General features: G+C 69.6%; 67 protein-coding genes and 1 tRNA gene (2 of these 68 running past the window's edge). 42 read left to right on the top strand and 26 right to left on the bottom strand.

The window, feature by feature from the left end:
- Both VFI59_01260 and VFI59_01255 read left to right on the top strand, forming a co-directional pair.
- Positions 1-84, top strand: the 3' end of a protein-coding gene (locus VFI59_01260) for a protein kinase (GenBank protein HET6712330.1). Its footprint begins 1,311 nt before the window's first position; the window shows 84 of its 1,395 coding nt (coding positions 1,312-1,395); its start codon lies off the left edge, out of view; the stop codon is at positions 82-84.
- A gap of 90 nt (positions 85-174) precedes the next feature.
- Complete coding sequence (locus tag VFI59_01255) at positions 175-804, top strand: hypothetical protein (protein HET6712329.1); 630 nt, start codon at positions 175-177, stop codon at positions 802-804.
- Between the two features lie 81 nt (positions 805-885).
- On the opposite strand, the gene VFI59_01250 is transcribed toward VFI59_01255, so the two are convergent.
- The 10 genes from VFI59_01250 to VFI59_01205 form a co-directional block, all read right to left on the bottom strand.
- The gene (locus VFI59_01250) at positions 886-1,509 is read right to left on the bottom strand and encodes a hypothetical protein (GenBank protein ID HET6712328.1); all 624 of its coding nucleotides are present in this window, start codon (positions 1,507-1,509) and stop codon (positions 886-888) included.
- Positions 1,510-1,639: 130 nt separating this feature from the next.
- The gene (locus VFI59_01245; GenBank protein ID HET6712327.1) at positions 1,640-2,206 is read right to left on the bottom strand and encodes a hypothetical protein; all 567 of its coding nucleotides are present in this window, start codon (positions 2,204-2,206) and stop codon (positions 1,640-1,642) included.
- Complete coding sequence (locus VFI59_01240) at positions 2,203-3,150, bottom strand: carbohydrate ABC transporter permease (protein ID HET6712326.1); 948 nt, start codon at positions 3,148-3,150, stop codon at positions 2,203-2,205. Before VFI59_01240 ends, VFI59_01245 begins: the two co-directional genes overlap by 4 nt.
- Complete coding sequence (locus VFI59_01235; protein HET6712325.1) at positions 3,147-4,286, bottom strand: sugar ABC transporter permease; 1,140 nt, start codon at positions 4,284-4,286, stop codon at positions 3,147-3,149. Before VFI59_01235 ends, VFI59_01240 begins: the two co-directional genes overlap by 4 nt.
- Before the next feature lie 88 nt (positions 4,287-4,374).
- Positions 4,375-5,697, bottom strand: coding sequence for an ABC transporter substrate-binding protein (locus tag VFI59_01230; GenBank protein HET6712324.1), 1,323 nt, complete (start codon positions 5,695-5,697; stop codon positions 4,375-4,377).
- A 165-nt stretch (positions 5,698-5,862) separates the two neighbouring features.
- On the bottom strand, positions 5,863-7,242 hold the full coding sequence (locus VFI59_01225) for a GH1 family beta-glucosidase (protein ID HET6712323.1): 1,380 nt from the start codon (positions 7,240-7,242) through the stop codon (positions 5,863-5,865).
- Positions 7,239-8,459, bottom strand: a complete 1,221-nt coding sequence (gene ugpC, locus VFI59_01220) for a sn-glycerol-3-phosphate ABC transporter ATP-binding protein UgpC (GenBank protein ID HET6712322.1) — start codon at positions 8,457-8,459, stop codon at positions 7,239-7,241. The genes VFI59_01225 and ugpC overlap by 4 nt, the downstream gene beginning before the upstream one ends.
- 82 nt (positions 8,460-8,541) lie before the next feature.
- Positions 8,542-9,147, bottom strand: coding sequence for a hypothetical protein (locus tag VFI59_01215; protein HET6712321.1), 606 nt, complete (start codon positions 9,145-9,147; stop codon positions 8,542-8,544).
- On the bottom strand, positions 9,140-10,753 hold the full coding sequence (locus tag VFI59_01210) for an alpha-amylase family glycosyl hydrolase (protein HET6712320.1): 1,614 nt from the start codon (positions 10,751-10,753) through the stop codon (positions 9,140-9,142). The genes VFI59_01215 and VFI59_01210 overlap by 8 nt, the downstream gene beginning before the upstream one ends.
- A gap of 139 nt (positions 10,754-10,892) precedes the next feature.
- Positions 10,893-10,979, bottom strand: a tRNA-Leu gene (locus VFI59_01205).
- A 121-nt stretch (positions 10,980-11,100) separates the two neighbouring features.
- On the opposite strand from VFI59_01205, the gene VFI59_01200 reads away from it, so the two are divergent.
- From VFI59_01200 to VFI59_01070, 27 genes are all read left to right on the top strand, one after another.
- Positions 11,101-11,469: a hypothetical protein gene (locus VFI59_01200; GenBank protein ID HET6712319.1), complete on the top strand. Its 369-nt coding sequence runs from the start codon at positions 11,101-11,103 to the stop codon at positions 11,467-11,469.
- Positions 11,470-11,516: 47 nt separating this feature from the next.
- The gene (locus VFI59_01195) at positions 11,517-12,206 is read left to right on the top strand and encodes a DUF3662 and FHA domain-containing protein (protein ID HET6712318.1); all 690 of its coding nucleotides are present in this window, start codon (positions 11,517-11,519) and stop codon (positions 12,204-12,206) included.
- A complete protein-coding gene (locus tag VFI59_01190; protein HET6712317.1) occupies positions 12,206-12,691 on the top strand; it encodes an FHA domain-containing protein in 486 nt (161 codons plus the stop codon). The genes VFI59_01195 and VFI59_01190 overlap by 1 nt, the downstream gene beginning before the upstream one ends.
- Positions 12,688-13,779, top strand: a complete 1,092-nt coding sequence (locus VFI59_01185; GenBank protein ID HET6712316.1) for a Stp1/IreP family PP2C-type Ser/Thr phosphatase — start codon at positions 12,688-12,690, stop codon at positions 13,777-13,779. The genes VFI59_01190 and VFI59_01185 overlap by 4 nt, the downstream gene beginning before the upstream one ends.
- A complete protein-coding gene (locus VFI59_01180) occupies positions 13,776-15,098 on the top strand; it encodes an FtsW/RodA/SpoVE family cell cycle protein (GenBank protein HET6712315.1) in 1,323 nt (440 codons plus the stop codon). The genes VFI59_01185 and VFI59_01180 overlap by 4 nt, the downstream gene beginning before the upstream one ends.
- Complete coding sequence (locus tag VFI59_01175; GenBank protein HET6712314.1) at positions 15,091-16,614, top strand: penicillin-binding transpeptidase domain-containing protein; 1,524 nt, start codon at positions 15,091-15,093, stop codon at positions 16,612-16,614. Before VFI59_01180 ends, VFI59_01175 begins: the two co-directional genes overlap by 8 nt.
- Positions 16,615-16,647: 33 nt before the next feature.
- Complete coding sequence (gene pknB / locus VFI59_01170) at positions 16,648-18,324, top strand: Stk1 family PASTA domain-containing Ser/Thr kinase (GenBank protein HET6712313.1); 1,677 nt, start codon at positions 16,648-16,650, stop codon at positions 18,322-18,324.
- Between the two features lie 21 nt (positions 18,325-18,345).
- A complete protein-coding gene (locus VFI59_01165; GenBank protein ID HET6712312.1) occupies positions 18,346-19,980 on the top strand; it encodes an FAD-dependent thymidylate synthase in 1,635 nt (544 codons plus the stop codon).
- Positions 19,977-21,017, top strand: a complete 1,041-nt coding sequence (locus tag VFI59_01160) for a serine hydrolase domain-containing protein (GenBank protein HET6712311.1) — start codon at positions 19,977-19,979, stop codon at positions 21,015-21,017. Before VFI59_01165 ends, VFI59_01160 begins: the two co-directional genes overlap by 4 nt.
- A gap of 95 nt (positions 21,018-21,112) precedes the next feature.
- Positions 21,113-21,385 carry an HU family DNA-binding protein gene (locus VFI59_01155; protein HET6712310.1) on the top strand — a complete coding sequence of 91 codons (273 nt, stop codon included), beginning with the start codon at positions 21,113-21,115 and terminating at the stop codon, positions 21,383-21,385.
- A gap of 110 nt (positions 21,386-21,495) precedes the next feature.
- A complete protein-coding gene (locus VFI59_01150) occupies positions 21,496-21,666 on the top strand; it encodes a hypothetical protein (GenBank protein ID HET6712309.1) in 171 nt (56 codons plus the stop codon).
- A gap of 1 nt (position 21,667) precedes the next feature.
- Complete coding sequence (gene hisD / locus VFI59_01145) at positions 21,668-22,960, top strand: histidinol dehydrogenase (protein ID HET6712308.1); 1,293 nt, start codon at positions 21,668-21,670, stop codon at positions 22,958-22,960.
- On the top strand, positions 22,957-24,021 hold the full coding sequence (gene hisC, locus VFI59_01140) for a histidinol-phosphate transaminase (protein HET6712307.1): 1,065 nt from the start codon (positions 22,957-22,959) through the stop codon (positions 24,019-24,021). Before hisD ends, hisC begins: the two co-directional genes overlap by 4 nt.
- On the top strand, positions 24,018-24,602 hold the full coding sequence (gene hisB, locus VFI59_01135) for an imidazoleglycerol-phosphate dehydratase HisB (protein ID HET6712306.1): 585 nt from the start codon (positions 24,018-24,020) through the stop codon (positions 24,600-24,602). Before hisC ends, hisB begins: the two co-directional genes overlap by 4 nt.
- A gap of 13 nt (positions 24,603-24,615) precedes the next feature.
- Complete coding sequence (gene hisH / locus VFI59_01130) at positions 24,616-25,221, top strand: imidazole glycerol phosphate synthase subunit HisH (GenBank protein HET6712305.1); 606 nt, start codon at positions 24,616-24,618, stop codon at positions 25,219-25,221.
- Positions 25,218-25,919 (top strand): 1-(5-phosphoribosyl)-5-[(5-phosphoribosylamino)methylideneamino]imidazole-4-carboxamide isomerase, encoded by a 702-nt coding sequence (hisA, locus tag VFI59_01125; GenBank protein ID HET6712304.1) that lies wholly within the window; start codon positions 25,218-25,220, stop codon positions 25,917-25,919. The genes hisH and hisA overlap by 4 nt, the downstream gene beginning before the upstream one ends.
- 7 nt (positions 25,920-25,926) lie before the next feature.
- Complete coding sequence (gene hisF, locus VFI59_01120; GenBank protein ID HET6712303.1) at positions 25,927-26,694, top strand: imidazole glycerol phosphate synthase subunit HisF; 768 nt, start codon at positions 25,927-25,929, stop codon at positions 26,692-26,694.
- Between the two features lie 62 nt (positions 26,695-26,756).
- Positions 26,757-27,071, top strand: a complete 315-nt coding sequence (gene hisI, locus VFI59_01115; GenBank protein ID HET6712302.1) for a phosphoribosyl-AMP cyclohydrolase — start codon at positions 26,757-26,759, stop codon at positions 27,069-27,071.
- 26 nt (positions 27,072-27,097) lie between these two features.
- Positions 27,098-27,973, top strand: coding sequence for an ATP phosphoribosyltransferase (hisG, locus tag VFI59_01110; GenBank protein ID HET6712301.1), 876 nt, complete (start codon positions 27,098-27,100; stop codon positions 27,971-27,973).
- 250 nt (positions 27,974-28,223) lie between these two features.
- Complete coding sequence (locus VFI59_01105; protein HET6712300.1) at positions 28,224-28,676, top strand: histidine kinase; 453 nt, start codon at positions 28,224-28,226, stop codon at positions 28,674-28,676.
- A 21-nt stretch (positions 28,677-28,697) separates the two neighbouring features.
- Complete coding sequence (locus tag VFI59_01100; protein HET6712299.1) at positions 28,698-29,495, top strand: DUF4097 family beta strand repeat-containing protein; 798 nt, start codon at positions 28,698-28,700, stop codon at positions 29,493-29,495.
- Between the two features lie 89 nt (positions 29,496-29,584).
- Positions 29,585-30,862: a hypothetical protein gene (locus VFI59_01095; GenBank protein HET6712298.1), complete on the top strand. Its 1,278-nt coding sequence runs from the start codon at positions 29,585-29,587 to the stop codon at positions 30,860-30,862.
- Between the two features lie 219 nt (positions 30,863-31,081).
- Positions 31,082-32,377: an isocitrate lyase gene (gene aceA, locus VFI59_01090; protein HET6712297.1), complete on the top strand. Its 1,296-nt coding sequence runs from the start codon at positions 31,082-31,084 to the stop codon at positions 32,375-32,377.
- Between the two features lie 116 nt (positions 32,378-32,493).
- Positions 32,494-34,548, top strand: coding sequence for a SpoIIE family protein phosphatase (locus VFI59_01085; GenBank protein HET6712296.1), 2,055 nt, complete (start codon positions 32,494-32,496; stop codon positions 34,546-34,548).
- 62 nt (positions 34,549-34,610) lie between these two features.
- Positions 34,611-34,961, top strand: coding sequence for a hypothetical protein (locus tag VFI59_01080; GenBank protein HET6712295.1), 351 nt, complete (start codon positions 34,611-34,613; stop codon positions 34,959-34,961).
- 5 nt (positions 34,962-34,966) lie between these two features.
- On the top strand, positions 34,967-35,209 hold the full coding sequence (locus tag VFI59_01075) for a hypothetical protein (GenBank protein HET6712294.1): 243 nt from the start codon (positions 34,967-34,969) through the stop codon (positions 35,207-35,209).
- Entirely contained in the window at positions 35,206-35,439 is a 234-nt protein-coding gene (locus VFI59_01070; protein ID HET6712293.1) for a hypothetical protein, read from the top strand. Before VFI59_01075 ends, VFI59_01070 begins: the two co-directional genes overlap by 4 nt.
- A 30-nt stretch (positions 35,440-35,469) precedes the next feature.
- On the opposite strand, the gene VFI59_01065 is transcribed toward VFI59_01070, so the two are convergent.
- From VFI59_01065 to VFI59_01055, 3 genes are read right to left on the bottom strand one after another with little or no spacing between them, the layout of a single operon-like run.
- A complete protein-coding gene (locus VFI59_01065; GenBank protein HET6712292.1) occupies positions 35,470-36,495 on the bottom strand; it encodes a DNA topoisomerase IB in 1,026 nt (341 codons plus the stop codon).
- Positions 36,496-36,549: 54 nt separating this feature from the next.
- The gene (locus VFI59_01060; protein ID HET6712291.1) at positions 36,550-37,317 is read right to left on the bottom strand and encodes an RNA polymerase sigma factor SigF; all 768 of its coding nucleotides are present in this window, start codon (positions 37,315-37,317) and stop codon (positions 36,550-36,552) included.
- The gene (locus VFI59_01055; GenBank protein HET6712290.1) at positions 37,314-37,700 is read right to left on the bottom strand and encodes an ATP-binding protein; all 387 of its coding nucleotides are present in this window, start codon (positions 37,698-37,700) and stop codon (positions 37,314-37,316) included. The genes VFI59_01060 and VFI59_01055 overlap by 4 nt, the downstream gene beginning before the upstream one ends.
- 75 nt (positions 37,701-37,775) lie before the next feature.
- Between VFI59_01055 and VFI59_01050 the strand changes: the two genes are divergently transcribed.
- From VFI59_01050 to VFI59_01030, 5 genes are all read left to right on the top strand, one after another.
- Entirely contained in the window at positions 37,776-38,108 is a 333-nt protein-coding gene (locus tag VFI59_01050) for an STAS domain-containing protein (GenBank protein ID HET6712289.1), read from the top strand.
- A 68-nt stretch (positions 38,109-38,176) separates the two neighbouring features.
- The gene (locus VFI59_01045) at positions 38,177-38,461 is read left to right on the top strand and encodes a hypothetical protein (protein HET6712288.1); all 285 of its coding nucleotides are present in this window, start codon (positions 38,177-38,179) and stop codon (positions 38,459-38,461) included.
- A 99-nt stretch (positions 38,462-38,560) separates the two neighbouring features.
- A complete protein-coding gene (locus tag VFI59_01040; GenBank protein HET6712287.1) occupies positions 38,561-38,965 on the top strand; it encodes an ATP-binding protein in 405 nt (134 codons plus the stop codon).
- Positions 38,966-39,593: 628 nt separating this feature from the next.
- Positions 39,594-40,502, top strand: a complete 909-nt coding sequence (locus VFI59_01035; GenBank protein ID HET6712286.1) for a proline dehydrogenase family protein — start codon at positions 39,594-39,596, stop codon at positions 40,500-40,502.
- A gap of 33 nt (positions 40,503-40,535) precedes the next feature.
- Positions 40,536-41,405: a dihydrodipicolinate synthase family protein gene (locus VFI59_01030; GenBank protein HET6712285.1), complete on the top strand. Its 870-nt coding sequence runs from the start codon at positions 40,536-40,538 to the stop codon at positions 41,403-41,405.
- Here VFI59_01030 and VFI59_01025 read toward each other — a convergent pair.
- The 3 genes from VFI59_01025 to VFI59_01015 are packed head-to-tail and all read right to left on the bottom strand — an operon-like array spanning position 41,402 to position 42,761.
- Positions 41,402-41,881, bottom strand: coding sequence for a YetF domain-containing protein (locus tag VFI59_01025; GenBank protein ID HET6712284.1), 480 nt, complete (start codon positions 41,879-41,881; stop codon positions 41,402-41,404). The two genes, VFI59_01030 and VFI59_01025, sit on opposite strands and share 4 nt — an antisense overlap.
- On the bottom strand, positions 41,881-42,417 hold the full coding sequence (locus VFI59_01020; GenBank protein HET6712283.1) for a hypothetical protein: 537 nt from the start codon (positions 42,415-42,417) through the stop codon (positions 41,881-41,883). Before VFI59_01020 ends, VFI59_01025 begins: the two co-directional genes overlap by 1 nt.
- Positions 42,414-42,761 (bottom strand): plasmid stabilization protein, encoded by a 348-nt coding sequence (locus VFI59_01015; protein HET6712282.1) that lies wholly within the window; start codon positions 42,759-42,761, stop codon positions 42,414-42,416. The genes VFI59_01020 and VFI59_01015 overlap by 4 nt, the downstream gene beginning before the upstream one ends.
- Positions 42,762-43,096: 335 nt before the next feature.
- On the opposite strand from VFI59_01015, the gene VFI59_01010 reads away from it, so the two are divergent.
- From VFI59_01010 to VFI59_00985, 6 genes are read left to right on the top strand one after another with little or no spacing between them, the layout of a single operon-like run.
- A complete protein-coding gene (locus VFI59_01010) occupies positions 43,097-44,818 on the top strand; it encodes a nitrite/sulfite reductase (protein ID HET6712281.1) in 1,722 nt (573 codons plus the stop codon).
- A complete protein-coding gene (locus VFI59_01005) occupies positions 44,815-44,964 on the top strand; it encodes a hypothetical protein (GenBank protein ID HET6712280.1) in 150 nt (49 codons plus the stop codon). Before VFI59_01010 ends, VFI59_01005 begins: the two co-directional genes overlap by 4 nt.
- A complete protein-coding gene (locus VFI59_01000; protein HET6712279.1) occupies positions 44,964-45,791 on the top strand; it encodes a phosphoadenylyl-sulfate reductase in 828 nt (275 codons plus the stop codon). The genes VFI59_01005 and VFI59_01000 overlap by 1 nt, the downstream gene beginning before the upstream one ends.
- Positions 45,791-46,441 carry a bifunctional precorrin-2 dehydrogenase/sirohydrochlorin ferrochelatase gene (locus VFI59_00995; GenBank protein ID HET6712278.1) on the top strand — a complete coding sequence of 217 codons (651 nt, stop codon included), beginning with the start codon at positions 45,791-45,793 and terminating at the stop codon, positions 46,439-46,441. The genes VFI59_01000 and VFI59_00995 overlap by 1 nt, the downstream gene beginning before the upstream one ends.
- Entirely contained in the window at positions 46,438-47,220 is a 783-nt protein-coding gene (gene cobA / locus VFI59_00990; GenBank protein HET6712277.1) for a uroporphyrinogen-III C-methyltransferase, read from the top strand. Before VFI59_00995 ends, cobA begins: the two co-directional genes overlap by 4 nt.
- Before the next feature lie 56 nt (positions 47,221-47,276).
- A complete protein-coding gene (locus tag VFI59_00985) occupies positions 47,277-47,726 on the top strand; it encodes a hypothetical protein (GenBank protein HET6712276.1) in 450 nt (149 codons plus the stop codon).
- A gap of 57 nt (positions 47,727-47,783) precedes the next feature.
- Here VFI59_00985 and VFI59_00980 read toward each other — a convergent pair whose 3' ends face one another.
- Entirely contained in the window at positions 47,784-47,954 is a 171-nt protein-coding gene (locus VFI59_00980; GenBank protein HET6712275.1) for a hypothetical protein, read from the bottom strand.
- On the opposite strand from VFI59_00980, the gene VFI59_00975 reads away from it, so the two are divergent.
- Entirely contained in the window at positions 47,953-48,297 is a 345-nt protein-coding gene (locus VFI59_00975; protein ID HET6712274.1) for a CDGSH iron-sulfur domain-containing protein, read from the top strand. The genes VFI59_00980 and VFI59_00975 overlap by 2 nt on opposite strands.
- On the opposite strand, the gene VFI59_00970 is transcribed toward VFI59_00975, so the two are convergent.
- From VFI59_00970 to VFI59_00945, 6 genes are all read right to left on the bottom strand, one after another.
- Positions 48,279-49,283, bottom strand: coding sequence for an iron-containing redox enzyme family protein (locus tag VFI59_00970; GenBank protein HET6712273.1), 1,005 nt, complete (start codon positions 49,281-49,283; stop codon positions 48,279-48,281). The two genes, VFI59_00975 and VFI59_00970, sit on opposite strands and share 19 nt — an antisense overlap.
- A gap of 132 nt (positions 49,284-49,415) precedes the next feature.
- Positions 49,416-49,601 (bottom strand): CsbD family protein, encoded by a 186-nt coding sequence (locus tag VFI59_00965; protein HET6712272.1) that lies wholly within the window; start codon positions 49,599-49,601, stop codon positions 49,416-49,418.
- A gap of 27 nt (positions 49,602-49,628) precedes the next feature.
- Positions 49,629-50,375 (bottom strand): hypothetical protein, encoded by a 747-nt coding sequence (locus VFI59_00960; GenBank protein HET6712271.1) that lies wholly within the window; start codon positions 50,373-50,375, stop codon positions 49,629-49,631.
- A 12-nt stretch (positions 50,376-50,387) separates the two neighbouring features.
- On the bottom strand, positions 50,388-50,522 hold the full coding sequence (locus VFI59_00955) for a GPGG-motif small membrane protein (protein ID HET6712270.1): 135 nt from the start codon (positions 50,520-50,522) through the stop codon (positions 50,388-50,390).
- A gap of 159 nt (positions 50,523-50,681) precedes the next feature.
- On the bottom strand, positions 50,682-50,903 hold the full coding sequence (locus tag VFI59_00950) for a hypothetical protein (GenBank protein ID HET6712269.1): 222 nt from the start codon (positions 50,901-50,903) through the stop codon (positions 50,682-50,684).
- Between the two features lie 11 nt (positions 50,904-50,914).
- Positions 50,915-51,922 carry a C45 family peptidase gene (locus tag VFI59_00945; protein HET6712268.1) on the bottom strand — a complete coding sequence of 336 codons (1,008 nt, stop codon included), beginning with the start codon at positions 51,920-51,922 and terminating at the stop codon, positions 50,915-50,917.
- 165 nt (positions 51,923-52,087) lie between these two features.
- Between VFI59_00945 and VFI59_00940 the strand changes: the two genes are divergently transcribed.
- On the top strand, positions 52,088-53,146 hold the full coding sequence (locus tag VFI59_00940) for a YbhN family protein (GenBank protein ID HET6712267.1): 1,059 nt from the start codon (positions 52,088-52,090) through the stop codon (positions 53,144-53,146).
- Between the two features lie 149 nt (positions 53,147-53,295).
- Here the strand turns inward: VFI59_00940 and VFI59_00935 are convergent, their stop codons facing one another.
- The 3 genes in view from VFI59_00935 to VFI59_00925 are tightly spaced (each overlapping or abutting the next) and all read right to left on the bottom strand, a layout consistent with a single transcriptional unit that may run on beyond the window.
- Entirely contained in the window at positions 53,296-53,988 is a 693-nt protein-coding gene (locus VFI59_00935) for an HAD family hydrolase (GenBank protein ID HET6712266.1), read from the bottom strand.
- Positions 53,967-54,524 carry a GNAT family protein gene (locus tag VFI59_00930; GenBank protein HET6712265.1) on the bottom strand — a complete coding sequence of 186 codons (558 nt, stop codon included), beginning with the start codon at positions 54,522-54,524 and terminating at the stop codon, positions 53,967-53,969. The genes VFI59_00935 and VFI59_00930 overlap by 22 nt, the downstream gene beginning before the upstream one ends.
- Positions 54,511-54,688, bottom strand: the final stretch of a protein-coding gene (locus VFI59_00925) for a long-chain fatty acid--CoA ligase (protein HET6712264.1). The gene runs 1,559 nt beyond the window's last position; the window shows 178 of its 1,737 coding nt (coding positions 1,560-1,737); the start codon falls outside the window, past its right edge; it ends in the stop codon at positions 54,511-54,513. Before VFI59_00925 ends, VFI59_00930 begins: the two co-directional genes overlap by 14 nt.

The following is a 54,688-nucleotide window of genomic DNA, read 5'->3' as shown; positions in this document are numbered from 1 at the left end:
CGAGTTCGCGCGTTCGACGGCCCGCGGGTGAGCGAGTGGTCGAACGCCGTCGACATCGCGACACCGTTCCTCTGCCTCACATGAGGCTGGCGGTCGCAGCACGTCCCCGCGCACGGCAAGGAACCGCAAGCCCTCCTCGCCCGGCGTCATCGGTCGGGACTATCGTTGACGACGATGTCACGACGGCTCCGCCCGCTCGCCGATCGCGAGGCGATCATGGCCCTCGGTCTGGCGGGCGCCGGCTTCCTCTCGCTCGAGGCGACCCTGCCCGCCGCGGGGGCTCTCGCGGTGCGGACGTTCCGCACCCAGCGTTCGACCGACGGCACCGGCCCCGCCGTCGGGGTCCTCGTGTTCGCGATCGCGTGGGTCAGCTTCCTACTCGGCTACCCGACATTGCGGGCGATGTGGCTGACGGCGACCGAGCACCACGACCCCGCGAGGGTCGCGGCCTTCGTGGTCGGCTGGCTCGCCCTCGCGGCGACGGCCCTGTTGCTCGCGAACTTCCTCTGCCGCTGCCACCCCGAGCGTCTCGTCGCACGGGCGATCGCGCGCGCCGGCATCGTCACGGTCATCGCGGCCGGGTTGCTGCAATTCCTGGCGGTCACGAACGCCATGCTGCAGGAGGCGTCGAGGGAATGTGGCGACTCGCTCGCCGACTGCCTCGGCTCAACCCCGTGGGCGTCGCTCGCCCCGGCGCTGGCGGTCGGCACCGCCTGGCTCGTGGTGTCGCTCGCCGGTTCCGGACTCGCCCGCGTCCGGCGAGAAAGGCTCCTCAGACCACGCCCACGAGCGACCGGGTCGTGACTCCGGCGAAACCCCTTGCTCTCGGAGGGCGGTAGGATCGCGGGAAACGCGGGCGGCATGCGCGCCATCGCAGGGCGCCGCTCACGCCGCCGAAGGATGAAGCAGGGGGACCAACGGATCCCAGTCGCCGCGGAGCACCTCGACCAGCGACGGCGGCGTGATCACCGTCGCGGCGCCCCGCGTCGGCCGTGGACGTGCACCTTCGTAGCCGGCGGGCGTCCATCGCAGCAGGGATCCCGAAGCCACGAGGAACGGAGCTTCTGCATCGACGACCATGACCCCGTCGGGCAGCGAGCCGAACGGCGCTTCGTGACGGCGTTGGGATCTCGTCGTCGGATCGAAGCGCTCGGCATGGAGGTGGGCATCGATCTCGTCCGCCCCCGTCGGTTCCGGGTGCAGCTCTCCCCAGATCTCGCGGAACCGGATGAAATCCGCTCGCCTGCACAGCGCGCACGGCCGGTGCCCGGCGGCGAACGCGGTGACCTCGTCGAGGAAGAACAGCTCGGTGAACCGACCCGGCTGCAACAACGGCGAGCGGTGCCAGCCGCGGTACCGCAGGCGGCACGCGATCCAGCGCTTCCCGTTGAACCGACGGCGGATGCGGCCTGCGTCGTCGTGGAGGCACCCTCGATTGCCGTACACGAGCCCTCGGGCTGGGTCGGTGATCAGCTCGCCGAACGGCGTCACGCGATTCTGCAGGGGCATCGGCGCACGATACCGAGGTGCCGACTCCGTTGGTCGGGAAGCCCCCGAGCCGCTCCCTGGTAAGCCCGATCTCCCCAGAGAGGCCCAGGTCCCCTTGCCGAACGACGGGACGGATGGTGGACCCTGGTGGTCAGGCCGCGTTCGCGGAACGGATCTCCGCCCGCCGCTCGCACAGGTGATCCGCGACCCCGATGCTCGTGAAGGGCAGGATCGGGGCGAGCAGCAGCGCGGCCTCGGGCACGATCCGAAGCGTGACGAACACCCACGCCGTCGCCGCGAGCACGGCCAGCGCGCGAGCCTTCCCGTGGTGGTGGAGATCGGAGCGGAGGGCGACGATGCCGCCGGCGCCCACAGCCGCGACGAGACCGGTCGCCGCGTCGGCCGCGAGCGCCGACACGGGGATCCCCACGAGGAGCGTGAGCCCCATAGCCTTCAAGACCGCCGCAGGTGCACGCGGATGCTCCGAGGCGAACGCGAGGATGAGGAAGACGAACGGGATCAGCGCGAGGCCGAAGGCGATGAAGGGGCCGGCCCGAGGGCCGCCGTCGGCGGTCATCGAGACGAGGCCCGCCACGATCGACCAGTCGGCGACGGCGAGCAGCAGGGTGGAGAGCAGGATCGCGCGCCACTTCTTCCGCGCAGCGATTGGTTCGGTGCCGGAGACGAACGCTCGCGGGAGCCGCCGCGCCCGCTTCACCCCTTCACCGATCCCGCCGTGAGGCCCCGCACGAAGTACTTCTGAAGGGTGAAGAAGACCGCCAGCGGCAGCACCATCGTGAGGAACGCGGCCGACGTGAGCAGGTGCCAGTTCTCGCCTCGGGAGCCCACGAGGTTCGCGAGCTTGATCGTGAGGACCTGCGTCTCCTGCGTGCCGCCCAGGAGCACGTAGGCCACCAGGAGGTCGTTCCATACCCACAGGAACTGGAAGATCGCGAACGCCGCGAGCGCAGGCACCGACAGCGGCACGATCAAGCGCCAGAAGATCGTGAAATGGTCGGCCCCGTCCATCTTGGCGGACTCGATGATCGACGACGGCAGCGATCGGATGTAGTTCGCGAGCAGGTACGTCGCCAGGGGCAACCCGAAGCCCGCATGCGCCAGCCAGATCCCGAGGAACGTGCCGTTCAGGTCGAGGTCGGGGAACAGCTGGAACGGGCCGAGGCTCGCGCCTTGCGTGTACAGGCGCAGGATCGGGATCAGCGACATCTGCAGCGGAACGACCAGCAGGCCGACGACGACCACGAACAACACGTACCGGCCCCGGAACTCCATCCACGAGAACGCATAGGCAGCGAAGGCGGCGATCGTGATCGGGATCACGGTCGAGGGGATCGCGACGGCGAGGCTGTTGAGGAACGAGTTCCCGAACCCCTCCTTCGTGAGCGCGATCCGGTAGTTCTCCAGGGTCCAGTCCGCGATCCGCCACGGATGCGCGAGCGCCGTCCACCACCCCGACGTGTCGGCGAGCTCCTCCGGGCGCAACGACGTGACGAGCACGCCCAGCGTGGGGATCAGCCACAGGAGCACGATCGCGAGCACCGTGATCCTCACGAACCACGAGCCGCGCTGGTTCGCGCCGGGAGCCTCGTCGTCATGCGCCGATCCAACGTCGATGCTGGGGAGCGGTTGGGTCGCGCTCACCGGATCGCCTCCTCTTCACGGAACCGGCGAACGTTCCAGATCAGCACGGGCACGATCGCGACGAACAGGACCACGGCGATCGCGGCCCCGCGCCCGTCGTGGTTACTGATGAAGAACCACCGGAGCATGCGTTCCGCGATCACCTCGGTGCCGTCCGACTCGGCGTTTCCCATCACGAAGACGATATCGAAGACCTTCAGGGCGTTGATCACCATGTACGTGGTGACGACGACGATCGTCGGCAAGATGGTGGGCACCATGATGCGGCGGAACACTTGCCACTCCGACGCGCCGTCGATGCGCGCGGCCTCGACGATCTCGTCAGGGATCGACTTTATCGCCGCCGACAACACGACCATCGCGAACCCGGTTTGCATCCAAACCATGATCACCATCAGGAACATGTTGTTCCACGGCTTGAGCTGGAGCCACGCGACCGGATCCTGACCGAGCCCCTGCATGACGCCGTTCAGCAGTCCGATGTTCGTTCCGAAGCCCTCGGGCCGGAAGCTGTAGATCAGCCGCCACGTGACCGACGCGCCCACGAACGAGATCGCGAGCGGCAGGAAGATCAAGGACTTCGCGATCGCTTCACCGCGTCGCAGCCGGTCGACCAACGTCGCGAAGATCAACCCCACGCTCACCGCGAAGAGCGGCACGATCACGATCCACCCGAACGTGTTCCGGATCGACCGAAGCATGCTCTCGTCGGTGAACACGAAGGCGTAGTTGTCGAGCCCCACGAACTCCTGCCCGCGCGCGTCCTTCAGGCTGGTGAGCAGCGTGTTGACCACCGGATACACGAGGAACACGCCCAGGATCACGAGCGCGGGTCCCACGAACACCCATGGGCGCACGCCCTCTCGGTAACGGGAAGGCAGCAGGTCGACGGCCTCGTTCATCGCCCAGTAGAGCGCGAAGACACCGACCACCCCGACGACGATCGCGACGAGCACGACGACGATCCGGTTCGCGTCCTCGTTCCGCAGGAAGTTGAAGGTCGCCCAGAGCAGGAAGAAGGCCGCGATCGGGATCGCGAACGCCCCCGCGATCCTGAGGATCGACATCACGAGACGCCCACCCGCGCGCGGCAGCGGCGCGAGCGGCGCGGTCGGCTCCCCGGTCGCCGTGCTCACCCGTCGGCCCCCCCTTCACCCGACGCGAACGGGGAGCGGCCGTTCGACGACCGCTCCCGCGCCGCGTGCCCGAGCAGGCGGGCCTGGGTCACTCCTGGGCCGGCCAGCTCGCCTCGATCTCGTCCATGATCGACTGCAGCGAGTCCGGCCCTTCCTGCATGTACTGCAGCATGCCGGTCCAGAAGCTGCCCTGCCCAACCTCCGGTGGCATCAGATCCGATGCATCGAATCCGCCGGTGCCGGACGTCGAAGCCGTGCTCAGGATCTCCGACGCCTCCGCGAGGATGTCGTTGGCATAACACTCCGGCCCGACCTTGACGTTCGGAGAGATCCTCGACGCGGCCGTGATGCCGCCCATCCCGCACTGGACGTCGACGCCGATGAAGCGGTTGAGGAAGTCTCGCACCTCGGGAGCGTCACGACCGACGATGGCCATCTCGCCCGCGTACAGCGTCCCCTCCTGATCGATCGGGGGAAGCGGGAACCAGTCGTAGTCCACGCCGGACTCCGCATCGGCCGGGAAGAACGCGTTGATGAAGCTGGCCTGCCGATGAAGCCAACACTTCGGCGGGTTCTCGAACATCGGCCCTGGCGCATCGCCGAACTCGACCGACGGCGTGTTCTCGGGACCGCCGAGCACGTACCCCTCCCGGAACATCACGTCGCCGAACTGCTCGACAGCAGCAACGATCTGCGGGTCGTTGAAGGGGATCTCGTGCTTCCACCACTGCTCGTAGACATCGGGCCCGGCCGTGCGAAGCACGATGTCCTCGACCCAGTCGGTCGCCGGCCAGCCGCTCGAGCCTTCGCTCTTGAACCCCACGCACCACGGCGTGCTCCCGTCGGCGGCGATCTGATCGCTCAACGCCATGAGCTCGTCCCAGGTGGTCGGGACCTCGTACCCAGCGGCGTCGAAGTCGTCCTTCGGGTACCAGACCATGCTCTTCAGGTTGATGTTGGTCGGCAGGCCGTAGTGCTTGCCCTCGTACTCGCCGAGGGCCATGAAGGACTCACCGAACGTCGCGGTCAGCTCGTCGATGTCGAATCCCAGGTCCTCGAGTGCGATCGCGGTGCCCGCTGCCGCCTGTGCCGGCACACTTCCGGGCTGGGGCAGCAACGCGATGTCGAGCGTGCCACCTTCGGCGCGGATCTGGAGCTGCTCCTCGAAGTTCCCCGACGCCTCGATCTCCGCCTGATATTCGACGTCGGGGTTGACCTCCGCATCGAGCACCTCTTGGACGGCCTCGGCTTCCTCGGGTTCCACCGCGCTCAAGATGTTCACGTTGCCCGTGTCCTCGCCCGCTGGGGATCCGCTGGCGCTCGGTTCATCGCCGCCGCCCTCATCGCTGGTACAGGCTGCGGCGATCAGCAGCATGACAGCGAACGGCGCGACAAGTCGGAGTCGGCGCATCGCTCTTTCCTCCTTGGTGTCCGAATGCCTATTTCATCCATAGGTTCCCGCCGGGGTCAACTCAATCGATCACACACTCCTCATGGTTGGGTCGCCATCTCCGTTGCAGGGCAGGGAACCCCGCACCACGGGTTTGGGCGGGGCGGCCCCCTGGACAGCCGAACCTCATGGTCCCCAACGCCCTCCGTTCGTGCTGATGACATCTCGGAACCAGCGGGCGCTGTCCTTCGGGATGCGCGCCTGCGTCTCGAAGTCCACCCGGACGATCCCGAATCGCGGTTCGTAGCCCTCGGCCCATTCGAAGTTGTCGAGGAGGGACCACACGAGGTACCCCCCCAGGGGCACCCCGGCCGCGAGGGCGTCGCGCATCGCTTCCACGTGCGCGCCGAGGTACGCGACGCGATCCGCGTCGTGGATCGACCCGTCGGACTCGGGCCGGTCGTCGAAGGCCGCGCCGTTCTCCGTGACGAAGACGGAGGGTGGACCGTACTCGCGATGCACGCGCACGAGCATCTCCGTCAGGCCGTCCGAGTGTATCGGCCATCCCAGCGACGTCACCGCCGCATCGGGTGGAGTGACTGACCACGCGTCGAGCGAGGCCGGCAGCTCGCTCGGGCGGGGGGTGGGAGGCTCCCGTCCGACGATCGTGTGCGCCGAGTAGTAGTTCACGCCCAGGAGATCGATTGGCCGGGCGATCTCGACGAGGTCGCCCTCATGCAGGAACCCGAGGTCGGCGCCCTCGAGCGGCACCGGCGGGTACCCGCGACCGAAGATGGGATCGAGGTAGAGCCTGTTCAGCTGCTCGTCGGCACGCTCGGCCGCGCGCTCATCCTCGGATGAGGAGCTCGCCGGGCGACAGGGGTAGAGGTTGAGCGCGATCCCCACCCGTGCCGACGTTGTCGAACGGATCGCGTCGACGGCGCGGCCATGGGCGAGCAGAAGATGGTGGGTGGCGGAGAGGGCGGCCCGCTCGTCGTGCCGGCCCGGTGCGTGGACCCCGCTCGCGTACCCGAGCCAGGCCGCGACCATCGGTTCGTTGATCGTGATCCACATGGGCACCGAGTCCCCGAGCGCCTCGGCCACGATCGCCGCGTACTCGGCGAAGCAGTCGGCGGTCTCGCGAGCCGGCCACCCGCCGATGTCCTCGAGCGCCTGCGGCAGGTCCCAGTGGTAGAGCGTCGGCACGGGTGTGATGCCGCGGACCAGGAGCGCATCGACCAGTCTCCGGTAGTGATCGAGCCCCCGCTGGTTTGCGGGGCCGCGGCCGTGGGGCTGGATCCTGGGCCAGGCCACCGAGAAGCGATACGCGCCGATGCCGAGGTCGGCCATCAACGTGGCGTCTTCTTCGTAGCGGTGGTACTGATCGCACGCGACGTCGCCAGTGTCCCCGTCGCGGACGGCGCCCGGGATGCGGCAGAACGTGTCCCAGATGGACTCTCCCCGCCCGTCCTCGTGCACCGCCCCCTCGACCTGGTAGGCCGACGTCGCGGCCCCCCAGAGGAAGCCTTCGGGGAAGGAAGGCCCGGCCCCTGCTGGGCTGCTCAGCTCAGCTCTCCCTCGTAGATCCCCAGCCCCGTGTCCGGGTCGAAGAAATGGAGCCGATGCACGTCCACCACGAGCTCGATGTGGCCGCCCTGATCGGCGCTGGTTCGTGGCATCAGACGCGCGACGAACTTCGATCGGCCGGACCGGGCACCCAGCTCGACGGCTTCGAGCGCCTCCTGGCCGACGTCGTGTGCGAGCTCCTTCACGTCCTCGGTCAGCACGGTTGGGGCCTGCACGAAGAAATGCACCAGGACATCGGCACCGAGCGCCTCACTGAGGGCGACCTCGGATCTGATCGTGCGGTTCGGAGGTGCCGCCGACACGAGCGAGGCATCCTCGATGTCCTCGGGCCGGATGCCCACGATCACCTGGCGCCCGTCGAAGGCCGCGAGGCCCGGCCGCTCGGCGAACGTCTCGCCCGGGACCTCCAGTCGGAGGCCCCCGAACTCCACGGAGGCCGCCCCGTCCGAGCGCGTCAGGGTCGCTTCCACCATGTTCATCGCCGGCGAGCCGATGAATCCGGCCACGAACAGGTTCTTCGGGCGGTCGTAGAGGACCCGCGGGGTGTCGACCTGCTGGAGCACACCCTTCCTGATCACGGCCACCCGGTCACCCATGGTCATCGCTTCGACCTGATCGTGCGTGACGTAGATCGTGGTGACCGCGAGCTCGTGCTGGATGCGCGCGATCTCGGTGCGCATCTGCACCCGGAGCTTCGCGTCGAGGTTCGACAGGGGCTCGTCCATCAAGAAGGCCTTGGGCTCGCGCACGATGGCCCGGCCCATCGCGACCCTCTGACGTTGCCCTCCAGACAGCGCCTTGGGCTTGCGCCCGAGGAGCTCCTCGAGGCCGAGGATGTCCGCCGCATGGCGCACCCGCCGGTCGATCTCGTCCTTCGGGAGTTTACGGAGCTTGAGGCCGAACGCCATGTTGTCGTAGACGTTCATGTGCGGGTAGAGCGCGTAGTTCTGGAACACCATCGCGATGTCGCGCTCCTTCGGCGGCACATCGTTGACGATGCGATCGCCGATCGTGATCGTGCCCCGGCTGATGACCTCCAGGCCGGCGACCAGTCGCAGCGCCGTCGTCTTGCCGCACCCCGAGGGCCCGACGAGCACGACGAACTCACCGTCGTCGATCTCGAGCTCCAGCTCGGAGACTGCGATGGTTCCGTCGGCATACACCTTGGACACATCGTCCATCACGATCCCTGCCATGGCGTCTCCCTCCATGGATGGCTTCCGTCATTCAACTCCAGGAACCTCGTCGGGGTCGAGCCGACGTCCGGGTCGAGCCCGGTCAACCCGTCGGGAGCGCCGGCCGGACCTCGTGCTCCAGTGCGAGCGGCACACGCATCCCGTACCGCTCGGCGAGCCGATCGCGTGCCGTGACGTACTCGAGCGTCGCGCGGGGGATCGTCCCGGGCACGTCCTCAACGCCCAGCGGACGAAGGAGGTGGTGGCTCATCACCGCGAGCTGTTCCCGCACGAGGTCGTCCCGGCCGCCCTGCTCCTTGGAGGTGAGCCACAGGATCCAGTCCCAGAAGTGCCGATCGATCGCCTCGAGGGTCCCGGGCGCCGGCGTCCAAGGTGGGGCAGGTTCGTGCGGAACGCCCGGGAAGATCAGATCGACCTTGACCGGCCCGCGGAGCATCAGCATGAAGCATCGGTAGGTCGTAGGGCCGAGCGGATCCCACTGCTGGGCAAGCGGATGCAACGGCGCCACGAGTGAGGGGAGCGCGGCGAGGACCGCATCGACAGCGTCGATCGAGACCACGAAGTCCCAGTCCGAGAGCGGTAACGCGCTCCCGATCGCGCGCGAGCCAACGAGTTCGACCGCGCGCACGTTCGCATGACTCATCAGCGCCTCCGTGACGGCGGCGACCAGGTCGCGATCTTCAGCCATCGGCCGCGAGCACGATCGCCTCCCACGGCCCGAGACGCGTCGGGGACGCCACGGTCACGCCATCGCGTCCTCGATCGGTGCCGAGGAGGATCCGTCCGGCGCCGAGCTCGACCTCGGTAGCGGCGTCGGAGAGGTTGATGGCCACGACCGTGTCGTCCCCGCGCCGGAACGCCCACACGTGCTCTGGCGCAGCGATCCCTTCGTAGCCGCCGCCGCGAAGGTCGTCGCGACCACGACGGAGCTCGATGAGGTCGCGGCACAGATGGAGCACCGAGTCCGGCTCGCCACGCTGCTCGGCCGCGCTCCCTGCCACGGGGTCGCCGAACGGCAACCACGGCTCCACGCCGGGTGACGTGAAACCTCGGCCGGCCTCGGCCGTCCACGGCATGGGTGTGCGAGCGCCGTCGCGACCGGGCCCGTCGCGCCCACCGCGCAGGCCCACGGGGTCCCGGCGCCGGTCCCCAGGCACGTCAACCTCTCGCATTCCGATCTCGTCCCCGTAATACAGGAGAGGTGTGCCCCGAAGGGTCAGGAGCACGACAAGCGCCGCACGGATGCGTCGCTCGTCGCCGCCGCACCATCGGGTCGGGAACCTCCCCGCGTCGTGATTCGACGCGTTCCACATCGGCCACGCCCCGGGAGGCAGCGCCGTCTCGGTCGCCTCGACGATCGCCTTGGCTTCGGGTCCCAGGTCCGCGAACACGAACGCCACGTTCAGAACGAGGTGCAGCTCGTCGCCGCGCCCGTAGAAGCGCATCAGCGACGGGAGGTCGGGGACCCATGTCTCCCCAATGAGGACGCCCGGTGGGGCGTAGCTGTCCGTGATGGCGCGCCATCGGCGGAACACGTCGTGGACCTCGGATCGGTTCATGTTGTAGACCGGACGGAGACCTCCGGCACTGATCGACGGATGATCACCGACGGTCGCGGGTGGGTTGTCGCGCAGGTCTCGATCCTTCACGATCCCGTGTGCCACGTCTATCCGGAACCCCGCGACGCCGCGGTCGAGCCAGAACCGAAGGATGGCGTCGAACGCGACTCGTACCTCCTCGTGCCACCAGTTCAAGTCGGGCTGCTCCGGGAGGAAGTTGTGCAGGTAGTACTGCCCCGTGTGCTCGTCCCAGGTCCACGCCGGGCCACCGAACACCGACCGCCAGTTGTTCGGTGGACCGCCGTCGGGGGCGCCGTCGGCCCACACGTACCAGTCCCGGTGTGCCGACGAGCGGTCGGAGCGGCTGTCGACGAACCAGGGATGCCGGTCGCTCGTGTGGTTGGGGACGAGGTCGACGATCACGCGGATCCCGAGTTCACCCGCTTGCGTCACGAGACGGTCGAGCGTCGCAACGTCGCCGAGCGCCGGATCAATCGACGTGTAATCGGCGACGTCGTAGCCCCAGTCGGCGTTCGGGGAACGGGTGATCGGGTTCAGCCAGATCCCGTCGACGCCGAGCCAGGCCAGGTGATCCAGGTGGTCGATCAGCCCCTGCAGGTCACCATGGCCGTCGCCGTTCGAGTCGGCGAACGAACGTGGGTACACCTGGTACAGGACCCCGGTTCGCCACCACGCGTCGTCGGATGCTTGCCCGTGCGCGGCCCGCGTCGACATGGCGGCCAGCCTACCGTCCCATCCATGTTGCCCAACGAGAGCGACCTTCGAGCTCGGGGATGCGATGCGCAACGTCGTTTCCGGCACGGCGCCCGTGCCACGAGATCGCGGGATCGACGCCGCTGACGCACGTCAGAGGTGGTGGGCGAGGGGGGAGTTGAACCCCCACGTCCTTTCGGACACAGGAACCTGAATCCTGCGCGTCTGCCAATTCCGCCACTCGCCCGAGCGGAACCGGCATCGTAACAAGACGTCGTCGCGCGACGTCCCCCGAACGAGTGACCACGAGAACCAACCCTTCGTCCGATGTACCCGGAACCGGGTAGCTGCCGATACCCCGTTCTGCCATGACCGAACGCTCGCAGCACATCGACTTCGACGAGCTGATGAGGGCGCTGACGGTCACCGGCTTCGTGGCGCTCTCGACCTGGGTGATGGCTTCGTCGGTCGGCGTGATCTCCGGCTACGTCGCCGTCTCTCCGCCTGCGACGCTGCGGTTCCTGTTGGCCGTGCTGATCCTGGTGTTCGCGCGGCGCACCTACTGGGAGGTGCGCGAGTGGCGCTGGGGGAAGCTGCCGCCCGACGAGCGATTCGGCTTCTCGAACCCGCTCGCCGAGCGCCCGCGGACGTCGGAGCTCGGGACGGCCGAGGCTCCGGGGCGCGACGCCGGAACGACCGACACGGCCGCAACGGGCTCGCCACACCCCCGGGCGTAACATAGGCGCCGGGAACGGGGCTCCCGCACGCCCCGTGCACGACGCCTGTGCCCAACCTCCGCGATTTCGAACGACGTCTGGGGGGCCTCGTGGAGGGCCTCTTCTCCAAGACGTTCCGGTCCGGCGTGCAGCCGGTCGAGCTGGCGAAGCGCCTGATCAAGGAGATGGACGCCGGACGCACGGTGGGCGTCAACGAGGTCTGGGCGCCGAACCACTTCGAGTTCTCGCTCTCGGCCGGCGATCACGAGCGACTCGAGCACGCCGGGACCGCGATCGCGAAGGAACTCGGATCCGTGATCCGCGAGAACGCGAGCGAGCGCGGGTGGGGGCTGGTCGGACCTCCCGAGGTGACCTTCGAGGTCGACGAGCGGCTGAAGAAGGGCGACATCCGCTGCGTGGCGACGCTCGTGGAGGGGCCGGAGAGGGTCGAGCCCGCCACCGCGCCGGCGCCGACGCTCGTGATCCGTGAGGACGGCGTCGAACGCACCGTCACGCTCACCGGCGAGACGACGACGATCGGCCGGCTCCCCCAGTGTGAGGTGGCCCTCGCCGACCGCGGAGCGTCGAGGCGTCACGCTCAGATCCGCGTGAAGGACGGCGCCGCCACCCTCACCGACCTCGGCTCGACCAACGGCACCGAGGTCAACGGCCACTCGGTCCAGAGCGCCGCCCTCGACGACGGCGACCGCATCTCGATCGGGACGACCGTGCTCGTGTTCCGCCGGGGGTCCGCTTGATGCTTCGCCTGGTCGCGCAGAGCGTGACGCCGTTCGCGCTGTCGGCGCTGAAGTACGGCCTCTTCGCGCTGTTGCTGTTGTTCATCTGGCGTGCCATGCGCTGGGCAGTGCGGGGTTTGAGCGTCGAGACGGCGACACGCTCGTCGCGCCGCTCCGCGAGGAAGGGCGGAGCCGCGGCCGAGCCGGCCGTGCCACCAGGTCCGTCGGCCGTCGTGATCCACGCCGAGGGCGCGAAGCCACGCACGGTGCCGGTGAGCGGCAACATGGTGATGGGCAGAGCGCCCGAGTGCGAGCTGTCGCTCGACGACACGTTCATCTCGCAGCAGCACGCCCGTCTGTTCGCGAAGAACGGGTCCTGGTACGTCGAGGACCTCGGCTCCACGAACGGCACGTACGTGAACGATCAACGCCTCGCCGCGCCGGCGATGGTGCAGCCGGGCGACCGCGTGCGGGTCGGCACCACCGTGCTGGAGCTCCGGCGATGAGGATCGAGGTCGGCGCCGCCACCGACATCGGCCGCGTCCGCGAGGTGAACGAGGACGCCTACCTGGTCGAGGACCCCCTGTACGCGGTCGCCGACGGCATGGGCGGACACCGGGGCGGCGACGTCGCGTCGAGCCTCGCCCTCGAGACGGTCGAGTCGCTCTTCCGGGAACGGGAGGGCTCCCTCGCCGATCAGGTGCGCGAGGCGAACCGAGCCGTGCACGAACGGTCGGTGGCCGACCGCAAGGTCAGCGGCATGGGCACCACCCTGACGGCCGTGATGGTCGAGGACGGGAACGCACGCTTCGCCCACGTCGGCGACAGCCGCGCCTACCTGCTGCGAGCCGCGGACCTGCGGCAGGTCACGAGCGACCACACCCTCGTCGCGCGCATGGTGAAGGCGGGCGAGATCAGCCCCGAGGAGGCCGCCGTGCATCCTCACCGCAACGTCGTGACCCGCTCGATCGGTACCGAGCCCACGGTCGCCGTCGACGAGGACACCGTGCCGTTGCTCGATGGCGATCGGCTACTGCTCTGCAGCGACGGCCTGACCTCGATGGTCCAGGAGGAGCAGATCCAGGCGATCCTCGAGGCCGAGCCCGATCCGCAGCGCGCCGCCGACCGCCTCGTGAAGGCGGCGAACCGTGCCGGCGGCATCGACAACATCACGGTGCTGGTGCTCGATGCACATGCCGAGGACGGCGACCCGCCGCCGGGCGAGCTCCCGAAGATCTCGAGACGACCGAGCGCCGCGCGGTTGGTCGTCGGCACGCTCGTGACGATCGTCGTGGTCGTCGGCGCCCTGTTCGCGGTGCGCGCCTACATCGACCGTCAGTGGTACGTGGGCGACGCCGACGGACGAGTCGCGGTGTTCCGGGGCATCCCAGCGCGGCCGCTCGGCATCACGCTCAGCAACGTCGACACGCAGACCGAGATCCCCTCCGACGAGGTCGTCGCGCTCGTGATCTATCGCGACCTTCCCGATGGCATCAGCGCCGAGAGCCGTGAGGACGCGTTCGCGATCGTCGAGCGGATGCGCACCGACGTCGAGGACCAGGTTCAGCCCGTCGACGGAGGCGGCTCCGGGTGAGCGAGGTCGCCCTCCCCGCCGCGACCGAGGCCCGGCGACCGGTCACGGGACTCTGGCTGCTGATCGTCGCGATCGCGATCTCGCTCGCGGCGTACGCGATGGCGGGGCTCGGCCTGAAGGGGCGCACGCCCCGCGACTTCGTCGTCTACGGCCTCGTCTTCACCGGCGCCTTCGTGGCCGGGTGGCTCGTAGTGCGGTGGGCCGCGCCTCGGGCCGACCCGGTGCTCTACCCGACCGCCACGGTGCTGGCAGGCCTCGGCATCGCGATGCTCTACCGGATCATGGTCGCGCGCGGCGAATCGACCATTGCCCGGGAGCAGGCGATGTGGCTGCTGGTCGGACTCGCGGCGTTCTGCCTCACGCTCTGGCTCGTGCGCGACGATCGCCAGCTCAATGCGTACACGTACACGCTCGGCCTGATCGGCGTGGTGCTCCTCCTGCTGCCGGTGGTGCCCGGCATCGGGAGAGAGATCAACGGGGCCCGTCTCTGGGCGCAGGTGGGGCCGTTCTCGTTCCAGCCGGCGGAGTTCGGGAAGATCTTCATCGTCGTCTTCCTCGCGTCGTACCTGACGGACAAGCAGGAGCTGCTCGCCGCGGGCTCGGGCCGTTTCGGGCTCCCGCGTGCGAAGGACCTCGGGCCGCTACTGCTCGCATGGGGTGCCTCGCTCGCAGTGCTGTTCCTCGAGCGCGACATGGGCGCCTCGCTGCTGTTCTTCGGCGTCTTCGTCGTCATGCTCTGGATCGCGAGCGGCCGAGCGGCCTACCTGTGGCTCGGGCTCGTGATGTTCGCGGCGGGCGCCTGGTTCGGCTACCTCGCGTTCGCCCACGTGCAGGCGCGCGTCGACACCTGGCTATATGCGCTCGACCCCGACAAGGTGACCGGGCTCGGCTACTTCCAGCTCGCGCAGGGATGGTTCGCGATGGCGACCGGGGGCATCGTCGGCACGGGCCTCGGTCAGGGCTCGCCGACGTTGATCCCTTACGTCGGCAGCGACTTCATCTTCGCTGCGTTCGGCGAGGAGTTGGGCATGATCGGCGCCGTCGCGCTGTTGCTGCTGTACCTGATCCTGATCGCCCGGGGCCTCCGCATCGCGATGGAGCGCCAGGACACGTTCGGCAAGCTGCTCGCCACGGGTCTCACCACGATCTTCGCGCTGCAGACGTTCGCGATCGTGGCCGGCGTGACGCGCCTGATCCCGCTCACCGGCGTGCCGCTGCCGCTCGTGAGCTACGGGGGCTCGAGCCGGGTCGCGACCTTCATCATGCTCGCCCTGCTGATCCGGGTCTCGAGCGGGCCGATGGAGCGAGTGCATGGATAGGCGGATCCGCCGGCTCGGCATCGGCCTCGTCGTGCTGTTCGCGCTGCTGTTCGCGCAGCTCTCCTACGTGCAGGTGATCGCGGCCGACGACATCAAGGCGCAGCCGGCGAACGCTCGCCGCCAGATCATCGCGGAGTACCGCGTCGAGCGCGGCCCGATCCTGTCGGCCGACGGGGAGTTGCTGGCACATAGCGTGCGCAACCAGGAGCGGCGCTCCGAGCTGCTGTTCCGCCGGGTCTATCCCGACGGGCCGCTCTACGCCGGCCTCACCGGGTACTACTCGCGCATCTACGGGCGCGCCGAGCTCGAGCAGGCGGCCAACCCGTTCCTGTCGGGCGATGCGCCCGAGCTCGCGGTGTCGACGTTCACCGACCTGATCCTCGGGCGGGAGCGCAAGGGAGGCGCGGTGTTCACGACGATCCGCAGCGACCTGCAGGAAGCAGCCGCCCTCGCGCTCGGCGACCTGCCCGGCGCCGTCGTCGCCGTGGAACCCGAGACCGGCGACGTGCTCGCGCTGGTCGCGAACCCCTCGTACGACCCCAACTCGATCTCGTCGGGGACCGACGAGGACATCACGGAGGCTTGGGACGCGATCTCGACCGACCCCGAGCAGCCCTTGATCTCGCGGGCCAAGGACGAGCTCTACCTGCCGGGGTCGACCGGCAAGTTGATCACCGCCTCGGCCGCCCTCGAGAACGGTGTCGACCCGGTCACCGACCAGTGGCCGAACCCGCGGGTGCTCGACCTGCCACAGACGACGAACACGCTGGAGAACTTCGGCGGATCGCTCTGCAAGGGGGGGTCGCAGACGGTCTCGATGGCCGAGGCGTTCCAGGAATCGTGCAACGTCACGTTCGCCGAGATCGGACTCGACATCGGCGCCAAGGAGATGAGCGAGCAGGCGCTCGCCTACGGCTTCTGCCCCACCGACCCGCCGACGCAGGTCGAGTGCGAGGAGCCGACGATCCCGTTCGTGCTGCCGTGGGCCAACGGACGCTTCCCGGAACCGTCGTACTTCGCCGACCGGCAGCCGCAACTCGCGTTCTCGGCGATCGGGCTCGACAACGTGCTGACGAACCCGCTGCACATGGCGCTGATCGCCGCGGCGATCGCGAACGACGGCGTGATGATGCAACCGCGGCTGATCACCGAGGTGCGCGATCCGACGGGGAAGCCCGTGCGCGAATTCTCCGAGGAACAGTACGGCCAACCGATCAGCGACGAGAGCGCGAAGGAGATGCGGGCGATGATGCTCTCCGTCACCCAGGGCGGCACGGCGTCGAGCGCATTCGCGGGCTTCCCCATCGCGGTGGCGGGCAAGACCGGCACGGCCACGAACGGGGAGAACCGGCCACCCAACGCCTGGTTCACGGCGTTCGCTCCGGCCGGACCGGGTGACGAGGCCCGCATCGCCGTGGCGGTTATCGTTCTCGACGGCGGAAACCTCGGGAACGAGGCCACCGGCGGACAGGTGTCGGCACCGATCGCGAGGCAGGTGATCGATGCGTATCTGTAGGCATGAGGTGGAGACGGCGAAGGGCGTGACGAGATGAAGTCGGTGCTGAGCGACCGCTACCAGGTCGAGGCGCGCATCGGCGCCGGAGGCATGGCCGAGGTCTACCGGGGCTTCGACCCGGTGCTGAACCGCACGGTCGCGATCAAGGTGCTGCTGCCGCAGATGGCGCGCGACACGAGCTTCGTCGAGCGGTTCCGCAGGGAGGCCCAAGCGGCGGCTCGGCTCAACCAGTCCAACATCGTCGGTGTCTACGACACCGGTTCCGACGACGGCACGCAGTACATCGTGATGGAGTTCATCGAGGGTCGCACCCTGGCCGAGTTCATGGCGACGGGCCGTCGCCCCACCCCCGTGCAAGCCGCAGAGATCGCCCAGAAGATCTGCGCCGCCATCGCCGCCGCGCACGCGCAAGGGGTGATCCATCGCGACATCAAGCCCGGCAACGTGATGATCACGCGCGAGGGCGTGATCAAGGTGATGGACTTCGGCATCGCCCGGGTGCTCGGCCCCGAGACCGCGCCGCAGACGAGCGCGGTGCTCGGCACCGCGTCCTACCTGTCCCCTGAGCAGGCCCAGGGTGGCCCGGTCGACGCCCGCACCGACATCTACTCCCTCGGCGCGGTGCTGTACGAGTTGCTCACGGGTCGCCCACCGTTCACCGGTGACACTCCCGTCGCGGTGGCCTACAAGCAGGTGAACGAGACCCCCGCGGTGCCCTCGTCGCTGAACCCCGACGTGCCGGCACGGCTCGACGCGGTCGTGATGAAGGCGCTCTCGAAGAACCCCTCGAATCGATATCAGACGGCCGACGAGTTCTCGGCCGACCTGGCACGGGTGGTCGCCGGGCAGGAGGTCGAGGCGACCCCGTTGATGGCCGCCGGGGGTGGCGACGCCACCCAGGTGATCTCACGACCGTCGTCGCGGACCGCCGTGCTGCCGCCCCCCGAGGAGCCGAAGGGGTCGGGCAGGAAGGTCTGGCTCGGCATCCTGATCGGCCTATTGCTGTTCGCCCTGCTCGCCGGCGGCGGCTACCTGCTCGTCGACAGCCTGACCGGTGACGACAGCGGCGGCACCGTGACGGTCATCGTGCCCAACGTCGTCGGCGAGACGCAGGCCGCGGCCGAGGCGGAGCTCGAGGAGCTCGGCCTCGAGGTCGACGTCCGCCGCCGCGAGGTCGACCCCGACGAGACCGAGCCCGGCACGGTCGTGGCTCAGGACCCCCGACGCGACGAGGAGGTCGCGCGCGGATCCACCGTCACGATCACGGTGGCCGTGGAGCCCGACACCGTCGCCGTTCCGTCGCTCGAGGGCCTCACCGTGTCGCAGGCTCAGACGGAACTGCGGGCTGCCGATCTCACCCTCGGCTCCACCCTGCAGGAAGCGAGCGCGGACATCGACGAAGGGCTCGTGATCCGATCGGAGCCGGCGGTCGACGCCGAGGTCGAACCGGGCTCGGCGGTCGACATCTACGTCTCGACCGGGCCCGAGATGGTCGAGGTACCCGATGTGTCGACCGGCTGTCTCTCGGTCGGCGGGGCCAACCAGCTGCTCCGCCCCCTCGGGTTGCTCCTCGAGGAGGGCGAGCCCGCGCCGTCCACGCCCGACTGCCCGAACCCGAGCCGGATCATCGGACAGGAGCCGGCTCCCGGCACGCTCGTCGAGGCCGGATCGGTCGTGACCGTGTTCCGGGGTGGTGGTGGCGACGTCTGAGCCTCGGGGTACCGTGAGGCGATGACGCTCGCCTACGTGACCGAGGACTTCACGCCCGACGAGCGAGCGGTGCTCGCCCGCCACTTCACGAACCTCGAGGGCCCGGTCTTCGCGCTCCTCGACCTGCCTGAGGCGGTCAAGGGCGCGCTGTTCGCGCGCTACTCGCGCACGACGAAGCCGCTACGGCGGCTCTTCCTCGACGAGTTCGCCGGATACACCGACGAGATCGCCGGTGCACACGCAGGCGCCTCGTCGACCGCCGGCAGCGAACGCGCGGCCCGCCTCTACGACTCGGTCTTCGTCGAGTACGGCGACGACTCGGTCGCCCAGCTCGGCGGGGTACACCTCGCGTGCGAGCAGTCGTCGCAGCTGCTCGCGAAGGCCCTCGAGTGGGGACGGCTCGCCGCCTACCTCGAGCAGTCGACGCGGTACATGCGCTACGACGACCGACCCGGCGGCGCCTGGCGGGCCACCTTGCCGCCCGAGCTCGACGGCACCCCGGCGGGCGAGCGGTACGAGGCCTTCCTCGACGAGGCGTTCACGACGTACGGCCGCATGTACGAGCCGATGGCAACCTGGTTCAAGGAACGGCACCCGAAGCAGGAAGGCGACAGCGACTTCGTCTACCGCCAGACGATCCTGGCGAAGACATGCGACACGCTGCGGGTGCTGCTCCCCGCGGGAACCCGGTCGAACCTGGGCATCTACGCGACCGGACAGTCGTACGAGCAGCTGCTGATGCGGCTGGCCGTGCATCCGCTCGCCGAGATGCGGGAGTACGGCGAGCTGATGAAGGTCGAGCTGCGGAAGGTCATCCCCGAGTTCCTGAAGCGGGTCGACGTCGAGGAACGCGGGGTGGCCTGGTCGAGGTACTGGGACGCGAACCGCGAGCGGGTCGAGGACCTCACCGCCCGCGTGCTCTCCGACGCCGGCGCGAAACCCGAGCACCGCGACGAGGTGACGCTCGTCGACTTCGACCCCGAGGGCGAGACGAAGATCGCCGCCGCGGTGCTCTACGGGGCGTCGGCGATGCCCGACGACCAACTGCTCGCGCTCGCACGCTCGATGCCACGCGAGCAGGTCGCCGAGATCCTGCGCGCGAGCGTCGGCGATCGGTCGAACCGGCGGCACAAGCCGGGTCGTTCCTGGGAGCGCACGAGCTACCGCTTCGACGTGCTGTGCGACTACGGTGCGTTCCGCGACCTGCAGCGGCACCGCCCGCTCACGATCGAGTGGCAGCGGCTCACCACCGAACACGGGTACCAGACCCCGCCGCAGATCGACGAGGCCGGGCTGCGCGCCGACTGGGAACGCGTGATGCAGGCGAGCGCCGAGACCGAGCGCGCGCTCCTCGACGCCGGGTTCACCGAGCAGGCCCAGTACGCCGTGTCGATGGCCTACCGCATCCGGTTCGTGATGCAGATGACCGCGCGCGAGGCGATGCACCTCACCGAGCTGCGGTCGCAGCCGGCCGGGCATCCCGTGTACCGGCGAGTCGCACAGACGATGCACCGACTGATCACCGACGTGCACCCCGCGATCGGGGAGACGTTCAGCTACGTGAGTGACGACGAGGTCGACCTCGAGCGGCTCGAGGCGGAACGCCGCACCGAGGAGAAGCGCAAGGCGATGCGGGAAGGAACCACCGAGGCGTGACGTCTCCGGGGTCGGTCACCGCGGTCGTCCGCGGCGACACGATCGACCTCGGTTTTCGTGGTGCGCCGTCCTGCCACACCGGCGATCAGCTCCACCCCGAAGCCATCTTCTACGTCGGATCGATCGCGAAGCAGTTCGTGGCCACATGCGTCGCACTGCTCGAGCACGACGGCACGTTCCGCCTCGATCACCCCGTCTCGCGGTTCGTGCCGCGGCTGCCTCCGTGGGGCGATCGGGTCACGATCCGGCACCTCGTGCACCATACGGGAGGCGTGAAGGAGCGGCGGCGCACCGGCCCGGGCGTCCCGATCGAAGGCGTGCCCGGCTGGGGGAACGCCGATCTGCTCGACGAGCTCCGCCGGATCGCCGAGCTCGACTTCGAGCCGGGCTCACGATACGGCTACTCGAACCGAGGCTACCTGCTCCTCGCCGAGGTCGTCGCCGCCGCGAGCGGGGTATCGCTCGCAGAAGTGGCGCACGAGCGCATCTTCGAGCCGCTCGGCATGCGGGACACGTTCTTCCGTGAGACGGAGACGCCGCTCCCCGAGCGAGCCGTGCGCGGACATTTCGAGGCGCACGACGGGAACGTCTACGAGGAGCCGGCGCGCTTCCACGCCGTCGGCGCCGGCGGGCTCTGGACGACGGTCGCCGATCTCGCCACGTGGAGCTGGAACTTCGACGAGGATCGGCTCACCGACGGATGGCTCGCCGATCGGCTCACGACCCGCGGCACCCTCGACGACGGCACGCCGATCCACTACGCCTGGGGCTTGTCGGTGCGCAGCCATCGGGGCGTGCCGATCGTCAGTCACGGCGGCAACTTCCCCGGTTGGGAGGCGAAGATGGTGCGCTTCCCGACCGAGCGCACGACCGTGATCGTGCTCGCGAACCGGGAGGATCTCGACGTCAGCGCGACGGCGTTCCGGCTCGCCGACGAGGCGCTCGGGGATCGTCTCGACCACGAAGCTCCCCACGCCGACGAGACGTTCGACGGTGCTCGGGGCGCCGAGCGGTCGGTGGATCCGCAGGGTGTCTGACCTGCGGAGATGGCGGAAAACCCCGGAAATCCGCGGAAACATGCGGAATCCGGGTAGGCTGCTCGGGTTCCGACTACACCTGGGGAGGTGTTCGCATGAACAAGGCAGAGCTGGTCGACGCGATCGCGGACAAGTCCGGCATCGCGAAGTCCACGGTCGACGAGGTCATCAAGGCGATGACCGAGACGATCGAGGCCGAGGTCGCCAAGGGCGACAAGATCTCGATCCCCGGCTTCATCTCGTTCCAGAAGGTGAAGCGCGCCGCGCGCACGGGCCGCAACCCGCGCACGGGCGAGACGATCAGCATCCCGGCGAGCGCGACGGTCAAGGTGACCGCGGGCGCGCGTCTGAAGAGCAGCGTGAAGTAGGCACCACACCCTTCTCCGTACCACCGCGGGCCGGCGCCGAAGGCGCCGGCCCGCTCCCATGCTCGGACCCGGCGGACGCCGGGTCCGTTTCGGTACCCTGGGACCCTTCCATGGATCGCGAGACCCTGCTCCTCGTCGCCATCGTGATGCTCACCGTCGCCGCGTTCGCGGTCGGGGTGAGCGGTTGGATCTTGCTCGCGCGCGATCGACGGCTCCGCCACTCGCTCTCCCCCGTCGCGACCGGCGCCTCGGGACATCACGAGGTTCCAGAGGAGCGCTGACATGCTCGAGCTCCTCGACCTGCGTGAGCGGGGCGAGCGTCTCGACGCCACTCGTCTCGAGACCGACCCCACCGTGGCCGACACGGTCAGCGGTATCCTCCAGCGCGTCTTCGTCGAGGGCGACGACGTCCTGATCGAGCTTGCGCACCGCTTCGACGGTGCCGACCTCAGCGGCACCGGCGTGCTCGTCACCGACGCCGAGTTCGAGGCGGCGGCGGCGGACATCGACCCGCAGCTCAGGGCCGCCCTCGAGGACCTGATCGAACGTCTGAAGGATCTGGCCGTCCGTCAACTCCCGCGCGGATGGTGGGACGAACGCGACGGCGTGCGGTTCGGCGAGATCGTCCGCCCGCTCCAGTCGGTCGGCTGCTACGTGCCGGGCGGACGAGCGGTCTATCCGTCGTCGGTCTGCATGACCGTCGTACCGGCCGTGGTCGCCGGTGTCGACGAGATCGTGCTCTGCACTCCGCCGCAGTCCGACGGCTCGATCCCGTCGTCGGTGCTCTACGCCGCGCGGAGGGCCGGCGCGCACTACGTGGCGAAGACCGGCGGCGCCCAGGCCGTCGCGGCCATGGCCTACGGCACAGAGTCGATCCCGAAGGTCGACCGCATCGTGGGCCCCGGCAACGCCTACGTCACCGAGGCCAAGCGCCAGGTCGCCGGAAGCGTCGGGATCGACGGGCTCGCCGGACCCTCGGAGCTCGCGATCGTGGCCGACGGCCACGTCGACACCGACATGGCTGCGCTCGACCTGATCGCACAGGCCGAACACGACCCCGAGGCGCGCACGTTCTTCATCACCCCCGACCCCGACCTCGTCGACCGCGTGGCGAAGGCGCTCGACACGGCGCTCGAGGATGCGGGCCGTCGCGAGATCGTCGATGCCGCCCTCGACTACACGAAGGCGGTGATCGTCCGCGACCTCGACCAGGCGGCCGAGGTGGTGAACGACCTCGCCTCGGAGCACGTGCAGCTGCTGCTGCCCGAGCCCGAGGCCTTCCTGCCCAAGGTGCGGAACGCGGGTGCGATCTTCCTCGGCCGCTGGACGGCGGTGCCGTTCGGCGACTACGGGGTGGCGTCGAACCACGTGCTGCCCACCGCCGGCACCGCTCGCTTCTCGAGCGGGCTGCGCGCTTCGGACTACGTGACGGTGAGCTCCGTGGTCGAACTCGACGAGCGGAGCGCGGCACGGTTCGCTCCCGGTACCTCGGCGATCGCGAACGCCGAGGGGCTCGTCGGTCACGCGAAGGCGATGGACGCGCGCGCGAGCCGCGCCGAGGTCGTCGAGTCGTGACCCCCGCCGCCGAACCCCGACCCGGCGTGCGCGACGTTGAGCCCTACGTCTCGCCCCAACTCGACGTCGCCGCGCGGCTCAACACCAACGAGTGCCCGCACCCGCTTCCGGAAGGGTTCTTCACCCAACTCGCCGAGGCCGTCCGCGACCTCCCGCTGCATCGCTACCCCGACGGACAGATGACCCGCCTGCGCGAGGAGCTCGCAGCTCACCACGGTCACACGCTCGAGGGCACGTGGACGGCTAACGGCTCGAACGAGGTGCTGACCGAGCTGCTGCTGGCCTACGGGGGCCCCGGGCGGACCGCCGTGGTGTTCGAGCCCACTTACCTACTGCACTCGAGGCTGTCGTGGCTCACGCACACCGGGGTGATCCCGCTCGAGCTCGAGCAGCCGTTCGCGATCGACGACCACACGATCGCCGGGGCGCTCGAGCTCGACCCCGACGTCGTCTTCGTCTGCTCGCCCAACAACCCGACCGGCAACGCCCAACCACTCGAGGCGGTGACCTCGCTCGCCGAGCGCACCAGCGCGCTCGTGATCGTGGACGAGGCCTACATCGAGTTCGGCGGCGAGAGCGCCCTCAAGCTCGTCGCCGACCACCCGAACGTCGCCGTCGTGCGCACGTTCTCGAAGGCGTTCGCGATGGCGGGCGCCCGGCTCGGATACGTGCTCACGAGCCCCGAGGTCGTCGCCGACCTGCAGCGGGTGCGGCTGCCGTACCACATGTCGGCGCTCGGCCAGGCCGCGGGGATCGTGGCCCTGCGCCACACGACCGAGGCGCTGTCGTTGCTGGACTCGATCCGGGCGCAGCGCGATCGCCTCGTTCGCGAGCTCGGCGAGGTGCCCGGGCTGACCGTCTTCCCCAGCGACGCGAACTTCGTCCTGTTCGTACCCCCGACGCCCCACGACGCGACGCAGATCTGGCAGGGCTTGCTCGACCGCGGGGTGCTCGTGCGGGACCTGACGGCGGTCATTCCCAACGCGCTGCGCGTCACGGCGGGCGCCGAGCACGAGGTCGACCTGTTCCTGTCCGCTTTGCAGGAGGTGTTGTCAGCTTGAGCCGCACCGCGAGCGTCGGCCGCACGACGAAGGAGACCGACATCGCGGTCGAACTGAACCTCGACGGATCGGGCTCGTCCAGCGCCGACACGGGTATCCCGTTCTTCGACCACATGTTGCAGCAGCTGGGCAAGCACGCAGGTTGGGACCTCGATGTCACGTGCAAGGGCGACCTGCAGGTCGACGGGCACCACACCGTGGAAGATTGCGGCATCGCGATCGGCACCGCGCTCGCCGAGGCGCTCGGTGACAAGGCCGGCATCCGCCGGTTCGCGAGCATCACCGTGCCGCTCGACGAGGCGGCGGTCGAGGTGGCCCTGGATCTGGCCGGCCGGAACTTCGTCGTGCACGAGGTGCCCGTGCCCTACGAGACGATCGACGGCTTCGACACCGGCCTGCTCGAAGACTTCGTGCGCGCGTTCGCCCAGGCCTCGAACATGACGATCCACGTGCACCTTCGGTACGGCAGGTCGCCCCATCACATCTGTGAGGCGCAGTTCAAGGCGATGGCCAGGGCACTCGGCGACGCCTGCAGCCTCTCAGGACCGGGTGGCGTGCCCTCCACCAAGGGAACGCTCTGATCAGAGGACCTCGATGACCCACACGATCGCCGTGGTCGACTACGGCTCCGGCAACCTGCACTCGGTCTCGCGCGCGATCGCGCGCGTGGGCGGCAGCGCGCTCGTGACGCGCGACGCCGACGAGATCGCGGGGGCCGACGCGCTCGTGATCCCCGGCGTCGGGCACTTCGGCGCCTGCATGCGAGCGATCTGTCACCACGGCATGGACCGGGCGATCTCGGACTTCCGGTCGAGCGGACGCCCCGTCTTCGGCGTGTGCGTGGGCATGCAGGTGCTCTTCGAGGGCAGCGACGAGGACCCCGAGCCCGGCCTGGCGGTGCTGCCCGGACGGGTGGGGCGGCTCGACGACGACGTGAAGGTGCCCCACATGGGCTGGAACACGACGACCTGGAGGGCGCCACACCCGTACCTCGACGGGCTCCCGGACGGCACGCGCTTCTACTTCGTGCACTCGTACGCGCCGCCGGTCGGCGATCGCACCGTCGCGACCACGTCGTACGGCGTCGAGTTCTCGGCAGCCGTCGCGAGCGGCAACGTCTTCGCGACGCAGTTCCACCCGGAGAAGTCCGGCGACGCCGGCCTGCACGTGTACGAGCGTTTCGTGGGGTCCCTCGCATGATCGTGATCCCCGCGATCGACCTGCGCGGCGGGCGGGCGGTTCGCCTGATGCAGGGCGACCCGGACGCAGAGACGACCTACGCGGCCGATCCGGTCGAGGTCGCGGTTCGGTTCCAAGAGGAAGGCGCGCGGCGGCTGCACGTCGTGGACCTCGACGCGGCGCTCGGGGACGGGCACAACCACGAACGTGTCGAGGCGATCTGCCGGGCCGTGCAGGTGCCCGTGCAGGTCGGGGGGGGCATCCGGTCCAACGACGACATCGTCGCGCTGCTCGAAGCGGGCGCGAAGCGCGTGATCCTCGGCACCGCTGCGGCGGCCGACCCGGCGTTCGTCCGGCGGGCGGTAGAGGAACACGCCGAAGCGATCGTCGTGGCGGTCGACGTCCGTGGTGGCCACGTCATGGTACGGGGCTGGCAAGAGGAGGGCCCCGCCCTCGACGATGCCCTGCCCGCGCTCGACGAGGCGGGGGCGCCCCGCTATCTGGTGACCTCCATCGCGCGCGACGGCACCCTCAAGGGGCCTGACACGAAGCTCTACGAGCACATGCTGAAGCTGACCGAGACCCCGCTGATCGCGAGCGGCGGCGTCCGCGACGCTGACGACGTGTGGGCGCTCCGCGAGCTCGGGTGCGAGGCGGTCGTGACCGGCAAGGCGCTCTACGAGAAGACCCTGAAGCTTGCCCAGGTGATCAGGGGGTGATCCGGCCGTGACCCTCGCCAAGCGCATCATGCCGTGCCTCGACGTCGACGCGGGTCGGGTCGTGAAGGGCACGCGGTTCCAGGAGCTTCGCGACGCCGGCGATCCGGTCGAGCTCGCCGCGCACTACGACCGGGAGGGCGGCGACGAGCTGGTCTTCCTCGACATCACCGCGACGGTCGAGGGACGGGCCGCCACGCTCGACGTGATCGCCCGCACCGCGGAGCAGGTCTTCATCCCGCTCACGGTCGGGGGAGGCGTGAAGCGAGACGACGACGCGCATGAACTGCTGCGCGCCGGCGCCGACAAGGTCGCCGTGAACTCCGCGGCGGTGCGCGACCCCTCGCTGCTGCAGCGCTGCGCGGATCGGTTCGGCGCGCAGTGCATGGTGATCGCGATCGACGCGAAGCGGCGATCCGACGACGACGGCTGGGAGGTCTTCGTCGATGCCGGCCGCACGCCGACCGGGCGCGACGCGATCGAATGGGCCGTGGAGGCGACCACGCGACGCGGTGCCGGCGAGGTACTGCTCACCTCGATGGATCGCGACGGCACCGGTGAGGGGTACGACCTCGACCTGTTGCGGGCGATCGCCGACGAGGTGCGGGTCCCGGTCGTCGCGAGCGGGGGCGCGGGACACCTCGACCACTTCGCCGAGGCGCTCACCGAGGGACACGCCGACGCGGTGCTCGCGGCAAGCCGGTTGCATTTCGGCCAGCTCACGATCCGCGAGATCAAGGAGTACCTGCGCGACAAGGACGTCGAGGTGCGGCTGTGAGCGATCCCGCTCGCCCGACCGGACGGGCGGACCTCGACCGTTCGCCCGTCGACCTCGACTCGTTGCGCTACGACGAGCGGGGCCTGATCCCGGTGATCGTGCAGGACGCCGGCAGCGGAGAGGTGCTGATGATGGCCTGGGCGAACCACGAGGCCCTCGCGCGGACGCTCGCCGAGGGTCGCATGGTGTACTGGTCGCGCTCGCGACGGGAGCTGTGGCGCAAGGGCGACACGAGCGGTCACGTGCAGCACTGGCAGGAGCTCCGGGTCGACTGCGACGGCGACGTGATCGTCGCGCGCATCCACCAAGAGGGTGCGGCGTGCCACACCGGCGAGCGGAGCTGCTTCTTCCGCTCGCTCGGCTCTTCCGAAGGCTGATCGGCGGCCGGTAGACTCCGACGCCCATGCTGAAGCTCGTGATCCCGAAGGGCTCGCTCGAGGAGCAGACCCTGCGCCTGTTCGAGGCCGCGGACCTCACGGTGCGCCGCTCCTCGAGCCGCGACTACCACGGCAGCGTCGACGACGACCGCATCGAACGCGTCAGCGTGCTGCGCCCGCAGGAGATCCCGACCTACGTGGCCGATGGTCTGTTCGACCTCGGCATCACCGGGCAGGACTGGATCGCCGAGACCGGCAGCGACGTCGAGGTGCTCACGAGGCTGAGCTACGCGAAGACGGGGACCGGCCACGGCACGAAGATCGTGCTCGCGGTGCCGAACGAGCACCCCGCGAACAGCGCGAAGGAGATGCCCCCCGGCTCGCGCATCTCGACCGAGTTCGTGCACCTCGCGGAGCGACACTTCGCCGGGCTCGGCATCCCGGTGAAGGTCGCGTGGAGCTACGGTGCCACCGAGGCGAAGGTACCCGAGATCGTCGATGCCATCGTGGACGTCACGGAGACGGGCAGCACCTTGCGGGCACACGGCATGAAGATCATCGAGACCCTGCTCACGTCCGACCCCGTGCTCGTCGCCAACAGAGCCGCCGCAGCCGATCCGGCGAAGCGCGCCGCGATGGACGACATCACCACGTTGTTGCTCGGCGCGCTGGCGGCCGAGGGCCGAGTGCTGATCAAGCTCAACGTGGCCGAGGGCGCCCGCGACGCGGTGCTCGCGGTGGTGCCGTCGATGAAGGCTCCGACCGTGTCGCCGCTGGCCGACGGCGGGTACGCGATCGAGACGGTCGTCGACAAGCGTGGCGTGAACCGGCTGATCCCGGAGCTGAAGGCCGCCGGGGCCACCGACATCCTCGAGCTCCCGATCTCCAAGATCGTTCCCTGACGGCTTCCGAGCGCTCGACCCCCTTCTCGTCTCGCACGGGTTGACATCGGACAGCCATGACGTCATGATGACGTCATGCCGACAAGCTGCAGACGTCAGGAGGACGCCATGATGGATCCAACACTGCGCACCGAACTCATACGCTTCCGCATGGAGCATCTGAGGCTGGCCGCGGAGCATCATCGATCGAAGCGCACAGGCGCCGGGCCCCGCCGGCCGAGCCCGTGGACCGACCGACGGGAGCGCTGAAGTGGAGACCGCGCCGTTCCTCGATGCGGTCGAGGCCGACCTCGAGTCGGTGACGTCGGGCGACGACCAGGCGTCGATGGCGGCCGGTCGCCTCGCGGCCGTACTCCGATCGTCGCTGCAGCTCCGCCTGTTCGATGCCCTGGGTCAGGCGGCGCTCGAGCTGAGCGACCAGATGGGGGCGGGGCACGTCGAGGTGCGCCTGGCGGGGCGGGACGTCGAGCTCGTGTACGTGTCCGACGAGTCGCTCCCCGACGCGGCGCTCGACGCGGACGACGGCGACACGAGCCGGCTCACGCTTCGCATGCCGGCGTCGCTGAAGTCGAGGGTGGAAGCGGCGGCGGTTCGGGATGGCCGGTCGACGAACGCATGGCTCGTCGCCGCCGTGACGAAGGCGCTCGACCACCGCGGTCGCCGCGCGGTCGGCAGCCGCCTGACCGGATTCGGGCAGGGCTAGGACGAACACGAGGAGGCAACGATGGCATCGATGACGTACGCCGTGACCGGGATCCTGCAGCTGCGCGTCCGTATGCGCTCGGGCGACGTGCGCATCGAGCGTGCGACCGACGACCGCGCGACCGTGACGATCGCGGGCGCGCGCGACCCCGGCGAGGTCTCGATCGAACACGACGCGGCGGAACGCGGCACCCGCCTCGAGGTCACCCAACGCAAGGACGGATGGGGGTTCCGCGGTCGCACCGTCGATGCGACGATCGCGGTGCCCGTCGGCGCGACGGTCGACGTCGGGACCAGCTCGGGCGACGTGCGCGTCGAGGTCGAGGTGGCGAACGCGCACGTGCAGTCGGGTTCGGGCGACGTGTTCGTCGAGCGGGTCACGGAAGACGCGCGAGTGCGCAGCGCGAGCGGCGACGTGCAGATCGACGAGGTGGGCGGCGACCTGACCGTCACGACCGCCTCGGGGGACATCACCGTCGGCTCGGTCGGTGGGCATCTCGAGACGAGGACCGCCTCCGGTGACGTCGAGGTCGCGGCCACGACCGGCTCCACACGCATGGCCTCGGGGTCGGGGGACATCTCGATCGCTTCGGCAGGATCGACCGTGTGGCTGCGGACCGTCTCGGGCGACATCGCCGTCGGGGTGCCGATGGGGATGCGCGTCTGGTTCGACGTCTCGTCGACCTCGGGAGATGCGGTCTCGGAGCTGGACGTCGGTGCCGAAGGCGACGCCGGCGCCGACTTCGAGATCGTGGCGACCAGCGTGAGCGGCGACATCCGGATCCGTCGAGCGCCGGAGCGGGCCGTGTCGACGGCCTGAGCGATCCGGAGGGCGTACCGGGTGCCTTGACCTGCACCGCGTCTCGCCCATACCCTCGCCGGGCAGCCCACCGGGGAGGGGTGTACGAGATGCAGGGCAGACGGGTCCGCAGCCTCGCGTCGATCGCGGCCGGGCTCGTGGTGCTCGCGCACGGACTTCCCGCGCAGGCAGCGGCGGGCCAGCTCGACCGCTCGTTCTCGAACGACGGACGCGCCACCGCGTTCCCAAAGGGCGCCACGGGGTTCGGGGTCGCGATCGACGGCAAGGGACGCATCCTCGTCGCCGGGTACACCCTCGACGACGACACCGACTTCGCGCTCGCCCGCTTCCGTCTCGACGGCACCCTCGATCGGAACTTCGGCGGCGGCGACGGGCGGGTCACCACCGACCTCGGGGGCACCGACTACGGGTTCGACGTCGCGATCGGGTCGAACGGGCGCATCGTGGTGGCCGGACAACGCGTGCGCCCGTCGGGCAGCCTCATGGCGGTCGCCGTCTACGGGCCGCGCGGCGTGCTCGACAGCGACTTCTCCGAGGACGGGATCACGTTCGTCGACTTCGGCAAGGAGCTCCAGGGCGCGAACGCCGTGGCGGTCGGCGCGAACGACAAGATCGTCATCGGCGGGTCGACATCCAACGGCGAGACGAGCCGTTGGGCGCTCGCCCGCCTGCGTCCGAAAGGCCCGCGAGACCGCGACTTCGGTGGCGACGGCCGCGTGACGGTCGACCTCACGGCGAGCGACGAGCAGATCAACGACCTGGCGATCGCCGCCGGAGGCAAGGTCGTCGCGGTCGGCTCGGCCGAATCCGGACTCTCTCCCCGCATCGCGATCGCGCGGTTCCTGATCGGGGGGACGCTCGACCGCGAATTCGGCAAGCGCGGTGTGAAGATCACCGACGTCGCGAACGGGTCCGACACCGCGTACGGGCTCGCCGAGCAGCCCGACGAGAAGCTCGTGGTCGTCGGCCACGCCGCGAACGGCGGCAAGGCCGATTGGGGGGTGCTGCGCTACGGCCAGAACGGGCGGCTCGACGACACCTTCCACGGCGACGGGGTCCGCATCCTGGCGTTCGGATCGGACTACGAGTTCGCGCAGTCTGTCGCGGTACAACCCAACGGGCGCATCGTGGTGGTCGGGCGCATCAGGCGGTCCGGCAAGGACCACTTCGGCATCGTGCGCCTGAAGTCCAACGGCTCCTACGATCAGGGCTTCTCGAAGGACGGCCGGGTGATCGTCGACTTCGCCGGCGGGAGCGACACCGCTCGAGACGTGGCCCTCCAGGACAACGGCCGGATCGTCGTCGCGGGTGAAGCCTTCGACCGAGGGCGTCGTCGGTTCGCGGTCACCCGCTTGTTGGGCTCGTGACCTGCGCAGGCCACGGCGACTCCAAGCCCGCGTTTGACACCCCCCCGGGGCCATGTGGCACAATCCACGTAGATGTTTGAATCAGCATTCAACAACGTATCGAGCGCGTAGGGGCGCTCGTGGACGCGATCCGCGTCCGTGCGCGCCAGGGGGACCTCTCGTCGAACGGGGGGTCCTTTCGTTTCCGGGGTAGGCGAACGCGACAAGGGGGTCATCGAGATGGGCGAGACGATCGAGGAACGCATCGCACGAGAGGCCGACGCGCTCGAGCGTGAGTGGGAGATTGCGCCGAGGTGGCGCGGCGTCGAGCGCCACTACTCCGCCGAGGACGTGATCAGTCTGCGGGGCTCGTTCCCGGTCGAGCAGACGATCGCCCGACGGGGCGCCGAGCGTCTGTGGGAACTGGTGACCGAGACCGAGTACGTGAACGCTCTGGGGGCGATGACGGGCGGCCAGGCCGTCGAGATGGTCAAGGCGGGCTTGCAGGCGATCTACCTGAGCGGATGGCAGGTCGCCGCCGACGCCAACCTCGCCGGGCAGACGTACCCCGACCAGTCGCTGTACCCGGCGAATTCGGTTCCGGCGGTCGTGCGTCGCATCAACAACGCGCTGCGCCGGGCCGACCAGATCGCGTGGAGCGAAGGTGCCGAGACCCGCTCGATGGTGCCGATCCTGGCCGATGCCGAGGCGGGGTTCGGTGGCGCCCTCAACGCCTTCGAGTTGATGCGGGCGATGATCGAGGCCGGCGCCGCCGGCGTGCACTACGAGGACCAGCTCGCGAGCGAGAAGAAGTGCGGGCACCTGGGGGGCAAGGTGCTGGTGCCGACGGATCAGTTCATCCGCACGCTCACCGCCGCCCGGCTGGCCGCCGACGTGGCCGGCGTGCCGACGTTGGTGGTCGCCCGCACCGACGCCCTCGGCGCGACGCTGCTCACGAGCGACATCGACCCGCGCGATCGGCGGTTCGTGAAGGGTGAGCGCACCCACGAGGGGTTCCACCAGGTGACGAACGGCATGGAGGCCGCGATCGCACGGGCCCAGGCCTACGCGCCCTTCGCCGACATGATCTGGTGCGAGACCTCGACGCCGGACCTCGAGGAGGCGCGGGCGTTCGCCGAAGGCATCCACGCGATGTACCCCGAGAAGCTGCTCGCCTACAACTGCAGTCCGTCGTTCAACTGGAAGCAGCACCTCGACGACTCGACGATCGCGCGGTTCCAGAAGGAGCTCGCAGCGATGGGCTACCGGTTCCAGTTCATCACGCTCGCCGGATTCCACGCGCTGAACGCCAGCATGTTCGAGCTGGCGCGCGGCTACGCCACCGAAGGCATGAGCGCGTACGTGCGACTGCAGGAGCGCGAGTTCGCGATGGAGGCCGAGGGCTACACCGCCACGCGGCACCAGGCCGAGGTGGGGACCGGCTACTTCGACAGGGTCTCGACCGTGATCAGCGGCGGCAGCTCTTCGACGCTCGCGCTCAAGGGCTCGACCGAGGAGGCGCAGTTCCAGGAGTGAGCGGTTCCGGCCCGTTGCGGCGGCGCATCGATCGCTCCGGCGCCGGGTGACGTCCGCGATCCACCGGTCTTCCCGCGCGCCCACGCGTATCCTGAACGCCCCGATCAGGTGGAGCGATGAGCGAACGGACGAGCCAGCGACCGCGAGCCCCCCTCGGGCGGAGGCTGTGGCGACCGCCGGAGAACAGGGAGTTCGTCCTCGGCCTCGTGCTCGCGGTGATCCTGCCCTGCGTCGCTGCCTGGATGGCGGTGGACCTGTACGTCTTCGATCACTTCCCCGGGGTGCCGTTCCTCGTCGCCACGGTGGGGGCCGCGCTGGTCGGGCGGCTCGGCGCCAGCCTGATCGCCACCTCCGCGTCGGGCGTCTTGGTCTCCGTGCTCGCGGTGAACCCGGAGACGGGTATCGGGGCGACCCGACCCCAGGATCTGATCGCGGTCGGCGTGTTCGTCGCGCTCTCGTTCATCGTCGCGTACTCCCTCGCGTTGAAGGAGGCGGCGCGTGATGAGGCGGATGACGCCCGGGTCGAGATCGAGACCCTCGCGCGCGCGCTCGCCGCCGAGCGGAACACCATGCACCAGATCCTCCAGCAGATGCCCAACGGGGTCATGGTCGCCGACGCGGCGGGGGCCATCACGATGCAGAACGCGCGATCGCGCGAGATCCTGGACTTCGAGTACCCGCTCGGCACCAGGATCGGTTCGCCTCACCTCGCGCTCCCATGGGTCGCGCGCCGGCCTGACGGCGGCGAGTACGAGCCGCGCGACTACCCGATGAGTCGATCGATCCGGACGGGAGCCGTCGTGATCGGGGAGCCGATGTCGATCGAACGGGGCGACGGCACGACCGTGATGATCGAGGTGGACTCCGCTCCGATCCGCAGGAGCGACGACGACTCGATCGCCGGGGCCGTCACGGTGTTCCAGGACGTCACGGAACGGATCGAGACGCAGGAGCGGCTCCTGCACCTGACGAAGCGTCTGCAGCAGATCCAGGCGGTCACCGACGCGACCCTCACCCAGCTGAACTTCGACGACCTCGCGGACCAGCTCCTGCACACGCTCCGGGAGATCCTCGGCACCGATTCGGCGACGCTGCTCCTGCTCGATCGCACGGGCACCGAGTTGATCGAGCACACGACCGTCGGCGTGGAGACCGACGGGCCGGCCGCGGCGGTCCCGATCGGACGAGGCATCGCCGGGAAGATCGCGAGCACCGTCTCGCCCCTCGTGATCGACGACGTCTCCACGTACGAGGTGGTCAGGCACTGGCTCACCGACATGATGTCGTCCCTGATGGGGGTGCCGCTCGTCTACCGGGGCCAGGTGCGCGGCGTGATCCACGTTGCCACGCACGAGCCTCGTCACTTCACCAGCGACGACGTCGAGCTGCTCGAGCTGGCCGCGAACCGCATCACCTCTGCCCTCGAACGCGCCTCGCTCCACGACAGTAGAGCGGCGATGTCTCGAGCCTTGCAACGGAGCCTGCTGCCGGCGACGATGCCCGACATCGACGGCGTGGAGCTCGCCGCTCTGTACCTGCCGTTCTCCCCGAACGACGAGGTCGGCGGCGACTTCTACGACGTCTTCCCGCACGGGGAGGGTACATGGGGCGTCGTGATCGGGGACGTCTCGGGGAAGGGGCCCGATGCCGCCGCCGTCATGGGGCTCGCCGCACACACGGTGCGAACGCTCGCTCGGTACGAGGAGCGACCGAGCGCCGTGCTCGGCGCCCTCAACAGCGAGCTGCTGCGGGCCGAGCGGGTCGCGACCGAGCGTTTCTGCACGGCGTGCGAGATGCGGCTGCATCCGGACGACGACCACCTGCGGGTCACGATCTGCCTGGCGGGGCATCCCATGCCGTTCGCGTTGCGCGCCGACGGGCGCGTCGAGCACGTGGGGGCCCCCGGCACGCTCCTCGGCACGTTCCAGGACCCGGAGCTGCACGACGTGGCGGTCGACCTGCGGCCGGGCGAGGTCATCGTCGCCTACACCGACGGACTCGTCGAGCGGCGCGGAGCGAACATCGACGACGGCGAGACCCGCCTCGCGGAGCTGCTCTCCACCTGCACCGGGCTATCCGCCCACGAGATCGTCGCCCGAGTCCAGCGTGCCCTGATCGAGCCGATCGCGCTCGACGACGACGTCGCCCTGGTCGTGATCAAGAAGCGCTGAGGAGCATCCCGGGTCCTCCATGGACGCGTTTGGATCACGGGTCGTCGGGGAACGCAGGACCCATGAGCGACCCATCCATCGGCCGTATCGGCGCCAGGCTGCGCCGACGGATCGTGACCGCCGTGATCGTCGGACCGCTCGTCGGCCTCGCGGTCGGCGCAGCGATCGCCGCCGCAGCCTTCGAGTCGAGGGAGCGGGGCAGCGTCATGGTGCTGGTCGCGGCCGTGATCGCGGGGACGCTCCTCGCCCTCCTGTGGGCCGGGTACTCCAGCCTCGAATCTCCCGACCCCGGTCATGAGCCGTCCGACACCGAACGCCCGATCGCCGACCGGGAGGGTCTGGTCCGCGAAGAGCTGGGTGACCCCGTGCCCTACGGCGAGCGTCGCCGTGCGACGACGCCCCAGGAGAGCTGAGCGACATGAGACGTCTGGTTTGCCTCGCCTGCGACGATCGCGTTCCCCTCGACGGCGACGAGGTGCGCTGTGACTGCACTCGATCCGTGGCCCACCGCGACGGGGATGGCTGGGCCTACACGGGTCCCGCGGTCGTCGCCCTGCCGCTGCGAGTGCACGAGCCCGAGCACCGCCGCATGAACGAGCGGCTCGTGGAAGTGCCCGACGACGCCCTCACCCACCGCGCACGACTGGAGCCCCTGCTGTGAGCGAGCCGATCGATCGGGTGTGCCCGGTCTGCCGAGAGGGCACGATGGTCGACATCGAGTACGACGCCGATCCCGCGAGCCGGGAGCCAGCCCAACGAGCCGACAGCCGCGAGGTGATCGAGTTCTCGTGCGGACATCTGGTCGTCGGCCCCTCGCTCGCCTCCGCCGACGAGGAGCGACTCGACGTCGAACGCAGGACGTCGGATCAGACCGTCGACCCCGAGCGCTAGCCGGGGCCGTCCAGAGGTGCCCGACGACGATCAGGCGGCGAGGGTCGCGCCCTCGTCACCGAGCAGATCGAGCACGGCCAGCTCCACGGCTTCCCTGGCCTCGTCGTCGTCGGCGGGGACCCGGCGGAGCGCCGGCGCCACGGTCCGCCCCTCTCGGAACCGGTCGAACACCCGGGGGTCGATGTAAGAGGCCCGGCAGACCGCAGGCGTGTTGCCCAGATGATCGGCGACGCGGCGCACGGTCGTCGCGATGCTGCGCTTCGCGGCGCGTCCGCCGTCACCCGCAGCCGGGACCCGTGCGATGTCGATCGCGGCGAGCACGGTCGCGTGCCAGGTTCGGAAATCCTTCGCGGAATGTTCCTCGCCCAGCAGCTCCTTGAGGTAGGCGTTGATGTCGGCCGAGCGCACGTCGCGCCAGCGCCGACCGTCGCGGTACGCGAGGAGCTCGTGTCCCCCGCTCCGGCGCTGCTTCAGCTGTTCGACCACGGGCGCAAGGAGCGGGTCGTCGATCCGGTGCACCTGCCGCACGCCGGCCTTCGCGACGTAGTCGAACGTGAGCACCGACCCCTCGACATGAACGTGGCTCTTGCGGATCGTCGCGAGCCCGAAGGAACCGTGGCGATCGGCGTACTCCTCCGAACCGATCCGGAACGTCGCTCGGTCGAGCAGGCGCACGGCGGCGGCCATCACGCGTTCCTTCGGGGCGCCGTCGAGCCCGAGGTCCCGCACGATTGTCTCGCGGAGAACGGGCAGCGCGCGGGCGAACGACTCGACCCGGCGGAACTTCGTAACGTCCTGTCGCACACGCCAGCTCGGGTGGTACCGGTACTGCCGACGGCCAGCGGCGTCGACGCCCACGGCCTGCAGGTGCCCCTGCGGATCGGCGCAGATCCACACATCCGTCCACGCGGGTGGGATCGCGAGTCCTCGGATGCGCGCAAGGACCTCCTCATCGCGCACGGGGCACCCCAGATCGTCCTCGTAGGAGAAGCCCGTCCCGCGGCGGCGCCTGGTGAGGCCCGGCGCAGACGGGTCGACTCGATGCAATCGTGGCACGGGAAGAGCTTGCCCACCTCGCCCTCCGACGAAACCCTTGCCGGCGAGCGCGCCTCAGGCGCTCGCCGCCCCCCGGAGCTTCTCGAGGGTCTGCGTCAGGATGCGTGACACGTGCATCTGGCTCACCCCGACGTCCTCCGCGATCTCACTCTGGGTCAGGCCTCGGAAGAACCGCAGGTAGAGGACGCGCCGATCGCGCGGGGAGAGCTCGGCCACCGCGGGAGCCAGCGACGACCACTCGTCGAGCAAGGCGATCGAGGGATCGTCCTCGCCGAGCGAATCGATCGGCGCCTGCCCCTCTTCCCCGACCGGCGTGTCGAGCGAGCTGGTCGAGTAGGCCTGGACCGCGTCCATCGCGTCGGCGATCTCGTCGATGCTGACCCCGAGGTGTTCGGCGAGCTCCGGGATCGTGGGTGACCGCCCGAGCGTCTGCGTCAGTTCCGGTAGCGCACGATTCACGCGAACGGCGAGCTCCTGTAGCCGACGCGGGACCCGCAGGGCCCATCCCTTGTCGCGGAAATGCCGCTTCAGCTCACCCACGATCGTGGCGGCCGCGTACGTCGAGAATTGAACCTCTCGCGACGGATCGAACCGGTCGACGGCGTTCAGTAGGCCGATCATCGCGACCTGCGTGAGGTCCTCGATCGACTCGCCCCGGCCGGCGAACCTGCGTGCCAGGTACTCCGCGAACGGCACGAATCTCGTCGCGATCTCGTCTCGGGCGGCCGGATCGGGCATCCGCGCGAACAGGGCTTCGACCTCCGCCTCGTCAGGACGGCCGCGGGTCGTTCCCGCGCGTGCGCTCGGATCGCGATCGGTCACCGTGCCACGGTCCGCAGACGGAGCTCGATCGCCGGGCTGCCGTTGACCTCCCGGACGTCGGCCTCGTCGGTCAGGCCCTCCAGCACCTGCCATGCGAGCCCTTCTCGCCGCGCGAGCTCCGGGGCGGCGGCAGCCCCCTCGACCCAGATCGTGAGGTGCAGGTCGGCATCGCTCGGCTGGAGGTCAACGCAGAGCCGGCTCCCCTCCGACCCGGAGGACAGCAGCAGGGCCGACGCTTCGGCGGCGGCGATCCGCAGGTCGTCCACGGCGTCGTATGCGAGCGCCAGCCTCGAGGCCACGCTCGCCACGACGGCACGCACCACCGCGATCGACGCGGGGTCGGCGGGAAGTCCTAGGTGCACGGTTGCGTCGAGGTGATCCACTCGTTCCTTCCTATACTGGTCGCCCGGCGGCACGACGTCCCGTCTGTGCCGATCGTCACGATAGAGGAGTTCTCCGTGGAGCCATCGTTCGAAACGCACACCCATGGAACATGGACCGTGGTGAACGTGCGGGGTGAGCTCGATCTGTCGACGTCGGCGGAGCTGCGAGCCGCGCTCGACGCAGCACTCGGGGAGGGCGCCCCGCGTGTCGCGGTCGACCTCACCGAGGTCTCCTTCATGGATTCGAGCAGCCTCGGGGTCCTGGTTTCGTGCCTGAAGGAGGCGCGCGAACGCGGCGGCGAGCTGCGGTTGGTGGGCGTGCAGGGCTCGCCGGCCAAGGTGATCGCGCTCACCGGACTCGACTCGGCGTTCACGATCGAGTCTTCGCTCGCCGACCTGCCGGCGTGACCGCGTCCGCAGAGCCTTCGTTTCGCGCGTCCCTCCGGGTTCCCTCCCACGAGGCGATGCTCGCCACCGTGCGCGCGTTCGTGGGCGGGTTCCTCGCCCGGTACGCGGACGCCGAGCGCATCGACGACGTCCGTGTGGCGGTCGGCGAGGCGTGTGGCCGCATGCGCGGCGACGACACCATCGTGTCGATCGAGGTCGACCAGGCCCGATGCACGCTGACCTGCGAGGGCGTTGCCCCGCCCGGTGAGGACGACGAGGACGCGATGCGGGCGCAGCTCCTCGAGGCGCTCGCCGACGACATCGAGTGGCTCCGCGACGACGCCGTGCGCTTCCGCATGTCGTTGTCCGTCTGAGGCGGACGAAGAACGGGCCGTGGTCGCCCCACGGATGGTTTGGAACGAGCCCATTCTCGGTAACGAACTGTCGACGTCGACGACTCGGAGGTGGATCCGGTGAACGCGTCCTCCGTGATCCATCTGGAGGCGACCCCCGCGGCGGTCGGGCTCGCCCGGCAGCAGATCGACCGGCTGGCGGACCGGCTCTCCCCCGAGGTGCTCGAGGATGCCCGGCTCATGGTGAGTGAGCTGGTCACGAACGGCCTGCGTCACGGCGCTATCGAGTCGGGCCAGCGGATCGAGCTCTCGGTCGCCCTCGTCGCCGGCCTCCTCAGGGTGGAGGTGTGCGACCCGGGTCCCGGATTCACCCCCGAGGCACGCACGACCGACTCGCCGGACGGAACGGGATGGGGGCTCTTCCTCGTCTCGCGACTGGCCGACCGCTGGGGGGTGCATCACGACGGCGCCAATCGTGTCTGGTTCGAACTCGCCGACGGCGACACCGGCCCGCCCGATCGCTGATCCCCACGTTTCGATCGTTCACCCCTCGGGTATCGGCCGTCCTGATTCCGCCCAGACAGGGAGGTCCATCCGATGAGCACGATGAGTCCCGAGCGCGCGCTGCGAGGCCGCATGGCGCCGGGCGACGCTCGGAGCAGCCAGGTGCACGAGACCGGTCGGGTCTGCGAGGAGCCGGCGTGCGAGACCGTGCTGTCGATCTACAACGCCACGGGCTGGTGCTGGCAGCACGAGCAACCACACGCCTACGTGCTTCAGGCGCCTCGGAAGCGCCGGAAGGACGCCAAGGACACTTCGCCGGACACGCCGGGACCGAGCCCGGAAGCCGGACCCGGCCCCAGACCGGGCCCCAGACCCGGCCCCAGACCCGGGAGGACGTCTTGAACTTCCTCGCCGACTCGAACGATCCCGGTTCCGCGAAGGGAGTGCGGCGGCCCCCCCTGCCGCACGCGCCGAGCCGGGGGCGGGGGCACGATCCGATGCCCCCACCCCGGCCGCCGGCGCCGCCGACTCCGCCACCACCCCCCCAGCCCACCCCGCAGCCGTCGCCCGTCCCGACCCCGCCGACGATCCACGCCGCCTGACGTCGTCCCCAGCGGGAGCGGGGATGGCCGACGTAGGATGCCGGGCGATGAACCCGGTCAAGGAAGCCCTCCTGTGGGCGTCGCAGAACCCCACGATGACCACCCGGCTTCCCCGCTTCCGGTTCGTGCAACGATCCGTCGCCAGGTTCATGCCCGGCGAATCAGCCGAGGAGGCCCTCGAGGCGGCCGAACGGCTGTTCCGCGACGCCGGCGTACCCGCGACGTTCACGCGCCTGGGCGAGAACACGACCGACCTCGGCCAGGCCGCGGAGGCGGCCGGAGATTACCTGCGGCTCCTGGACCGGATCGAGGATCTCGACCTCGACGCCGAGATCTCGGTGAAGCTCACGCAGCTCGGCTACGACCAGGATCCGGCGATCACGGCGACCCACGTCGAGCGTCTCGTCGATCGTTCCGCCGAGCTCGACCGCACCTGTTGGATCGACATCGAATCGACCCCCTACGTCGACGGGACACTCGACCTCTATGAGGCGGCGCTCCAGCGCTCGCCGAACGTCGGGTTGTGCCTGCAGGCGTACCTGCGCCGCACCTACGACGACATCCGGCGCCTGCTGCCCTCCGATCCTTCGATCAGACTCGTGAAGGGCGCGTATCGAGAGCCGAAGGACCTCGTCTTCTCCTCGAGAGGCTCGATCGACGAGAGCTACTTCCGGCTCGCGCAGCACCTCGTGCACGGCGGTGCCCGGCGGGTCGTGCTCGGCTCGCACGACACCGATCTCATCGCTCGCATCGAGGACGCGGTCGGCGGTCGAGACGCGTTCGAGATCGCGATGCTCTACGGCATCCGGGCCGACGAGCAGCGTCGCCTGGTCCGCGAGGGATACGAGGTCCGCACCCTCATCTCCTACGGCCCGTCCTGGTACCCGTGGTTCATGCGCCGCATCGCCGAGAAGCCCGTGGAGAACACCCTGCTGGCGCTCCGCAACCTCGTCTGAGCCTGCCACATCCGCCCTCGTAGACTCCCGGCCATGATGCGACGCCTGCAGGGAGCGATCGCTGCCAGCGTGACCCCGATGCGCGACGGTGGCCGCGCGGTCGACGTCGACGCGATCGAACAGCTCACGAGGTTCCTCGCCGACGGCGGCGTCGACGGCGTGCTCTCGTGCGGCACGACGGGCGAGGGCCTGCTCCTCGACGTGGCGGAGCGCCGGGCGGTCACGGAAGCCTTCGTCGCGAACGCTCCTGACGGATTCTCGGTCGCCGTTCACGCCGGGGCCCAGACCTCGAGAGACACGATCGCACTCGCTGCCCACGCCCAGGAGATCGGCGCCGCGGCGGTCGCCGTGATCGCACCACCGTACTTCCCGCTCGACGACGACGAGCTCACGCGCCACTTCGCGAGCGCAGCGAACGCCGCAGACCCTCTGCCGTTCTACGTCTACGAGTTCGTGGGGCGCAGCGGCTACGCGATCCCGCTCGCCGTCGTGACCCGGGTACGGGAGTCGGCTCCCAACGTCGTCGGCATGAAGGTCTCGGACTCGCCGTTCACTGCGGTCGAGCCCTACCTCAGGCTCGGGCTCGATGTCTTCATCGGGTCGGAGCCACTCGCGCTGCAGGGCATGGGTGCCGGGGCGGTCGGCAGCGTGAGTGGCCTGGCCGCTGCGTTCCCAGAGCTCACGGCCTCTCTCGTGCACCAACGGAGCGAGGCCGCGCACACCCAGGTCTGCCGCCTGCGAGACGAGCTCGCAGGCATCCCGTTCCACGCTGCGCTCAAGCAGGTCCTCGTCGCTCGCGACGTGCTGATCAGCCCCGACGTGCGAGCCCCCCTGCGCGGGCTCACCGACACCGAGAGGATGCGGGTGCTGTCGCTCTTCCGGGAACTGTCGGGCTCGAGCTAGCTCGGCTTCTCCGGCGGCGGGATGTGCCGGAGCTCAGGGTCTCGCAGCACGAACGAGAACGTGCCGTCGGGCTCGATCACGCCGTAGCGGACCCGGGCGAGATCGGCGATCCCCTGCTCCCGCGCCGACGACACGACTTCCTCGGGCGTGAGGCGTTCCATCACCAAGGCCTCGTCGACGACCTTGCCGTCGTCGACCACGACGATCGGGACGCCCTCGATCACCTTCTTCGAGCCGCGCCACCGGAAGCCGACGTACGACGTGGTCACGACCAGCAGCGCGATCGTGCCGACCGCGAGCATCGCGCCGGTGACCGACATGTCCTCCTGGGTGACGCCCTGCTGCACGAGGTCACCGATCGTCACGATCAGCACGAGCTCGAACGCGGACATCTCGGCGAGCTCCTTCTTGCCGATCGCTCGGGTGAGCATCCAGAGGAAGACGTAGATCACGACCGCCCGCAGCACGATCTCCATCAGGGCATCACCACGGTGCGGTACTCGACCGACAAGGGTGGAAGTCCCTCGGTCTGGATCGCGGTGACGGCGCGCGCGCCGATGTTGAACGTCGGTGTCGCACGACCGTCGAACGAGAGCTCGAAGACCTCGCCCTCCGGGCGCTCGAACGTCAGCACCAGGTCGTCACCGCGGACCGCGGTGTCCGAAGGCTCCGGGTACCACTGGTTGAAGTCGAACGATGCGAAATAGCTGGAGGTGGTGACGATCGTCACCGGCCCCGGGAAGCCGCCGGTGCGGCGGATCTCGAGGTTCCACGGAGTCGAGAGGCCGGGTCTCGTGACGGACGCGTAGGTCACCGCCAAGCTCGTGCCGTCGGCTACGACGGACGAGCGAGCGACCCGCACACCCACGATGTTCGCGGCGCCGAGCAGCACGAGCGCACCGAGTGCCCCGACACCGAGGCGACGCATCGCTCGCGACCGGCGCTGACGATCGATCGGCGCATCGTCGGGCCGGGTCGATGTGGTGCTCCCCCCCTGGGCCACATCACTCACCGACTTCGTCGACCGGTGCGGCGATTCACCGCCCGCAGCAGCTGCTCCTTGTTCATCCGAGATCGACCTTCGATGTTCAGATCCTTCGCTTCCTCGTACAGCTGATCCCGGGTACGACCGCCGGCACCCCGGCGCGATCGGACGCCCCCACGGCGTCCGCTCGAGATGTCCTCGCGTGACGCGCGAGAGCTCGTCTTCGCCTCCCCCGAGCGGGCACGCTCCTTGTTGACCGTGCGCGCCGCGATCTCCTCGGCCGTCTCTTCGGAGCGGCCGCGATCACGCAGCCCTTCCTTGATGTGCTCGTACTGACGTTCCCGCTGAGCGCTCCACGCCTTCTGCGGCATCGATCCCCCCTCGTCGGACCCACGCGTTGGCCGGACCGTTTGAGTGGTTCCCGGTCGAGCCGACGGGCAAACCGGGTTTGACATCGGTTCCGCGACGCGGATACGTTGCACCTGCAAATCCGACCTGAGGGGTACGAATCACCGTGATCCGCACGCGCACGGCCGGGCTGGTGGGGGCCATGATCCCCTCGCGCCTCTGCGGCATGCCCGCGGCCTGCGGCGCCTCGTGCGCCGACGCGCGCGCGCGGACCTGATCCTCCACACCTCACGCATCGCCCGGGCCGCCGCCACCGGCGGCCCTTCGCGTTCCCCGGACCGGCAGCACCGGAGGTCCCATGACCGACACCACGACCCCCGTCACCCGCACCCCGCGTCGTCGCGGCGAGGGGCAGTGGGGACTGGGGTATCACGAGCCGCTGAACCCGGCCGAGCAGATCAAGAAGGAAGACGACGGTCTCAACGTGCGCGAGCGCATCGAGCGCATCTTCGCGCCCCGCGGCTTCCGCTCGATCGGCAAGCAGGACCTGCGCAATCGCATGCGGTGGTGGGGCCTCTACACGCAGCGGAAGCAGGGCGTGCCGGGCGAACGCACGGGGAGCGCCGAACACGAGGAGCTCGAGGACGAGTTCTTCATGATGCGCATCCGCATCGACGGCGGTGCGATGACCACGGAGCAGCTCCGTGCGATCGCGTGGGCGAGCGAACGGTTCGGCCGCGACGTCGCCGATGTGACCGACCGGCAGAACGTGCAGCTGCATTGGATCCGCATCGAGGACGTGCCTGCGATCTGGGAGCGCATCGAGTCAGTGGGGCTCTCGACGCAGGAAGCCTGCGGCGACACCCCGCGGGTGATCCTCGGATGCCCGCTCGCAGGGGTCACCGCCGACGAGGCGTTCGACGCGACCCCGGACATCCGTGCGGTGGCCGAGCGGTTCGTCGGCGATCCCGCGTTCTCGAACCTCCCGCGCAAGTACAAGACCTCGATCAGCGGGTGCCTCGTCGGGTGCACGAACCACGAGATCAACGACGTCTCGCTCGCGGGCGTGGCCGGGCCCGGTGGCGAGCTCGGGTACGACCTGCAGGTGGGCGGAGGGTTGTCGACGAACCCGATGTTCGCCCAGCGCCTCGGCGCGTTCGTGCCTCGAGAGCGCGCACCGGAGGTCTGGGCGGGCGTCACCTCGTTGTTCCGTGAGTACGGCTATCGGCGATCGCGCAACCATGCCAGGCTGAAGTTCCTCGTGAAGGACTGGGGTCCCGAGCGCGTCCGTGAGGTGCTGGAAGGTGAGTTCCTCGAGCGGGGACCCCTGCCTGATGGGCCTCCACCACGACCGGCGCCGATGGGGGCTCGGGAGCACCTCGGCGTGATGCCGCAGCGCGACGGACGGGTGTCGGTGGGGTTCGCCCCGCGAGCAGGGCGGATCGCCGGGCACCAACTCCGGCTCGTCGCCGATCTCGCCGACGCGTACGGATCGGGGTCGGTCCGCGCCACCGCTCAGCAGAAGCTCGTGATCGTCGACGTGGCGGCCGGTCGGTCCGACGAGCTCGTCACCGCCCTCGACGGACTCGATCTCCGAGCCCGTGGAAGCGTCTTCCGCCGCTCGACGATGGCGTGCACGGGCATCGAGTTCTGCAAGCTCGCGATCGGCGAGACGAAGGGGCGTGCCACCTGGATCACGACGGAGCTCGAGGCTCGGTTGCCGGGCTTCGACGAGGACGTCCGCATCCACGTGAACGGGTGCCCGAACTCGTGCGCGCGCTTCCAGGTCGCCGATATCGGGCTGATGTCGGCGCTGCGCACGCGACCCGACGGCACGAAGAGCGATGCGTTCCTCGTGCACCTGGGAGGGACGATGGGCGAGGGTGCGGCCTTCGGCCGCAAGGTCCGTGGGGTGAAGATCTACGCGGAGGACGCGGCCGACTACCTCGAGCTGCTGCTGCGCCGCTACGCCGGCCAACGAGCCGACGACGACACATTCTCGTCGTTCGTGAACGCCCTCGACGCCGCCGCGCTCGCCCGGTTCGCCGAGCCGGCGCCCGACCACGGCGAGCTGCAATGACGGGCGAGCGTGCGGTGCCGTTCTACTGCCCGTTCTGCGGCGAGCAGGGCATCCGACCCGACGACGCCGCGAGGTCGGCATGGCGATGCGAGTCGTGCGAGCGCGGGTTCGAGCTGACCGCGATCACCGTGGGGGGTGCGGGCTGATGGCCGATTCCGATCCGCGGGCACCGTGGCACGAGCCGACGATGCCGGTGGTCGCCGAGGAAGCGATGTGGGTGCACGACGCGGCCGAACGGTTCGAGCACTCGCGGGCCGAGGAGCTGCTCGAGTGGGCGCTCGAGCGGTTCCACCCGAAGCTCGCGATCAGCGCCGCAGGGGGCGTCGACGGCATGGTGCTGATCGACATGGCGTGGCGGCTGGACCCCGGTGTGCGGGTCTTCACGCTGGACACCGGACGCCTGCCGCCCGAGACGTACACCCTGTTCGAGGAGGTGCGGGAGCGGTACGGCATCGCCGTGGAGTTCGAGTACCCGGACACGGCGGCGGTTGCCTCGCTCGTGAATCGGGAGGGTCCGAATCTGATGTATCGCGACGTCGATCTGCGGCTCGCGTGTTGCGCCGTGCGCAAGGTCGAGCCGCTGCGGCGCAAGCTCGCCACGCTCGACGCGTGGATCGCCGGCCTTCGCCGCGAGCAGTGGGCCTCGCGGCGCAATATCGCGAAGGTCGAGCTCGACCGCGACCACGGCGGCATCGTGAAGCTGAACCCACTCGCGGACTGGACGCTCGACGAGGTCTGGGACTACGTCCGCACGCACGAGGTGCCCTACCACGAGCTCTTCGATCACGGGTACGCCTCGATCGGATGTGCGCCGTGCACCCGACCGGTCGAGCCGGGGGAGCCCGAGCGAGCCGGCCGCTGGTGGTGGGAGCACGACACCGCGAAGGAGTGCGGCATCCACTGCAGCGTGGAGCTCGCCGGGTCTCGGAGCGATCGCGAGAAGGCGGAGGCCACCGTCGAGGGAGGCTCGTGATGCCGTTCGGCTATCCCGTGATGCTCGAGCTGTCGGGGCGGCGGTGCGTCGTGATCGGTGCCGACGCCGTGCGCGAGGGCAAGGTCGAAGCGATGATCGGGGCCGGCGCCGACGACGTGCTGGTGGTCTCGCCCGTCCCGGCGGCTCGGCTCGACGAACTCGAGCGCGTCGACGGCGTCGTCGTGGAACGCCGAGCGTGGCGCGCCGACGACCTGAACGGCGCGTTCCTCGTCGTCGCGGCGAGCCGTGAGGCCGGCGAGCGCGACGCGATCGCCCGCGAAGCCCGGAGCCGCCGGGCACTGGTGAACGTGATGGACGACATCCCCAACTGCGACTGGTCGGCACCGAGCGTCGTGCGTCGCGGCGAGCTCGTGCTGGCGATCGCGACCGGTGGCGCGTCACCGGCTTTGGCGAAGAAGTTACGCGCGGAACTCTCTGCCTCCTTCGGCGAGGAATGGTCCGAGGTCCTGGCGGTGCTGCGCACGGTGCGCGCCGAGACGACGCCGTCGCTGCCCGACTTCGCGACGCGCGCGCGCCGTTGGGCCGACGCGCTCGACCTCGGCGAGGCGGCGGCCCTGATCCGCGACGGTCGCGCCGACGAGCTCGCGGCGAGGCTCAGGGACCGTCTGCTCCAAGAGGCGCCGGCATGACTGGACGCGTCGTACTGGTCGGTGCGGGCCCCGGCGATCCCGACCTGATCACGGTGAAGGGAGCAAGGGTCCTCGCGCTGGCCGACGTCGTCGTTTACGACCGCCTCGCCGCCCCGGCCCTGCTCGACCTGGCGCCGCCCGACGCCCGCCGCATCTACGTCGGCAAGGAACCGGGCAGGCAGGCGATGGAGCAGCGAGAGATCGGCGCCCTGCTCGTGCACGAGGCCGCGAGCGGCCACGTGGTCGTGCGCCTCAAGGGAGGGGATCCATTCGTGTTCGGGCGCGGCGGGGAGGAGATGCTCGCGTGCGACGAGGCCGGCATCCCCGTCGAGATCGTCCCTGGCATCACGAGCGCCGTCGCTGCGCCGGCTGCGGCCGGCATCCCGATGACCCATCGCTCGGTCGCCCGGTCGTTCGCCGTCGTCACCGGCTCGACCGCGCACGCCGAGGACACCGTCGACCTCACGCGCATGGCGACGGCGACCGACACCCTGGTCGTCCTGATGGCGGCTGGGAAGCTGGCCGAGACCTGCTCCACCCTCATCGAGGCGGGCCGGCACGTGTCGACGCCCGCCGCGGTCGTGCAGTGGGCGTGGACCGACGAGCAGCGCACCGTGGTCGGTACCCTCGACGACCTGCCCACGCTCGCCGCCGCGGCCAGTATCGGCCCGCCCGCCACGCTCGTGGTCGGCGACGTCGTCTCGGTGCCGAGGTCTGCGCTCGCCCGATACCTGCATCGCGCGGCGACGGGTGGTGTGGACCGAACCCTTCGTGGGTAACTCCCTGGTATCGACCGCTGGGCATCTCGCCCGGCACGAGTGATGGGAGAATCGACATGGCGAGTCGCATGGCCGAACGCATGGGCGATCTCGGCGATCGAGCCCGGGAACGCATGACCGAGACACGTCTCGACAAGATGGATCGGGAGAACGACCGCCTCAAGCACGAGGTTCGTCTGCTCCGCGAGGACCTGCACGAAGAGCGTGGCTCCCTGGCACGTGCGCTCGATGCGCTGGCTCGGAACGAGCACATCACCGTGGAGACCAAGGCGCCGAAGCGCCGCGGCAGGATCGTCCGCACGATCGTGATCGGCGGCGGCGCCTACCTGCTGGGGACCCGAGCCGGCCGGGAGCGTTACGACCAGATCACGGAGAAGCTGCGCGCGATGAAGTCTTCCGTGCAGGACCGACAGCGATCGAGCGACGATCAGGCACCGTGGCAGGTATCGAGCCCTGACTCGGCGCGGACGGCCATGGAACCGTCCGACACGACGACCACCGCCTGACCAAGGGCGAACGGGCGCGAGGCGGGCAAAGGTTCACACCCTCGCGCCCGTTCGCTGTCAAGGGGGTTCCTCGTCCTCGGTCGGGCCGGGCACCGGCTGGCCGATCTCCGGGCTCTCGGGTTCGAGCGTGCGCTCGAGCGCGTCGTCCTCGCGCTCCGGCAGCTCCTCGGGGCGCACGCCCTCCGGCAGTTCTTCGGGCATCTCGCGTCGTGGCGTCTCCACGTCCATGTGGGCTCCTTCCCGGCTCACGAGCCGTGCGCAGAGCCGGAACCATCTTTCCCGGCACCGGCGCGTGCAAACGGGTGTGGCAACGCCCCGGAAGGGGTACGCCCCTCCCGTGACGACACCACGACCGACGGTCACGGCCTACCGGGATGGACCCTTCCTCGTTCGAGGACCGATCGTCGTGATCGACGACGAGGGTCGAGAGCTGGAGGTTCGCCGGACCGTCGTGCCGCTCTGCCGATGCGGACGTTCCAGGACGCAGCCCTTGTGCGACGGAGCTCACGAGGCGTCTGCGGCGAAGCGGAGCGTCCCGGAGGCTGATCGGGCTCAGACGACCGACATCTGAGGGGTGGCGGGGCTCGTCCACAGCCCGTCGCGTCCCTCGCGCCACGCGTCGATCACGTGCTTCGCCCACCGCTCGTCGAGGGTGAGCAGGGCCGACGCGCCGAACAGCACGTCGGCCAGCATGCGAGGGTCGTCGTCGACGAGCGACCCGGCCATATCGTTCGCGGCGATCGAACCGTGCGCGGCGTCGGCCTCCACGTGCTCGTCGAAGTACCGGGTCGTTCCCTCGACGAAGCCCAGCCGTCGCAGTCCATCCCCGTACCGACGGTTCGGGATGCACGACGTCATCTCGAGGATCGCGAGGTGCCCGACCGCGGAGCCCCGCAGCCGGCGGTGCAGACCGAAGAGCGACATCAGGTTCACGGTGGCCAGCGTCACGCCGGGCAACAGCGGCACGTACCGACCCTCGGTCGGGTCGAGTCCGAGATCGCTCATCGCCCCCGCGAACAGCGCGGAGTGCATCCAGGTCGCGTCGCCACCGCCGTACTCGTCAGCTTGGATCTCGACCATCGCCGCCTTGGGTCGGCCACGCAGTCGCGGGATCGCGAAGGAGTGCGGGTCGGCCTCCTTCAGGTGATAGGCGGAACGGTGCATCAGGAACTCACGGAACATCTCGATAGTGCCCTCGCGCGCGAGGAAGGACGAGACCGAGGGAGCGTCGTCGGACGCGATGAGCTCGCGAAGCTGCACATCGACCGGATCCGCCGAGGGATGCACGCTCACCCGTTCGCGCAGGGCAGCCTCGAAGATCCGCTCGAGCTCCAGCCTGAACATGAGGAGCGAGGGATCCCACTCAGCCCGATCGTCGACCCCGTCGAGGCCACGGTAGTGCAGCTCGTAGCAGAGGAAGAGGGCCAGCTGCAGATCGTCGTCTCCGAGGGGATCGGTGATCGAACCCGCGATCTCATGTGCGATCGGATCGGCCGGTTCCCCGAGCATCAGGGCCCAGGCCGTGGAGCTCAGTGGCCCTCGAGTGTGCGTCGTCATGGCCGAGCGATTTCCCCCAGAATGTGGCGAGTAAACCGGCCGCAGAGAGAACGGCCCGCCCGGCGGAGCCGGGCGGGCCGTTCGACATGCGGCGCCAAAGGAGCGGGCGGGGGTCCTTCGACCGCGTCTGCGTCAGTCGTCGCCGTTGAGCGCGTCGCGCACCTTCTCCTTGACGGTGTCGACCGCGTCGCCGGCCTTCTCCTTCACGTCGGCCCCGGCACGGTCCATCTTGCCCTCGCGCTCGAGCCGCTCGTCGTCGGTCAGGTCGCCGACGTTCTCCTTGATCGTTCCCTTCGCCTTGTCCACGTGCTCACCCATGGTGATCCCTCCGTGTCATCGTCGGTGCTACACCGTGCGCCCGGTGCCCGCCTCGGGCACCGCCTCGTCGTCGCCACCTCGTGACAGGACCTCGGCCTGGACGTCGCGGGCCGTGGACTCGGCCGAATGGCTCCAGCGCTCGAGCCAGCGACGGGCGATCGGGATACCCCCGACACCGAAGGCGACGACCGCCGAGCCCACGACCATGACCAGCAGCGCGTAGAAGAGCCCGGTCACGATCGCTGGTGCGACCTGTAGCTGATCGAGAGCGGCGAACACCCCGACCACCAGGACCGCGATGCCCGCACCCTTGGCGATCACCGAGCCACCCCGCACCGCGCCGAGCATCGGCTCGAGGACGTCGGTCAATGCCCTCGCGAGCACCGCCGCGATGACCAGGATCACGACCGCGACGATCACGTTCGGCAGGTAGGCGATCAGTCCCTCCAACAGGTCGCTGACCGGGTTGGGACCCCAGATGCCGAACGCGAGTTGCAGCGCGATCAGGAACACGAGCCAGAAGACGATCACGCCGATCACGTCCGATGGATCCGTCTTGCTGCGCTCGAACGCCTGGCGAATCGAACCCCGTTCCACGAGGCCGTCGAAGCCAACCCGTTCCAGCAGCGCGTCAGCAAGCTTCGACAGCGCCTTCGCGACGAAGTAGCCGATCAGCAGGATCACGAAGAAGCCGAGCAGCTTCGGGGCGAACGTCACCACGTCGGCCCATGCCTCTTCGAGACCTTGCTCGACGTCGATCTGTGCAAGCAACATGAGAGCCCTCCGTCAGTCCAGGATGCTCACGCCACCGGGGCCGACCAGCAGGCCTCCGATGATCAGCAGGATGCCCCAGAGCAATGCCCCACGGACGATGGCCACGATGCCCGCGACCACGAGCACGGCGGCGATGATCCACAGGATCGTGTCCGTGACACCTTCGTTGCCCCCGTTCTGGGCGAGCAGCGCCAATCCGGTCTGCAACATGATTCCCTCCCTCAGCGCGCGGTCCGCGCGGTCATGGATGTCGGAGGGTGTCTTGTCCATCCATGCCGGTCGGCAAACCTCGCCGAGGGCGTCGAGTTATTTCTGACGGAGGCCGAACCGGCGGTGCAGCAGCCCGCGCAACCAGCCAACGCGACTGGACGCCTGATCGGCTTTCACGGCGGCGTCGTCCAGCACTTCGGCGACCTCTGGATCGTCGTTCATCTTCGCGGCCTCCTCGATCGCTTCCGCGGTCTCGATCGAGGCCGCATGCGCGGCGTCGGCTCCGGCGACCTCCGATGGGATGTTTTCGGCTGGCATCGACACCCAAACTACACCGATGGTGGAGACGGTGGGAACACGACCTCGTGCTCGGCCTCGGCGAACGAGTCGAACCGCAGGGGCAGCCGGAACGTGGGCCACGCATAGGTGATGTCTCCCTCCGCCGGATCGTAGGCGGCCGTGTACACGGTGCCCCTGCCGACGTCGTGGGCGAGGCTGTACAGCGGCGGCACGAGGAACGCGCCGAGGAACCGCTCGTGGTCGACCTCGGGGTCGTCGAGCAGGCGAAGCAGCCACCACTCCCGCTGCAGCGTGCTCTCGGCGAGCACCGGGTCCCAGGACTCCACCGCCCACTGATGGTTCACGGCGATCGGCAGCCGACGGAACGACGGAGGACGGTCGGGGTTCAGGTAGGCGGTGATCACACCGCCTTCCGCATCGAGGATCGTGAGGTTGTGGGTGTGGGCGATCGGCATGCGTGTGAGCACGGCACGGGCGTCGTCGACCGTGTCGCACGTCTCGAGCAGGTAGCGGATCACGATCGGCACCCCGAAGCCCTCGCCCATCGACGCCCGTCCACCGAACGTGAGCGAGACGGCCAATCCGCGATCGTTCATGCCATCGCACAGCCCCCAGACCGCGTCGGTCACGCCGATCACGCCGCTCCCGGTGAAGGCGCTCCGCAGGATCACGGCGTCCATCAGCTCGGCGGGGTAGTCGTAGTTGCGCACGAGCCGGGGACCTCGCTCACCCTCCTGCAGCACCGCCTGCGAGCACGCGATCGCTGCACCCGGCGGTTTCCACATCGTGAACATGCGGGCGAAGACGGGATCGTCGCCGCCGACCTCACGCACCATCGCATCGTAGGCCGGCAACAGCTCGGGCATGTGCACCGTGAGCGCCTCGACGCCCTCGGCCGCCGAGGGACGGGCCTGGTCACCGTCCTGCAGGTACCACGCGGCGTACGCCTCCGCCCGGGCCGCGAACACCGCGGCGAGCTTCGAGCCGGGGTGCGACTCGTCGATCGTGCGAAACGTGGCTCCCGGCGCTATGGCCATCCGCGTTTCCTCCTTCCGGCTCGACTCACGTACGCTCCTGCAAGGCTACGCGTCTCCGACGCCGAGACGACGACGACCGGACCGAGGCTTCGGATGGCACATCACACCAGCGACCATGCTCGCTCGCCGCAGGCGCCCAACGCCGCGCCTGTGGACCCGCCCCGCGTGCGATCCGTCGAGGAGGCCGTCGGCGAGGTCCAGGTCGAGATCCGGACGAAGCGCAGGGCGATCATCGTGCGCCTGGTGTTCCTGATCATCATGGTCATCGCCCTCTACATCCTGTGGCCCAGCCTGCTCACGGTCTTCGAGACGTGGCCGGAGCTGCTCGATCTGGACCCGGCCTGGTTCGTCGCGATGGTCGCGTTGGAAGGCCTGAGCTTCTTCTGCATCTGGGGGTTGCAGCGCATCGCGCTCGTCACCGACCGCTGGTTCGGGGTGGCGACGGCGCAGCTCGCGGCGAACGCCTTCAGCCGGGTCGTGCCGGGCGGTGCCGCCGCCGGCGGTGCGCTGCAGTGGCGCATGCTGACCGATTCCGGCGTCGACGGCGCCCGCGTGGCGACCGCACTCACCGCAGCGTCACTGATCAGCACGGGCACGCTGTTCATGTTGCCCCTGCTCACCGTGCCCGCGGCGCTGCTCGGCAGGCCCGTGCCGGGCGGGCTCGCCCAGGCCGCGTGGCTGGGAGGCGTCGTGTTCGTCGCGGCATTCGTGTTCGGTTGGCGACTGCTGTTCCACAACCGACTGTTGCGTCGCCTCGGCCGCGGAGCGCAGTGGCTTCGGAACCGGTTCCAGCGAGGAAAGCCGCCCGTGACCGACCTGCCGGCGCGGCTCGTCGTGCAGCGAGACGAGATCCGCGAGGCGCTCGGCGACACGTGGTGGAAGGCATTGCTGTTCTCGCTCGCCAACTGGCTCTTCGACTACCTGGCGTTGCTGGCGGCCATCACTGCCGTCGGGTCGGGCCCACGTCCCACACTCGTGCTGCTCGCGTACTCGGCCTCGATGGTACTGGCGATGATCCCGATCACGCCGGGAGGACTCGGCTTCGTGGAAGCGGGACTCACCGGTCTGCTGACGCTCGCGGGCGTGTCGGCCGGAGACGCGGTGCTCGCGGTCCTCGCCTACCGGCTCGTGTCGTTCTGGCTGCCGTTGCCGGTCGGCGGTGTCGCCGCCTACCTGCACCGACGCCACTACCGAGGGCGGGAGACCATCGCCGAGCCCGGCTGAGTGGGATGAGGTCCGGATCGGCACGGGCACTTTCGGGGCGATGGCTCAGTCCCACCCTTCGCAACGATTCGGCGGGGACCTCCGTGTTGACTCCTGCGATCCCACGACGGAGGTCCCTGCCGAGTGGGCCCGGGTCGAGAGCTCACCGGCTACGGAACGAGGTCGAGCACCTCGCGCAGATCGGCGATGGTCGCTCCCGTCCATGCGTCTCGTTCTGGCGTGAGCATCGCCTCGTGATCGACCTGCGGATCGCGCAGGAGGTACGCCACCATGCCCACGGCCGCTGCGCCGGTGAGCTCCCCATACGCCCCGTCCCCTATGTAGACACATCCCTCGCTCGGCACGCCCAGCCGCCTGGCCGCAAGCCGATAGATCGCGGGATCGGGCTTGCGGATTCCCACCTCACTCGAGAACACCTCGACGTCGACCGACTCGCCCAGCGGGGACGCTCGCCAGAGCGCCGGGGTATCGGGGGCGCACTGGCTGACGAGCGCGAGCGCATATCCCCGCCCGCGCAGCCCCGCGAGCGTCTCGAGCGCGCCGTCCCGCGGCCGGAACCATCGCTCGTACATCGCCCGGCGCAGCTGCAGCGCGGCCATGACCGAGGGCTCGGCATAGCAGACGCCGACCCGCTCACAGATCGCCCGCACGTTGGCCTGGATGTCGGCGAACACACCCGTCTGACGCTCGATGGTCGTCGCCTCCCACCCGGCGCGGAACGCTCCCCGCTCGGCCCCCACGGCATCGGCGATCGCGTCGACCGACGCCCAGAAGTCCTGCCGCGGCAGCTCGTGCACGAGCGTGCCGAACAGGTCGAAGATCACGGCAGGCGGGCGCGCCACTCGTCCGCCAGCATCGAGTACACGACGATGTCGTAGAACCCGCCCAGGCCTCGACCTCCCCCGCGCTCGACGCTCTCTTCGACGTAGCCGAGCCGCTCGGGCACGGCACGGCTTCGCACGTTCCCCACGCCCGCCCTGATCACGACACGGTTCAGCCCCACGTGCTCGAACGCGACACGCGTGAACTCCCGCGCCGACCTCGTGACCAGCCCCCGGCCCTCGAACGGCGCCCGGGTCCAGTAGCCGATCTCGCCAGCGATGCCGTACGGGTCCCACGACAGCCCGACACCGCCCGCGAACTCGTCCCCGACGAAGATCCCGCAGCCTTCGAACCCTTCGGTCTCGGCGACGCGTTGCTCGAGCCAGGTCATCTGCACGTCCTTCGTCGTCGCGCCTTCGACCCAGGGCATCCATTCACCCAGGCGCTCGCGCTCTTCGACGACCGCGCCCCACAGCGCATCGATGTCGTCCACCACGTAGCGCCGCACGACGGCGCCGTCGCCGAGGTCGATCGGCAGCGGGTCAGGGTGACTCACGGAGCGCCTGCTGGGGCTGCCGTTTCTTCCGCTCCTCGTCCTGGAGCACGCGGCGCAGCACCTTGCCGATCAGCGTCTCGGGCAATTCGTCGCGGAACTCGATCTCCTTCGGCACGCGGTAGCCGGTGAGACCCTGGTCGGGGTCTCGGCACCACTGCTTGATC

Source organism: Actinomycetota bacterium, from assembly GCA_035697485.1.
GTDB lineage: Bacteria > Actinomycetota > UBA4738 > UBA4738 > HRBIN12 > JAOUEA01.
This window is presented reverse-complemented; position numbering and strand designations above follow the sequence as displayed.

What these genes read in the sequence shown, in the direction of transcription:
- VFI59_01100 (HET6712299.1), top strand. Translation starts at nt 28,698, where the DNA reads ATGGCATCGATGACGTACGCCGTGACCGGGATCCTGCAGCTGCGCGTC.
- VFI59_01000 (HET6712279.1), top strand. Translation starts at nt 44,964, where the DNA reads ATGGCCGATTCCGATCCGCGGGCACCGTGGCACGAGCCGACGATGCCG.
- VFI59_01165 (HET6712312.1), top strand. Translation starts at nt 18,346, where the DNA reads ATGACGCTCGCCTACGTGACCGAGGACTTCACGCCCGACGAGCGAGCG.
- hisH (HET6712305.1), top strand. Translation starts at nt 24,616, where the DNA reads ATGACCCACACGATCGCCGTGGTCGACTACGGCTCCGGCAACCTGCAC.
- VFI59_01025 (HET6712284.1), bottom strand. Translation starts at nt 41,881, where the DNA reads ATGGAGATCGTGCTGCGGGCGGTCGTGATCTACGTCTTCCTCTGGATG.
- VFI59_01255 (HET6712329.1), top strand. Translation starts at nt 175, where the DNA reads ATGTCACGACGGCTCCGCCCGCTCGCCGATCGCGAGGCGATCATGGCC.
- VFI59_01150 (HET6712309.1), top strand. Translation starts at nt 21,496, where the DNA reads ATGGATCGCGAGACCCTGCTCCTCGTCGCCATCGTGATGCTCACCGTC.
- VFI59_01010 (HET6712281.1), top strand. Translation starts at nt 43,097, where the DNA reads ATGACCGACACCACGACCCCCGTCACCCGCACCCCGCGTCGTCGCGGC.
- VFI59_00960 (HET6712271.1), bottom strand. Translation starts at nt 50,375, where the DNA reads ATGTTGCTTGCACAGATCGACGTCGAGCAAGGTCTCGAAGAGGCATGG.
- VFI59_00985 (HET6712276.1), top strand. Translation starts at nt 47,277, where the DNA reads ATGGCGAGTCGCATGGCCGAACGCATGGGCGATCTCGGCGATCGAGCC.
- VFI59_01190 (HET6712317.1), top strand. Translation starts at nt 12,206, where the DNA reads ATGCTTCGCCTGGTCGCGCAGAGCGTGACGCCGTTCGCGCTGTCGGCG.
- VFI59_01210 (HET6712320.1), bottom strand. Translation starts at nt 10,753, where the DNA reads ATGTCGACGCGGGCCGCGCACGGGCAAGCATCCGACGACGCGTGGTGG.
- VFI59_01175 (HET6712314.1), top strand. Translation starts at nt 15,091, where the DNA reads ATGGATAGGCGGATCCGCCGGCTCGGCATCGGCCTCGTCGTGCTGTTC.
- VFI59_01155 (HET6712310.1), top strand. Translation starts at nt 21,113, where the DNA reads ATGAACAAGGCAGAGCTGGTCGACGCGATCGCGGACAAGTCCGGCATC.
- VFI59_00970 (HET6712273.1), bottom strand. Translation starts at nt 49,283, where the DNA reads ATGACGACGCACACTCGAGGGCCACTGAGCTCCACGGCCTGGGCCCTG.
- VFI59_01085 (HET6712296.1), top strand. Translation starts at nt 32,494, where the DNA reads ATGAGCGAACGGACGAGCCAGCGACCGCGAGCCCCCCTCGGGCGGAGG.
- VFI59_01215 (HET6712321.1), bottom strand. Translation starts at nt 9,147, where the DNA reads ATGGCTGAAGATCGCGACCTGGTCGCCGCCGTCACGGAGGCGCTGATG.
- VFI59_00980 (HET6712275.1), bottom strand. Translation starts at nt 47,954, where the DNA reads ATGGACGTGGAGACGCCACGACGCGAGATGCCCGAAGAACTGCCGGAG.
- VFI59_00975 (HET6712274.1), top strand. Translation starts at nt 47,953, where the DNA reads ATGTGGGCTCCTTCCCGGCTCACGAGCCGTGCGCAGAGCCGGAACCAT.
- VFI59_01080 (HET6712295.1), top strand. Translation starts at nt 34,611, where the DNA reads ATGAGCGACCCATCCATCGGCCGTATCGGCGCCAGGCTGCGCCGACGG.
- hisD (HET6712308.1), top strand. Translation starts at nt 21,668, where the DNA reads ATGCTCGAGCTCCTCGACCTGCGTGAGCGGGGCGAGCGTCTCGACGCC.
- cobA (HET6712277.1), top strand. Translation starts at nt 46,438, where the DNA reads ATGACTGGACGCGTCGTACTGGTCGGTGCGGGCCCCGGCGATCCCGAC.
- VFI59_01185 (HET6712316.1), top strand. Translation starts at nt 12,688, where the DNA reads ATGAGGATCGAGGTCGGCGCCGCCACCGACATCGGCCGCGTCCGCGAG.
- VFI59_01200 (HET6712319.1), top strand. Translation starts at nt 11,101, where the DNA reads ATGACCGAACGCTCGCAGCACATCGACTTCGACGAGCTGATGAGGGCG.
- VFI59_01030 (HET6712285.1), top strand. Translation starts at nt 40,536, where the DNA reads ATGATGCGACGCCTGCAGGGAGCGATCGCTGCCAGCGTGACCCCGATG.
- hisA (HET6712304.1), top strand. Translation starts at nt 25,218, where the DNA reads ATGATCGTGATCCCCGCGATCGACCTGCGCGGCGGGCGGGCGGTTCGC.
- VFI59_00995 (HET6712278.1), top strand. Translation starts at nt 45,791, where the DNA reads ATGCCGTTCGGCTATCCCGTGATGCTCGAGCTGTCGGGGCGGCGGTGC.
- VFI59_00965 (HET6712272.1), bottom strand. Translation starts at nt 49,601, where the DNA reads ATGGGTGAGCACGTGGACAAGGCGAAGGGAACGATCAAGGAGAACGTC.
- VFI59_00945 (HET6712268.1), bottom strand. Translation starts at nt 51,922, where the DNA reads ATGGCCATAGCGCCGGGAGCCACGTTTCGCACGATCGACGAGTCGCAC.
- ugpC (HET6712322.1), bottom strand. Translation starts at nt 8,459, where the DNA reads ATGGCAGGGATCGTGATGGACGATGTGTCCAAGGTGTATGCCGACGGA.
- VFI59_01095 (HET6712298.1), top strand. Translation starts at nt 29,585, where the DNA reads ATGCAGGGCAGACGGGTCCGCAGCCTCGCGTCGATCGCGGCCGGGCTC.
- VFI59_01015 (HET6712282.1), bottom strand. Translation starts at nt 42,761, where the DNA reads ATGCCGCAGAAGGCGTGGAGCGCTCAGCGGGAACGTCAGTACGAGCAC.
- hisG (HET6712301.1), top strand. Translation starts at nt 27,098, where the DNA reads ATGCTGAAGCTCGTGATCCCGAAGGGCTCGCTCGAGGAGCAGACCCTG.
- VFI59_01075 (HET6712294.1), top strand. Translation starts at nt 34,967, where the DNA reads ATGAGACGTCTGGTTTGCCTCGCCTGCGACGATCGCGTTCCCCTCGAC.
- VFI59_01035 (HET6712286.1), top strand. Translation starts at nt 39,594, where the DNA reads ATGAACCCGGTCAAGGAAGCCCTCCTGTGGGCGTCGCAGAACCCCACG.
- VFI59_00950 (HET6712269.1), bottom strand. Translation starts at nt 50,903, where the DNA reads ATGCCAGCCGAAAACATCCCATCGGAGGTCGCCGGAGCCGACGCCGCG.
- VFI59_01250 (HET6712328.1), bottom strand. Translation starts at nt 1,509, where the DNA reads ATGCCCCTGCAGAATCGCGTGACGCCGTTCGGCGAGCTGATCACCGAC.
- VFI59_01230 (HET6712324.1), bottom strand. Translation starts at nt 5,697, where the DNA reads ATGCGCCGACTCCGACTTGTCGCGCCGTTCGCTGTCATGCTGCTGATC.
- VFI59_01005 (HET6712280.1), top strand. Translation starts at nt 44,815, where the DNA reads ATGACGGGCGAGCGTGCGGTGCCGTTCTACTGCCCGTTCTGCGGCGAG.
- aceA (HET6712297.1), top strand. Translation starts at nt 31,082, where the DNA reads ATGGGCGAGACGATCGAGGAACGCATCGCACGAGAGGCCGACGCGCTC.
- pknB (HET6712313.1), top strand. Translation starts at nt 16,648, where the DNA reads ATGAAGTCGGTGCTGAGCGACCGCTACCAGGTCGAGGCGCGCATCGGC.